Origin of the sequence: Agromyces sp. 3263 (assembly GCF_031456545.1) — a bacterium.
Lineage (GTDB): Bacteria > Actinomycetota > Actinomycetes > Actinomycetales > Microbacteriaceae > Agromyces.
Genome location: NZ_JAVDUV010000001.1, coordinates 1,540,056 through 1,597,726, shown reverse-complemented (window position 1 = coordinate 1,597,726; position 57,671 = coordinate 1,540,056). Strand labels below are relative to the sequence as shown.

The window sequence follows — 57,671 nt, the reverse complement described above, 5'->3', positions numbered from 1 at the left end:
CGGCGACCGCTGGGTGTTCGACGAGCGGATCCCCGAGGAGCTGCAGGCCGGTCCGGAGGTCTACGCCGACAACGACCTCGACCGGGGCCACCTCGTGCGGCGCAACGACCCCGTCTGGGGCGAGCCTGACGTCGCGGCCCGCGCGAACGACGCCACCTTCCACTTCACCAATGCCGCCCCGCAGGCGTCGGACTTCAACCAGGGCCACGAGCTGTGGGTCGGACTCGAGGACCACGTGCTCGAGCACGCGCGGGCGCACCAGCTGAAGCTCAGCGTGTTCACGGGCCCGGTGCTCGCCGCCGACGATCCGCCGTATCGGGGCATCCGGATCCCGTTGCGGTTCTGGAAGGTCGCCGCGTGGAGCACGGGTGAGGCGCTCGCGACGACCGGATTCCTCGTCGACCAGTCGCCGCTCGTCGACGTCGACCTCCTGCCGCGCGAACTGGGCGCGCCGCCGCCGCTCGGACCGTTCCGCACCTTCCAGGTGCGGGTCGCCGCGATTGCCGAGCTCACCGGACTCGCCATGCCCGACCTCATCGAGGCCGAGAGCCTTCCCCGAGGCGTGCCGGCGATGCGCGAGCTCACGAGCGCCGACGACATCCTGTTGTGAACGGCAGACGGATGCCGCGGCGCGCGGCCGCGGCATCCGTGCTGTCATGCTCGCGCCCGAGTCCGTAAGGCCCGGACCGGGCTCGTCAGGGCGTGACGATGTTGAAGTTCGGGTCGCCGGGGTCGAGCACGCCGAGCACCGACTGGAGCACGCTCGCGTCGCCGTCGAGCAGGAGGCCGCCGGCCATCGCCGCCTGCACGTCTCCCGTCGCGAGACCGCCGAGGGCCGACTTCGGCACGGTCACCGTGAGCGAGACCTCGCCCTTGCCGTCGCGGGCGGCGGTGAGCACGCCGTTCCGCAACGTCACCCGGTAGGTCTCGCCGTCGTGGTCGGGGAAGGTCCACCTCGTCGCGAGGTCGAGGTCCCACGCCCTCGGCCCGTCGACCTGCACCGCGATCGCATCGAAGAAGAGCTCCGGCGTGAGCTGGGCGAGGAGGTCGGCGGCCGCGGGATTCGTGGGCGTGCCGAACGCGGCGCCGCGCAGCTCCATCGAACCCGAGAGGTAGGCGGCCCGCCAGGTGCCGTTCTCACTGCCGAAGCCGAGTTGCTCGAGCACCTCCGAGAGCAGCGCCTTCGCGCCCTCATGATCGGGCTGCGCGAACACGACGTGATCGAGCACCTGGGCCGCCCACCGAAGGTCGCCCGACTCGAGCGAACCGCGCGCCTTCTCGACCACCGCGTCCGCCCCGCCCATGAACTCGACGTACCGCGTGCCCGCCTCGACCGGCGTGTGCTGCCAGAGGTGCGACGGGTTGCCGTCGTACCAGCCCATGTAGCGCTGGTAGATCGCCTTCACGTTGTGGCTCACCGAGCCGTAGTAGCCGTGGGTGTTCCAGGCCGCCTCGATGGCCGGCGGCAGCTCGATCAACTCGGCGATCTCGGTGCCGGTGTAGCCCTGGTTGAGGAGCCGCAGCGTCTGGTCGTGCAGGTAGGCGTAGAGGTCGCGCTGGGTGGAGAGGAACTCGGCGATGTGCTCGGTGCCCCAGGTCGGCCAGTGGTGCGACGCGAACGCGACCTCGGCCTCGCCCGCGAACGTCTCGATCGCCTCGGTCAGGTAGCCGGCCCACGCGTGCGGGTCGCGCACCACCGCTCCGCGGAGCGTGAGCAGGTTGTGCAGCGTGTGCGTGGCGTTCTCGGCCATGCAGAGCGCCTTGCGATCGGGGAAGAAGAAGTGCATCTCCGACGGCGCCTCGGTGCCTGGCGCCATCTGGAACACGATGCGCACGCCGTCGATCGTGTGCTCCTCGCCCGTTCGCGTCACGTACACGGTGGGCGCGATGAGCGTGACCGTGCCGTTCGACGTCGACTGCCCGAGGCCGGCGCCGACGCTGCCGCGCTCGCCGCGCGGGAGGGCCGCGCCGTACATGTACGCGGCGCGGCGGCCCATGGCGGTGCCGGCGTAGACGTTCTCGGAGATCGCGTGCTCGAGGAATCCGGCCGGTGCGATCACCGGGACACCCGCGTCGACCTCCGCCTGCGAGACGACGCCCTTGACGCCCCCGAAGTGGTCGATGTGAGAGTGCGTGTAGATCACGGCGACCACGGGCTTCTCGCCGCGGTGCTCGCGATACAGGGCGAGCGCCGCCGCGGCGGTCTCGGTGGAGATCAGCGGGTCGATGACGATGACGCCCGTGTCGCCCTCGACGAACGTGATGTTCGACAGGTCGAAGTTGCGGACCTGGTAGATGCCCTCGACGACCTCGAAGAGGCCGTGCTGCTGCACCAGCTGCGACTGTCGCCAGAGGCTCGGATGCACCGCGGGCGACCCTTCGCCGTCGAGGAACCGGAACGAGTCGATGTCGTACACCACGCTGCCGTCGGCGCCGCGGATGACGGCGGGCTCGATGGTGGCGATGAAGCCACGGCGCGCATCCTCGAAGTCGCGTCGGTCGGCGTACGGGAAGGCCGGGTCGGCGCCGTCCTGCTGGTCGTGGTCGTTCTCGGTCGTGTTCGACATCGCGCATCCCCCCGCTCGCGGGCGGCCATCGCCCGTCCGCCCATTCTCACGTCGCGGCCGTGGTCGCGTCCACATCCCGAACGTGAACTCCGGCCGGATTGTCAGCGGGCCGTGGTCGAGTGGGCGCATGGGCTTCGACGCGCAATTCCTGGGGGTGGCGGCTCCGCTGCCGCGAGTGCCCGAAGCGGATGCCGCGGCATCCGTCGAGCTCGACTCGGTGCACTTCACCGTGGTGCTCGACACCGTGCGCCGGTTCGCGCGGGTCACGGGCGTCAACGTCGATGGTGCCGCGCTCGTCGAGCTCGAGCGCGGCGACCGGTGGCAGTTCGACGACCGGATCCCCATCGACTGGCAGGCCGGCCCGCTCGTGTACGCCGACAACGACCTCGACCGCGGCCACCTCGTTCGCCGGCGCGATCCGGTGTGGGGTCCGCCCGAGGTCGCCGCCCGCGCCAACTCCGACACGTTCCGCTACACGAACGCGGCGCCGCAGGCGTCGGGCTTCAACCAGTCGAAGGAGCTGTGGCTCGGCCTCGAAGACCACGTGCTGGAGCACGCGCGGGCGCACCGCCAGCGGCTCAGCGTGTTCACCGCGCCGGTGCTCGGCGATGGAGATCCGCCGTATCGCGGCATCCGCGTGCCACTGCGGTTCTGGAAGATCGCGGCATGGAACACCGACGGTGACGGGTCGGAGCATGGCGACACGGGAGCCCTCGCCGCCGTGGGCTTCGTCGTCGACCAGACCCCCCTGGTCGACACGGGCTCGGTGCGCGAGCCGTCGGCGGGCGAGGCGCCTCCGCTCGGCCCGTTCCGCACGTTCCAGGTTCCGATCGCCGACATCGCCGCCGCCACGGGGCTCGTCATGCCCGACCTCATCGCGGCCGACCGCATGCCGAAAGCGGTCACCGAGCTGGGGTGGCGGCGCATCGAGGAGCCGGCAGACATCCTGCTCTCGTCCCGCGTGCGGCACTGAGCTGGAGCTGCTCCGACTGCCCTACGCGGGCGCGCCCGTCGTCGCCGAGTCCCCGCCGCCGGCCGCGCGCTTCTCGGCCCTGCGTGCCTTACGGGCCGCCTTCGCCTCGGCGTCGAACTGCGCCATGATCTCCCTCGTCTGGTCGAGCTCGCCGAGCATCGGACGGATCCAGGCCATCGACGGATTGGTGTCGACGAGGACCAGGCGCACGATCAACGTCAGGGGAATCGCGAGGATCGCCCCGATCGGCCCGATGACCACGGCCCAGAACAGCACGGAGAAGAACGTGATGGTCTGGCTGAGGTTCACGGCCTTGCCGACGACTCGCGGCTGGATGACCGACTGGATGACGGCGTTGATGACCCCGTAGACGACGATGACGGCGATCACGGTGGGCCAGCCGCCCACGAGCGCGCCGAAGATGATCGGCGGGACGATCGCGATGAAGTAGCCGATGTTGGGGATGAACGAGCAGACGAACGCGAGCAGTCCCCAGATGAACGCGCCGGGCACCTGGAGGATGAGCAGCGCGATCCAGTTGACGATGCCCTGCGCGATTCCGAGCACCGTCGTGACGACCATGTACCGTCGCACGTTGCTGCCGTAGCTCACCAGCGAGACGGCCACGAGCGGTCGCACGGTGTAGAGCTCGCGCAGCACGGTCGGCACGAATCCGGCGTCCATCGCCATGAGGAGCAGCATGGTGAAGAGGATGACGAGTAGGGTGATCCAGCCCGTGAGGCCACCGACCAGGCCGCCGACGAACCCGACCAGCTGCCCCGGATCGAACCCGGCGGCCACGTCGCTGAGCTCGGTGGAGGTGATGCCGATCGAGGAGAGCCACGCGGCCACGTCCTGCCCGAAGGCCACGATCTGGGGCTTGAACTGCGGAAGCAGTTCGGCGAACTGCCCGAACGCGACGAGCACGAGGTATCCGAAACCGAGGAGCAGCAGCGTCACGGCGGTGATGACCGATCCGGTGGCGATGCCGCGCGGCACGCCGCGCTTCTCGAGCCAGACCCGCAAGGGGTGCACGCAGATCGTGAGCACGAGGGCGAAGAACACGGGGCCGAAGATGCCCGAGATGGCGGCGATGCCGAACGTCGCGAGGGCGGCGCCCCCGATGCCCATGAGGATGAACGCGTTGCGGTGCTTCGACGTCGAGTCCTCGACCGCGGCCTGCGCCGCTGCCACCTCCGCCGCATCGGCCGCCGCGTCGGCGTCATCAGGCGACGGTTCCTTCTTCTTGGTCCACCACATGAGGACTCCGATCAGCAGGTCGCCCCGACCCGCGCTCGTGCCCACCCTAGCGAGCGGATGCCGCGCGCGGCATCATCCAGTTCGCATGAGTCACCCGTCTTCCGGGGCGGCGAGCGTCAGGAAGGCGCGGCCCACGTGCGGTCGTCGGATGAGCTCCGATTCGAGCCGCCGCAGCTCGCGTGCGGCATCCGCCTCGGAGCGATCGTCGACGAGGTCCACCGCGGCCACGAGCAGCACCGTGCCGGGGCCGATGAACTCCATGTGCAGGAAGCCGACCCGATCGATCTCGGGCGACTCCAGGATCTCGTCCCGCACCGCGTCGCGCAGGGCGTCGTCGACCGCCTCGCCGAGGAGGAAGGCCCGGTTGCGGGCGATGAGCACGACCGCGACGACGCCGAGCAGCACGCCGACGAGCAGGGAGCCGATCGCGTCGTAGACCGGCGAACCCGTCAACTGGTGGAGCCCGACGCCGAAGAACGCGATGACGAGGCCGATGAGCGCCGCGGCGTCCTCGGCGAAGACGGCGCGCAGGGTCGGGTTCGAGCTGCGGGCCACGTGCTCGAGCGTGGCCACGCTGCGCCTGTGTGCGTCCGCTCGAGCCTGGCGGTAGGCGCGGATGAACGAGATGCCCTCGAGCACGAACGAGATGCCGAGCACCGCGTAGGCGACGCCGTAGTCGCTCGCCGGCTCGGGATCGACGAGCTCGGAGATGCCGTGCTGGATCGAGACGACGGCGCCCGCCGTGAACAGCCCGAAGGCCGCGAACATCGACCAGATGTAGGCGTCCTTGCCGAAGCCGAGCGGATGCCGCGCATCCGCCGGCCTCTGCGAGCGGCGCTCGGCGATGACCAGCAGCACCTCGTTGCCGGTATCCGCCCAGGAGTGCGCGGCCTCGGCGACCATCGACGCCGATCCGGTGATGACGGCTGCGAACGACTTCGCCGCCGCGATGAGCGCGTTCACGACGAGCGCCACGACCACGGTGACGAGGCTCTCCGCGGGCTCCTCCGCCGGTGGCGCGGCGCCTCGCTCCGCCGGCTGCTCGGGTCGTTCCGCCGTCATCGTCCGAGTCTGGCACCGGATGCCTCGGCGGTGCCACAGTGGAGGGATGGCAGGCGGCGGGGAACTCGAGACCGACGTGCTCGTCGTCGGCGCCGGCCCCAGCGGGCTGATGCTCGCCGTGGTGCTCGCCCGGCTCGGCGTCGACGCGATCATCGTCGACGGCAAGGCGGGTCCGACGCGCGAGTCGCGGGCGCTCGCCGTGCAGGCGCGCACCATGGAGGTGTACGACCAGCTCGGACTCGTCGACCGGGTGCTCGCCGAGCGGTCGCCGGCCACCGCGGTGGTGCCCGGCGCGGGCAGCCGCCCGTTCGGGCGGGTCGAACTGCGTGGGATCGGCGAGGGGGTGAGCCCCTACCTGGAGGTCACGGTCTTCGAGCAGAGCCGCAATGAGCGCATGCTCGTCGACGCGCTGGGCGACCTCGGCCGCGAGGTGCGGTGGGGTCACCGGCTCAGGCGGCTCGACGTCGTGGCCGGCGATGACGCCGGCGACGGCGAACGCGCCGGCGCGGCATCCGTCATCGCGACCCTCGACGGCCCCCAGGGGCCGGTCGTGGTGCGCGCCCGCTACTGCGTCGGGGCCGACGGCGCGCACTCGCCGGTGCGCGAGGCGCTCGACGTGCCGTTCGAGGGCGTGACGAACGAGCACAGCTTCTACGTGACGGATGCCGCCGGCGTGACCGGTCTCGTCGACGGAGCCATCAACATCCGCATCACCGCCGAGCACTTCCTGCTCGGGTTCCCGATGGGTGCGAGTCGCATGCGCCTGCTCGGCGTCGTGCGCGACCGGGACCTCGACGAGGCCGGCGAACTCGCCGAGGACACCGTGAAGCACCTGGTGCGCCGGGAGTTCGGCGTCGCCTACACGGACTCGGCCTGGTTCTCGCAGTACCGGCTGCATCACCGGCTCGCGAAGCGGTTCCGCGTCGGCCCCTGCTTCCTGGTCGGCGACGCCGCGCACATCCACTCGCCGGTCGGCGCGCAGGGCATGAACACCGGGCTGCAGGAGGCGCACAACCTGGCGTGCGCCTTCGCCGACGTGCTGGTGCGCGGCATGCCCGACGCTCGGCTCGACCGGTACGAGGCGGAGCGCCGCCCGGTGGGACGCATCCTCGTCGACATGACCGACCGCATGTTCGGGGTCGTCACGGCCGGTGGCCGGCTCGCGCGGTTCGTGCGCGGCCGGGTGGTGCCCATCATCGGACCCGTCGCCGTGCGACTGCTGCCGCGCCTGATCGGAGGACGGCGGGTGTTCGGCTACCTGTCGCAGACCCGTATCCACTACCGGATGTCGCCGCGCACGTCGGGACGCGACCCCGTCGTCGGGCGGCGGCTGCCATGGCTCGGCGGCGACGTCGACAACTTCGCCGTGCTCCGGTCGTTCACCTGGCAGGTGCACGGGTACGGCGCCTACGAGCCCGAGGTGCGTGCGATCGCGGAGACGCTCGGACTCGAATGGCACGTGTTCCCGCCCGACCCGGAGGGGCGCCTGGACCCGGGTCTCGTGTACCTCGTGCGGCCCGACGGGTTCGTCGCGGCCGCGGCATCCGCTCGCGCCGTGCCCGGCGGGCCGCCCGCCTTCCGTGAACAGCTCGCGGGCTGAGTCGGCGTATCGTCGACGGGTGACCCCCGAACTCGACGACCAGGACGCGCTGCTGCGCCGTCGCCGATTCACCGGAGCGGCCACCCAGCTCGGCACCGAGGTGTCGATCAACTTCGGCTCGTCGCTCGCGGGCCTGCTCATCCCGATCGTCGGGTCCTTCGTGGTCGTGGCGGCACGCCAGATCGTGATGGTCGCGGCGGTGCTGCCCTTCTATCGGCCCAAGCGCGCCGAGCTCACGTGGCGCCGCCTCTGGCCGGCCCTCGCGCTCGGCGTGGTGCTCGCCGTCATGAACCTCGCGTTCTACCAGTCGGTGCACCTGCTCGGGCTCGGCATCGCGGCGACCATCGAGTTCCTCGGCCCTCTCGCCATCGCGCTCCTGTCGTCGCGACGGGTCCTCGACGTGGCGTGCGCGCTCGCCGCGGGCGCCGGCGTGGTGCTGCTCATCGGCCCCGGCTCGTCGGATGCCGCGGCGATCGACCCGTGGGGCGTCGCCCTCGCCCTCACCGCCGCCGCCGCGTGGGCCGGCTACATCGTGCTGACCCGCCGCGTGGCCGTCGGACTGCCCGGCTTGGAGGGACTCACCGTCGCGAGCATCGTGAGCCTGGCGCTGCTGCTGCCGTTCGCGATCGCGACGTTCGACGCCTCGGTGATCGACTGGCGCGTCGCCGCGCTGCTCGTCGGCGTCGGGGTGCTTTCGTCGGCGCTGCCCTACAGCCTCGACACGTTCATCCTGCGCCGCATCACGCCCCGCCTCTACGCGATCATCACGAGCTTCGGGCCCGTCATCGCCGCGGTCTTCGGGTGGCTCGTGCTGTCGGAGACGTTCACCCCGCTCGAGGTGGTCGCCATCGCGATCGTGTGCGGCGCCGCGGGCACGGCGATCGCCACCCAGCGCGACCGGCCCAAGTCCGACCTCGAGCAGACCGCGGAGGGCATGGCGTAGCGGCGTCGGCTCGCGGGATCCGCTCGGCGTGCGCTCGCGGCATCCGCTCACCTGCGCTCGCGGCATCCGCTCGTCACCGCCGATCTGCAGGAATGCACACCCGCTGTGCGGGATACGCGATTGCCGCACGTGGAGCCGCCGGGCCAGAATCGCCTGCGACGTGACACCCCTTCCTCGCGTCGCCACTACAAGGAGGTAGTCGCCAATGGCCGTCGACCGTACGACGCAGGGCCCGTCCCCAACATCCGCCGACCCGCAGGGGTCGCCCGTCCGCACCGGCCTGCGCAAGGTCGTCGCCGCCTCGATGGCCGGCACGATCGTCGAGTGGTACGAGTTCTTCCTCTACGCCACCGCCGCGACGCTGGTGTTCAACGTCATCTTCTTCCCGCCGAGCGACAACCCGCTCGACAACATCATCAAGGCGTTCCTCACCTACGCGGTCGGCTTCATCGCCCGACCGCTCGGCGGCATCGTCTTCGGGCACTTCGGCGACAAGTACGGCCGCAAGCGGCTCCTGCAGCTGGCGATCATCCTCGTCGGCGTGACCACCTTCCTCATGGGCTGCCTGCCGACCTTCGACCAGATCGGCTACGCCGCGCCGATCCTGCTCATCGTGCTTCGCTTCTTCCAGGGCTTCGCGGTCGGCGGCGAGTGGGGCGGCGCGGTGCTCCTCGTGGCCGAGCACTCGCCCGACCGAGAGCGCGGGTTCTGGGCGAGCTGGCCGCAGGCCGCCGTGCCCGCCGGCAACCTGCTCGCCACCGTCGTGCTGCTCACCCTCTCGCGCACGCTCACCGAGGAGCAGTTCCTCGCGTGGGGCTGGCGCGTCGGCTTCTGGCTCTCGGTCGTGATCGTCGCCGTCGGCTACTACATCCGCACGAAGGTCACCGACGCGCCCATCTTCCTCGAGGCGCAGAAGGAGGCCGAGGCGGCCAAGAAGACCAACTACGGCGTGATCGAGGTGCTCAAGCGCTACCCGCGCGGCGTCTTCACCGCCATGGGCCTCCGCTTCGGCGAGAACATTATGTACTACCTCGTGGTGACGTTCTCGATCACCTACATGTCGGCCCACCTCGGCATGATCACGTCGACGATCCTCACGCTCATCCTGTTCGCGCACGTCGTGCACTTCGCCGTGATCCCGGTGATCGGGCGCATGAGCGACCGGCTCGGCCGCAAGCCCGTCTACGCGGTCGGCGCCGTGCTCGCCGCGGTGTGGGGCTTCGTGGCGTTCCCGCTGTTCGACACGAAGAACGACTGGCTGATCGTCGGCGTGCTCATCGTGGGCCTGATCATCCACGCGCTCATGTACGCCAGCCAGCCGGCGATCATGGCGGAGATGTTCCCGACCCGCATGCGCTACTCGGGCGTCTCGCTCGGCTACCAGGTCACGTCGATCATCGCGGGCTCGCTCGCACCGATCATCGCGACGATGCTGCTGTCGACCTACGAGAGCTGGGTGCCGGTGGCGATCTACCTCGCGATCTCGGCCGCCGTCACGCTCGTCGCCGTCATCGCGCTGCGCGAGACGGTCGGCATCTCGCTCCGCTCGATCGACGACGCCGACCGCGAGCGCCTGGCCGAAGAGGCCGCGCGGGTCGGGTAGGACGCGGCATCCGCACCATCGATCCACGCGAGTGGGCGATCTTGGATCGCCCACTCGAGGCACGAGAACGGAACGAATCGTGACCGAAGCCACCACCTCGGCCGCCACCACTGGCAGCACGGCCACCGCGACCCGCACCATCACCGGAGCCGTGCTCGAGGAGCTCGGTCGGGGGCGTCCGTTCGCGGCGTCGCGACCGATCACGGTCGGCGAGCTCGAGCTCGAGCCGCCCGGCCCCGACGAGCTGCTCGTGCGGATCGAGGCGGCCGGCGTCTGCCACTCCGACCTGTCGGTCGTCGACGGCACCCGGCCGCGCCCCGTGCCGATGCTGCTCGGCCACGAGGCCGCCGGCATCGTCGAGGCGGTCGGCGCCGCGGCATCCGCTGCGGGCTTCGCCGTCGGCGACCGGGTGGTCACGGCGTTCCTGCCGCGGTGCGGTGAATGCGACGGATGCCGCACCGGCGGCGTCATGGCGTGCACGCCGGGGACCGCGGCGAACACCGCGGGCACGCTCTTCGACGGCGGCATCCGACTTCGGCGGGACGGGCGGCCCGTGCACCATCACCTCGGCGTGTCCGGCTTCGCCACGTACGCGGTCGTGGACCGACGCTCAGCCGTGGTGATCGGCGCCGACGTGCCGCCCGACATCGCGGCCGTGCTCGGCTGCGCCGTGCTCACCGGCGGCGGCGCGGTCGTGAACGCGGGTGGCGTGCGTCCTGGCGAGGACGTCGTGGTCGTGGGCCTCGGCGGCGTCGGCATGGCCGCGCTCATCACCGCGGTGTCGCTCGGCCACGGACGCGTCATCGGCGTCGATGCGGTGGCGTCGAAGCTCGACCGGGCACGCGAGCTCGGGGCATCCGCGGCGTTCACGCCCGACGAGGCGATGGCGGCGGGAGTCCGGGCGGCGGTGGCGGTCGAGGCGGCGGGGCATCCGCGCGCCTTCGAGACCGCGTTCGCGCTCACCGCACCCGGCGGGCGCACCGTGACGGTCGGCCTGCCGTCGCCGACCGCGCGGGTGGAATTCTCGCCGCTCACCGTCACCGCCGAGGCCCGCACGATCGTGGGCAGCTACCTCGGGTCGGCGGTGCCGTCGCGGGACATCCCGCGGTACGCCGAGCTGTGGCGGCAGGGCCGCCTGCCCGTCGAGGCGCTGATCTCGTCGCACATCGCACTCGACGACGTCAACGAGGCGATGGACACGCTCGCCGCGGGCGCGGCGATCCGGCAGGTCATCCGGTTCTGAGCGGCCGGTCGCGGGCGACCGCGGCATCCGTTGCCGGGCGGATGCCGCGAACGTATCGTGGGAGGCGCGGGAGCCGGTCGGCTCGCCCGCACCGAGCGCACTCCGCGTCGACGAGGTCGGGAGGGGCACATGGCGACGATCGCCTGGATCGGCTTGGGACACATGGGCGGCCCGATGTCGGGCAACCTCGTCGCCGCCGGACACGAGGTGCGCGGGGTCGATCCCGACTCCGCCTGCCGAGATGCAGCTGCTGCCCGCGGCGTGCAGGTCGTCGCGTCGATCGCCGACGCGGTGGCGGGCGCCGACGCGGTGTTCACGTCGTTGCCGCGCGGCGAGCACGTGCGCGAGGTGCTCGGCGGCGAGGGCGGCGTGTGGGCGACGGCGCCGACGAGCGCGCTGCTGCTCGACACGTCGACGGTCGACGTCGAAACCTCCCGCTGGAGTCACGATGAGTCGGCGGCCCGGGGCTTCCGGTTCGTCGACTCGCCGGTCTCGGGCGGCATCGCCGGTGCGACGGCCGGCAGCCTCACCTTCATGCTCGGCGGGGAGACATCGGCGGTCGCCGAGGCCGCCGCGCTCGTCGAGCCCATGGCCGGGCATGTCTTCCCGGTCGGCGGGCCGACCATGGGCATCGCGGCGAAGCTCGCGAACAACCTCATGCTCTTCGTGTCGCTGCTCGGCGTCGCCGAGGGCTCGCAGCTCGCAGCGCACCTCGGACTCGACGCCGAGACGTTCTTCCGGGTCGCGTCGGTGTCGTCGGGCGACTCCTGGCCGCTACGCACCTGGTATCCGGCGCCCGGCGTCGTCGCCACGAGCCCGGCGAACCGCAACTTCGACGCCACCTTCACGACCGTGCTCGCCGAGAAGGACCTGTCGTTCGCGCTCGCAGCGGGGGAGGAGGCGGGGCTGCACCTGCCGGCGGGCCGCATCGCGCTCGACCAGTTCGAGCGGCTCATCGGCGAGGGCTACGGCGGCAAGGACTGCAGCCTCATCGTGAAGTACGCCTCGGCCGACGGCACGGTCGCCGGGTTCGATCCCGACGCCTGAGGATCGACGGATGCCGCGGCAGCGCGCCGGTGTCAGCTCCGCTGCACCGCGGCGATCACGTCCGTGAGACGGTCGCGCAGGGCGGCGAGCTCGTCCATGCTCATACCGAGCCGATCGACGACCTGCGGGGGGATGCCGAGCGCCTGCTCCCGCAGCGCGCGACCGGCATCCGTCAACGCCACGTCGAGGGCGCGCTCGTCACGGGCGTTGCGCTCCCGGGTGAGGTAGCCCTGGGCCTCGAGCCGCTTCAGCAGCGGCGACAGCGTGGCCGGCTCGAGCTGGAGCGCGTCGCCCAGGTCGCGCACGGTGCGTGGGCTGCGGCCCCAGAGGGCGAGCATCACGAGGTACTGCGGGTGTGTCAGGCCGAGCGGCTCGAGGATCGGCCGGTAGACGCCGATGACGCCCCGGGCGGCCACGGCCAGCGCGAAGCACACCTGGTTCTCGAGGGCGAGGAGGTCGTCGGATGCCGCGCCGTCGACGGCTGCGGTCGCGGATGCGGTTGCGGTGGCGGCGGATCGGTCGTCCATGGGTCCAGTATGCGGTGTGAGCGAATAGTTAGTACACTAATGATTATGACACGACCCGTCAGTTCCGATCGACCGGGCAGGCGCGGCTACGCCGGCCTCATCGAACGCCTGAACGCGCGGCTGCTCCCCTGGATCGGCCCGCCGCCGCTGGGGCCCTACGACGAGGAGCCCGCGCCGAACCGCGCCGCCGCCTGTCCGCTCTGCGGGGCACCCATGTCGGAGCACCACATCGACCGCACGTTCGAGCGCACGCAGCTGCGCTGCCCCTAGGCGGGGGTGGCACCCCGCTCGCAGCGCGGGCGGGCGTCCGCTCGCGGCCAGGTCCGTGCGCTCCCGGCCCGGGCCATTGCCACCGCTAGGGCCGCGCCACCGCCAGGCGCCGCAGCACCCACCGCTCGTACTCCGCCCACGGATCGTCGATGCCGGCCGCCAGCTCGGCGACGTGCTCCAGCAGCGCGTCGTGCACCGCGAACCACTCGGTGCCCGGATACCGGTGCGCGGCGAACTGCACGTGCCGCCGCTGCTCGAGCGGGCGCCCTCCGCGCTCGAACGCGAGCACCTCGTCATGCGGCAGCACCGCGAGCCGCATGCGCGGGTTCACGGAGGTGCCGATCTTGATCTGGTCGCGGTAGCGGATGTAGTAGACGACCTCGACGCGCGGCCGGTCGAGCTCGTCGTCGGGCACGTCGCCCACGCGCCACTCGCACTCGGCGCAGACCCACCCCGACGGATAGCGGACGCCGACGTTCGACCCGCAGGCCCGGCACGGCGACGGCAGCACGTCGGTCACCCCGGCGTCGCGGCTGACCCAGTCGTACGCCTCGAGCAGGTGCTCGCGACAGAGCCCGAGCGGCGTCTCGGCGTCGACCGGGCGGCCGCACGGTCGACCCGCGGCGTCGGCGAGCCGGCACCCGGTGCCCGGGTCGTCGTGGCGCCCGCTCGCGGCATCCGCTGCACTCATGCCGGCAGGCTACGCGCCACCCCCGACACCCGACGGGCGTTCGCGCCACCGCGATAGGCTCGTTCTCCGACCGCCGGACCCGCGGCGGGCACGGGCGTTCGAGGGTGAGAGGCCGGCATCACCATGCGCATCTGGCGGAGACGGAAGCGGGAGCGGTTCGCGCCGTTCGACCGCACCGCCCTGCCCGAGGTGGAGCCGCTCACGTTCGAGGAGTCCTTCGCCGAGGGCCTGCTCGTCTCGGAGGCCGCGGGCCGCATGGCGCTGAAGAACCGCATCATCGTGATGGCCCTCCGCGGCGACGAGCCGTTCGACGCCGTGCGGGCCTCGGCCGCGGCGCGCGAGGTGCTTCACGAGCTCGTGCAGGAGCTCGACGAGGTGGCCGAATGGTCGGCGGCAGAACGCGAGTCGGCCGCGCAGCGCGAGGGCCGCTCGGCGCACCAGCACGACTACCACCGGGCGGATGCCTGGAACCTCCGCCTGCGGCAGCGCGTGAACGCCGCGGTGGCCGAGCGCCTGACCGAGCTCCGCAACGACGACGCCTACCTCGCGGAGTTCGCCGAACGGGCGCGGCAGGAGGCCTGGGAGGAGATCGCGGGCGTCATCGAGGCGCGGCTCGCCCAGGAGTGGCCCGAGATCGAGATCGACGAGGCCTACGAGCGAGAGCGTGACGACCGCATGCGCGGCCTCACGCTCGATCTGAAGCGGGACCTCGCCGACGCCCGGCAGCGGCGCGAGACGTTCGACGAGCTCGACGACTCGTTCGGCACCTGGTCGGGCTGAGCGGCGGATCCACCGCCTGCGACTGCGCAGCGGCTGCTCCGGCGAGGCCGGCCGCGCCACACTGGGAGCATGACCAACCACTGGAGCCCGCTCGCCGTCGTCTACCTGCTGCTCTCCATCGCGGGACTGATCGGCACCTGGTGGTTCAACGCCCTCGCCATCGTCGGCCTGCACGACTTCATCGGCGACCTCGTCTCGAGCGGGCCGGCCGTGTCGTCGATCACCGTCGACCTGCTCGTCGCGGCGATCGCGGGCAGCATCTTCATCATCGTCGAGGCGCGCCGCATCGGCATGCGCTTCGGATGGCTCTACGTCGTGGCGTCGGGACTCACGGCGTTCGCGTTCACCTTCCCGCTCTTCCTCGCGATGCGGCAGCGGCGGCTGAACGCGCTGGCGGACGCCACCGCCTGAACGCACTCCGCCGGCCGACGCCGACGGAGGTGGCGGATAGCGTGGAGTGCATGGAGCGGACGCGCGTGGACTGGGCATCGGGCAGCTGGACGAGCGAGCCCGCGGCGTCGCGGGGCGAGGGCGGCGACCTCGTCGTCACGGCCATCGAGGGCAGCGACTGGTGGCGCACCACCCACTACGGCTTCGTGCACGACGACGGCCACGGACTCGTGGCCGAGTGGCCGACGGATGCCGCGGTCGAGGTCACCTTCGACACGTCCACGCTCACCGGGCTCTACGACCAGGCAGGCCTGCTGCTCTGGGCAGGCGCCGAGCGGTGGATCAAGACTGGCCTCGAGGTCTCCGACGGCGTGCTGCATGTCGGCGCCGTCGTGACGAACGGGGTGTCCGACTGGTCGCTCGCACCCGTGCCCGAGTGGGCCGGGCGGCTCGTCACGATCCGGGCCAGCCGTGGTGGCGAGGCGGGCGACGCCGTCACGTTGCGCGCGCGGAGCGATGCGGGTGGCTGGCGAACCCTCCGCGTCGCGCCGTTCACCGCCGGCGCGGCATCCGTCGGCCCCATGATCTGCGCCCCGATGCGCGCCGATCTCGAGGTGCGGTTCACGGAGTGGGCGTTCACCGCGCCCGATGCCGACCTGCACGAGGACCCGCCGATCGGATGAGGCTGCGACCGCTCACCGACGACGACCGCGGGCTGCTGCGCGACGCGACGCTCGCGAACATGAACTGGGACGGACCGCGGTTCGAGCCCGAGCAGGTCGACGGCATGCCCGACCTGGCCCACTACTACACCTCGTTCGACGGCGCTCGGGACTTCGGCACGGCGGCGGTCGTTGATGACGATGACGAAGACGACCGTGAGACGGTGCTCGCCGTGGCCTGGGTCGTCTTCCTGACCGCCGATGACCCGGGCTACGGATTCGTCGCCGACGACGTGCCCGAGCTGAGCATCACCACGTTCCCGCCCCACCGCGGGCGCGGCTTGGGCGCCGCCGTGCTCGACGCCGTGGTCCGCGAGGCGCGGCGCCGGGCCCTGCGCGGGATCTCATTGAGCGTCGAGGACGGCAACCGCGCCCGCCATCTCTATGAACGGGCGGGTTTCCGCACGGTCGGACGCAACGGCGGCTCCGACACGATGCTGCTCACGCTCGCCTGACGCGCCTCCCTCAGCGAGCCGGCGTGATGTTGTGGTTGCGCCGGAACACGTTGCCCGGATCGATCTCCGCTTTGATGCGACGCAGGCGTTCGAGCGTGTGCGGCGGATACATCGACGCGGTCACGGCGTCGCCGTATTCGGCGGAGAAGTTCCCGTAGGTTCCGCTCGTGTAGGCGAGCGCGGCATCGCTGCCGGCCTTGGCGGCGGCCACCTGCTCGGGCGTGGCGTCGGGCTGGAGCACGCCGTTCACGATGAGGAGCGCCTCGGCGTCGCGATGGGCGATCGCGGTGGCATCGGGGGCCACCCGACCGAACGCGCCTCCGAGGGCGCGCAGCAGCACCATGGTGGGCACCTCGCGGTCGTACGCACGGGCGATCGCGTCGAGCGCCTCGTCGGAGAGGTCGGGCACGAACCCGTTACCGCCGACGAACACGAACGGCGGCCTTCCGGGCGGTGCGTCTTCGAGCAGGTCGCCGTAGGCCACCGGTCCGAGTGACACCTCGGTGACCGACGGCAGCGACAGCAGTGGTTCGAGGAGCTCGCGGAGCCGCGACTCGTCGCCCTGCAGCGCGATGCCGAGCTGCGGGCCGGCCGGCATGCCGGGGGCGAACTCGGGCATGACGGTGAGCGTGGAGTTGAGCTCGTCGGGCCCGGCGCGCATCACGTCGCGCCACGCACGAAGCACCGCGGGCACGTCGGACGTGTCGAAGTGCACATGCCCGCCGACGAGGCCGTCGCCCGGGGTCGGCTGGAACACGAAGCGGGTGACGACGCCGAAGTTGCCCCCGCCGCCGCGCAACGCCCAGAACAGGTCGGGGTGCGACGTCTCGTCGACGGTGAGCACGTCGCCGGTCGGGGTGACGAGCTCGACCTCGCGCAGGGCGTCGGCGGCGAGGCCCTGCTGGCGCACGAACCATCCGATGCCGCCGCCGAGGGCGAGCCCGCCGACGCCGACGTCGCGAGTGTCGCCCGAGCTCACCGCGAGCCCGTGCGGCGACAGGACGGCGGCGACGTCGGCCCAGCGGGCTCCGGCGCCGACGCTCACCGTGCCGTCGGGTCGCAGCTCGACGGCCGTGAGCTCGGCGAGGTCGATGACGAGGCCGTCGTCGACGGGCAGGAGGCCGTGACCGCCGCTGCGCACGGCGATGGGCAGGCCGGATGCCGCGGCGAGGCCGACGGCCGCGGCGACCTCGTCGGCCGTGCGCGGGCGCACGACGACTTGTGGTTCGCCGACGCCCGCGAAGACCGCCGCACCGGCGTCGTATTCGGTGGTGCCGGGGCCATGCGCCCGGCCGGGAACGCGCTCACTCAATTCGGAGAGGATCGACATTCCGTCACTCTGGCAGAGGCCGCCGACAAGCGGAATCGATGCTCGCTCAGCGCGGAATCCCTGCGTTCGCATGCACCGCCGGCTCCGACCGCCACTGCGGCGTCCCTACTCGCCCGACGGGTGCGCCTTCGCCCGGTCGATCACCCACGCGTAGGCGAACGCCCGCTCCCGCCACGCGGAGTAGCGCCCCGAGACGCCGCCGTGCCCGGCCGCCATCTCCGTCTTCAGCAGCGGGTCGGCGCCGGCATCGCGCAGCCGTGCCACCCACTTCGCCGGCTCGACGTAGAGCACGCGCGTGTCGTTGAGCGACGTCACGGCGAGGATCGGCGGGTAGTGGTTGACGTGCACGTTCTCGTACGGCGAGTACGACTTCATGTAGTGGTACACCTCGGCATCGTCGAGCGGGTTGCCCCACTCGTCCCACTCGATGACCGTGAGCGGCAGCGACGGGTCGAGGATCGAGGTCAGCGGGTCGACGAACGGCACCTCGGCGAGGATGCCCGAGAAGTACCGCGGCCCCATGTTCGCCACGGCGCCCATGAGCAGCCCGCCGGCGCTGCCGCCCTGGGCGACGAGCCGGTCGGGTGCGGTGATGTCCTCGTCGATGAGGTGCCTCGCCGCGGCGACGAAGTCGGTGAACGTGTTGCGCTTCTCGAGCTTCTTGCCGTGCTCGTACCAGAGCCGGCCCATCTCACCGCCGCCGCGCACGTGCGCGACCGCGAAGATCATGCCGCGGTCGAGCAGCGACAGCCGGGGGATGCCGAACCCCGGGTCGACGGAGTGCTCGTACGACCCGTAGCCGTAGAGCAACGTGGGCGCCGGCGTGCCGAGGTCGACGAGGTCGTGCCGGTACACGAGCGAGATCGGGATGCGCGTCCCATCGTCGCCGACGGCCCACTCGCGTCGCTGCGCGTAGCGCGTCGCGTCGTAGTCGCCGAGCACCGGCTGGCGCTTGCGCAGCCGACGCTCGCCAGTCGCGACCACGACGTCGTACACGGTCGACGGAGTGACGAAGCTGGAGTACCCGATGCGCAAGGTCGGCTGCTCCCACGCGGGATTCGATCCGACGCCCACGGAGAACAGCGCCTCGTCGAACGGCAGTTCGTGCAGGGTGTCGTCGGGCGTGGCATCCGCGGGAAGTCCGGCCGGCGGCACCTTCGCGACCGCCACGCGCGGCAGCCCCTCGCGCCGGTACTCGACGGCGACGAAGTCGCGGAAGGCGTCGACGCCCTCGAGCCGCACGGCGGGATCGTGGGGCAGCAGCATCCGTCGCGGCCCCTGCGGGTCGGATGCCGCGACGCTCACGAGCTCGAAGTTCACGGCGTCGTCGTTGTGCACGATGAGCAGCCGGTCGACGCCGCCGGCGACGACGTGCTCGACGTCGTACTCCACGCCGTCCTTGCGCGGCCAGACGACCTTGAAGTCGCCGGCGGGCTCGGCCGTGTCGAGCAGCCACGTCTCGCCGGTGACGTTCGAGCCCGCCTCGATCATGAGGTACTTGCGGCTGCGGGTGAGGCCCACCCCGAGCCAGAACCGCTCGTCGGGCTCGTGGAAGACCGAGACGTCGTCGGATGCCGCGGTGCCGACCTCGTGCCGCCAGATGGTGTCGGGGCGCCACGACTCGTCGACGGTGGCGTAGAAGAGGTAGCGGCCCGACGGGTCGAACACGGCGCCGGCCGCGGTTCCCTCGATGACGTCGTCGTAGACCCGGTCGGTGCCGTCGATCGCCTTGAGGCGGATCGTGTAGCGCTCATCGCCCTCCACGTCGATGGCGTAGAGCATGGTGGCGCCGTCGGCGGTCACGTCGAAGCTGCCGAGCGAGTAGAAGTCGTGACCGGCGGCCTCGAGGTTGTCGTCGAGCAGCACCTGCTCGCCCGGGATCGACTCGTCCGCGGCATCCGGCAGCTCATCGCCCGTGAGCTCGGGCAGCACCGGCGGCTCCCAGTCGTCGGGGCTCGAGATGGGCGCGCGGCAGTGGATGCCGTACTGCTGCCCCTCGACGGTGCGCGTGTAGTACCACCACTCGCCCTCGCGGCTCGGCACGCTGAGGTCGGTCTCCTTCGTGCGTTCCTTGATCTCCTCGAAGATGAGCTCCTGCAGGATCGCGAGGTGCTCGGTCTTCGCCTTCGTGTAGGCGTTCTCCTCGTGGAGGTGGGCGAGCACCGCCGGATCGTCCTTGGCCCGCAGCCACTCGTACTCGTCGATCACCACGTCGCCGTGGTGCTCGCGCTGGATCGGACGCTTCTCGGTCTTCGGCGGGGTCAGCACGACGTCCACGCTACGCCCATGGGCCGTCGAGGTTCGAGGGCGTCTCGAGGGCGGGCGCTGCCGGGGTGACGCCGTGCGTCGGAGATGAGCATCCGTTTCGCCGCGAATGGTTGCTTAGGTTAGCCTTAGCTCAATCCACTCGTTCCTAGCCGGGAGACGCACGTGCTCGCCAACTACCTGATCGGCCTCCGTGAAGGCCTCGAAGCAGGTCTCATCGTGGGCATCCTGGTCGCCTACCTCGGCAAGCTGGGCCGGCGCGACCTGCTCGGCAAGCTCTGGGTCGGCATCGGCATCGCCGTGGCGATCTCGCTCGGCGTCGGCGCGCTACTCACGTGGGGCCCGTACGCCATGACGTTCCAGGCGCAGGAGATCCTCGGCGGCACGCTCTCGCTCCTCGCCGTGGCCATGGTCACGTGGATGATCTTCTGGATGGGCACGCACGGCCGCACCCTCTCCTCCGAGTTGCGCGGGCGGGTCGACACCGCGCTCACCGGGTCCTGGATCGCCATCGTCGTGCTCGGCGCCGTGAGCGTCGGCCGCGAGGGAGTCGAGACCGCGCTGTTCGTCTGGGCCAGCGTCGCGGGCGGCAACGACCCCGTGCTCGGCACGATCGGCGCCGTGCTCGGCATCCTCACCGCCGTCGTCGTCTCGTGGGGCATCTCGAGGGGCCTCGTGCGCATCAACCTCGGGAAGTTCTTCACCTGGACGGGCGTGTTCCTCATCCTCGTCGCCGCCGGAGTGCTGTCCTACGCGATCGGCGACCTGCAGGAGGCCTCGGTCATTCCGGGCGGCGGCGTGACCGCCTACAGCCTCACCGCCGTGATCCCCCCGGGCGGCTGGCTGCACGCCGTGCTCAGCGGCATCTTCAACTTCACGCCCGAGCCCACGTGGGCGCAGGTCGTCGGCTGGGTCGCGTACGTCGCCGTCACGATGTCGCTCTACCTGCGGCTGCTGCGCCGTCGCAGTGCGCCGAAGCCCACACCGGCTGCCGCGCCCGCGACGCCTGTCTCGCCGGTCGCCGCGCACTGACCCTCTGCCCCTCACCCCCTCGACCCCGCCGATTGGATCCCCGATGAACCGACGTGCCCTCGCGGCATCCGCTGCCGTGACCGCACTGGCGCTGGCCCTCACGGGCTGCGTCGCGAAGTCCGACCTCGCCCAGTCGATCCCGGTGTCGATCACCGATGACGGATGCGCCGTGGCCGCCGCCACCGCGCCCGCCGGTGCCGTGACGTTCAGCCTCGAGAACACGGGCAGCGACGTGAACGAGTTCGAGATCCTCGCCGACGACCAGCTGCGCATCGTCGGCGAGAAGGAGAACGTCACCCCGGGCCAGGCGATCGAGTTCGTCGCCCAGCTCGCGCCCGGCACCTACTACACGGCCTGCAAGTTCCAGCAGGTCGGGGCGCCGGTCGGGCTCGCCGAGTTCACCGTCACCGGCGACGCGTCCGCGGTATCGGCCGATGACCAGGCGCTCGCCGACCAGGCCGTCACCGAGTACCTCGCCTACGTGCGCTCGCAGGCCGCCGAGCTGCTGCCCGCCGTGCAGGCGTTCGCCGCCGCGTATGCCGCGGGCCACGACGAGACGGCGCGCTCGCTCTTCGCCGCGACCCGCGTGCCCTACGAGCGCATCGAGCCCACGGCCGAGGCGTTCGGCGACCTCGACCCGAAGATCGACTTCCGCGAGGTCGACGCCGTGGCCGACGGCCTCGACTGGACCGGCTTCCACCGCATCGAGAAGGACCTCTGGCCGCCGGCCGCCGGCGACCTCAACTCCGACGGCCAGGATGCGCTCGCGAACTGGGCTCCGTCCACGCCGGAGCAGCGCCAGGAGTTCGCCGACGCGCTCGTCGCCGACGTCACCCAGCTGCACGACCTCGTGACCGCCGAGGACTTCGACGTCTCGCTCGACGCCATCTCGAACGGCGCCATCGCGCTGCTCGACGAGGTCGCCGCGGGCAAGATCACCGGCGAGGAGGACTGGTGGTCGGGCACCGACCTCTCCGACTTCGCCGCGAACGTGCAGGGCGCCGGCGTCGCGTTCGGCGCGGTGCGCGCGCTCGCCGAGTCGAAGGGCGACGACGGTGAGGCGCTCGCCGCCGACATCGACGAGCAGTTCGCCGCGCTCGAGGCGGCGCTCGCCGCGTACGGGTCGCTCGACGCCGGGTTCGTGGACTACGCCGAGCTCACCGACGCCGACAAGAAGACCCTGTCCGACCAGGTCAACGCCCTCGCCGAGCCGCTCTCGCAGCTCACCCACACGGTGCTCGGCGTGACGGAGCCCGACGCCTGATGACCGAGCAGCCCGCCTCCGGCGTCAGCCGCCGCCACCTCCTCGGCCTTTTCGGGGCGGGGGCGGCCGGCGTCGCCGTCGGTGCTGCGGGCGCCGCGGGCGTCGCGGTGGCGGCGACGGGCGCGGGCGCCGCCGGGAGCGGTGCCGCACCGGCATCCGTCTACCCCTACTACGGCGCGCACCAGGCGGGCATCGTCACGCCAGCACAGGACCGCCTGCACTTCGCCGCCTTCGACGTGAGCTCCACGCTCGACCGCGCGGGGCTCGTCGAGCTGCTCACCGAGTGGACGGATGCCGCGGCGCGCCTCACCCAGGGCCTCGAGGTCGAGGAGGGCGGCGCCGTCGGCGGCTCCGACTACGCGCCGCCGACCGACACCGGGGAGGCGCTCGGCCTCGCGGCGAGCGGCCTCACGATCACGTTCGGGTTCGGCCCCGGGCTCTTCACCGACGCCGACGGGGTCGACCGGTTCGGGCTCGCCGCTCGCCGGCCCGCGGGCCTCGAGCCGCTGCCGCGCTTCCAGGGCGACGCGCTGCAGCCCGAGCGCAGCGGCGGCGACCTCTGCATCCAGGCCTGCGCCGACGATCCGCAGGTCGCCGTGCACGCCATCCGCAACCTCAGCCGCATCGCGTTCGGCTGGGCGAGCCTGCGCTGGTCGCAGCTCGGCTTCGGCCGCACCTCGTCGACGTCGACCACGCAGGCGACGCCTCGCAACCTCTTCGGATTCAAGGACGGCACCGCGAACGTCAAGGCCGAGGACGGCGCCGTGCTCGACGAGCAGGTGTGGGTGCAGCCCGGCGACGAGCCGGCGTGGCTCGCGGGCGGCTCGTACCTCGTCGCCCGCCGCATCCGCATGATCATCGAGAACTGGGATCGCGTGCAGCTCGGCGAGCAGGAGAAGCTCGTCGGCCGGTCGAAGGGCGAAGGTGCGCCGATGTCGGGCGGCACCGAGTTCACCGAGCCCGACTTCGAGGCCGAGGGGCCGACCGGCGCGCCGCTCATCGACACGAACGCGCACGTGCGCCTGGCCCACCACTCGGCCAACGGCGGGGCACGGATGCTGCGCCGCGGCTACAACTTCGTCGACGGCAACGACGAGCTCGGCCGCCTGGATGCCGGCCTCTTCTTCCTGTCGTTCCAGCGCTCGCCCGAGCAGTTCATCACGGTGCAGCAGCGGCTCGCCGGCGACGGTCTGAACGAGTACCTCAAGCACGTCGGCTCGGCGATCTTCGCGGTGCCCGGCGGCGTCGGGAGGGGCGAGTTCGTGGGGCAGGCGCTGTTCGCGTAGGCGGCGCAGCAGGCCGCGTCAGCCGCTCCGCGCGCGCCGCGCGTCGCGGGCGGCCGTCGTCGCTCACTCCGAGCGCGGCGCGAGCTGCGCGACCTCCCAGCGGTCGCCGCCGAGCGGACGCAGCACCCCGCGCACCCGCTCGCCGTCGTGCACGGCCTGCCAGGCGATCGGGGCGAGGCGGTCGCCGGCGAGGTTGATGCTGCCGCTGAAGGTCGGCGACTCGTAGCCGAGGTCGATGAGCGCGTCGGCCCGGCGGCCCGAGTCCCACATCCCCGACAGCGACCACGTCATCATGGCCGCCGCGAGCACGCCGACGAGGAACGCCACGTAGCCGCTCTCGCGCATGGTCTTGGAATGGAACCGCGTGCCCACGAGGGACGCGAGCACACCGACGAACGCGATGATGGCGGGGAACGCCAGCGGCCACGGGCTCCACGGCTCGATGGCGACGATCTCGTTCATGCGATCAGCCAGCCTTCATCTGCGGCCGATGCTACTCCGGCCCGGCGACGGCGTCAGCCGGTCTTCGTCCAGTCGAGGTTGATGACGTCGCCGATGTAGACCGTCTCGCCGAAGTCGTGGATCTGCGGGTTCATGCGCAGCAACTGCTGCTGGGGCAGCTCGAAGCGCTGGGCGATGTCGAAGAAGCTGTCGCCCGACACGACGACGTAGCTGGCGGGCACGCCGTTGCCGTCGAGTGCCGGCGTGCCGCTGGCCCCGGGGATGGCACCCGTGTCATACGCCGGTCCCCACTCCACGACCGGCGCGGGCGCGTTGGGTACCGGCTCCGGGACGGGCACGGGCGCGGGCTCGGCCGGCGGCGGTGCCGCCTCGGGGGTCGGCGTCGGCGTCGCGGTGACGGTGGCGGTGGCGGTGATCGTCACCGGGGCGGGAGCGGGCTCGGCGACGCATCCGCTCAGCACTATCGTCGCGCCCACTGCGAAGGCAGCGGATGCCGCCACCATGCCGAATCCTCGCCCCACCGGGCCTCCCGACCGACGTGCCGAACGGCGCTCCTCCGTCGGGCGCGCCGTTCGAGCCAGCCTAGCGATCAGGCGGGGAAGCGCAATCCCTTCGTTCGCCCGGCCTCGTCTCTTCCTGCGGTCAGATCGCGGAGGCGACGGCCGCGCGGATCCGCTCCAGCCCCTCGGCGAGGAGTGTGTCGGTCGGGCCGGCGTAGCCGAACACGAGCCCGGCGCGCTCGTCGCCGGGCACGGCGGAGTACTCGGCGAGGCTCGCGACGGCGACGCCCTCGGCGGCGAGCCGGTCGACGACGGACGCCGCCGTCGCGGCATCCGGCAGCCCGAGCACGGCGTGCAACCCGCCGTCGAGGCCTGAGAGGGGCGCGCCCGGCAGCCCGTCGAGGGCGGCGAGCACGAGCCGGCGCCGGTGCGCGTACTCGCGGCGGGTCACCGCGATGTGCCGCCGCACCGCGCCGCTCGCGAGCAGGGCGGCCGCGGCCTCCTGCGCGGTGCCCGGAACCGGCGACGGCTCGTCGGCACGGATCGCCGCGACGGCCTCACGCAGGGCCGGATCCGCGGGCAGTACGAGGTACCCCAGCCGCAGCCAGGGCGTGAGCACCTTCGAGAAGCTGCCGACCAGCACCACGCGCTCGTCATCGAGCGACGCGAGCGCCGGCAACGGCGGCCCGAGGTGACGGAACTCGCTGTCGTAGTCGTCCTCGATCACCACGGCTCCTGCCGCGCGCGCCCAGTCGAGCAGCTCGAGCCGAGCCGCGACCGGCAGCCGCCCGCCGAGCGGGTACTGGTGGCTGGGCGTCACCATGACGGCGTGCGGCGGTCGCGGCATCCGGCGCAGCGCGTCGACGTCGATCCCGTCGCCGTCGACCGGCACGGGGGTCGTGCGGGCGCCCCGCCGTTCCAGGGTGCGGCGCGCCGAGGGGTAGCCGGGATGCTCGACCGCCACCTCGGGCGCGGTTCCGATGAGCTCGGCGAGAGCGGATGCCACGAGCGCGAGCGCCTCGGCGGTGCCGGCCGTGACGACCACGTCGTCGGGAGCGCGGGCGACGCCGCGAGCCAGGCGGAGGTGGTCGGCGATCTCGGCGCGCAGGCGCGCGACCCCGAACGGCGGCGGCGACTCGGACGGGATGTCGAGCCCGGCCGCGTGCCGCCACGCCGCGCGCCACGCCCGGGTGTCGATGCGCGCGGTCGACGGGCGACCCGGCAGGAGGTCGATGCGGGGCGGTGCGCCTGCGCTCTGGGCCGCGCTGCCGTCCGCCGTGACGCGCGCCGTCATCCCATCGAGCGGTCGCGACGTGCGGGTTGCGGCGGCTGGAACCCGCAGTTCGCGACCGTTCGGTGTCACCGACTCGTCGTGGCGGCCGCCGTCGAGCCCGTCGGTGGGCGGGCTCCCCGCAAGGAGGAGCGCGGCGACCCGCGTGGGCGCGCCCTGGCGCATGTCGAGGTAGCCCTCGCCGGCGAGCTGCTCGTAGGCCGCCACGACCGCGCTGCGAGACACGGCGAGCTCCGACGCGAGCGCGCGCGTCGACGGCACCGCATCGCCGGGTCGGAGCACACCCTCGAGGATGCGCCGACGGACTCCCTCGACGAGCTGCATGCCGAGTGGGCGACCGGTGTTCCGGTCGATCTCAGGGATGGGTCCATCCACGGCGCCATCGCCTCCAAACTGGTCTGTTCGATGCAGCGAGAACTGGACTGCATCGCCGACCAGTCTAGCGGCGAGACTCGCAACGTGACCATGACGAACACCTCCTCGCCCCGCCGCATCCGCCGCATGCCCGAACGCCAGACGACCGAGCGCGACGCCCTCTTCGAGCTCCTCGACCAGGAGCTCGTCGGCCACCTCGCCGCGGTCGCCGACGGCACGCCGGTGGTCGTGCCCATGGGCTTCGCCCGCGACGGCAACCACCTGCTCCTGCACGGCTCCACCGGCGGTGGATTCGCGCTGCGCGCTGCCGCCGAGGGCGCCACCGTGGCCTTCGCCGTGACCTCCCTCGACGGCCTCGTCTACGCCCGCTCACTCTTCGACAGCTCGATGAACTACCGCAGCGCCGTCGTCTACGGCGTGCTCGAGCCCGTCGACGACGAGCGAGCGGATGCCGCGCTGCTGGCGCTCTCCGAGCGCCTCATGCCCGGCCGCCCCGCCGAGGTGCGCGCCACCACCCGGAAGGAGCGGGCCGCGACCCGCGTGCTGCGGCTCGCGCTCGACGACGTGGTCATGAAGGTGCGCGCTGCCGGGGCATCCGAGTCTCCCGACGATGGCGAGGACCACACGGGCTGGGCCGGCGTCGTGCCGATTCGACGCGCCTGGGGGACTCCCGAACCGTCGGCGCTGACGCCCGTCGGCACTCCGGTGCCCGGCTCGGTGGCTGCCCTGACGGCCGATCGCCACCCGCTTCGCTGAATGAGAGGAGGTGCGAGATGCTCGCGACCCTGATCGTGCTCGGACTGTTCGCCGCTGCGGCGGCGACGGCCTCGATCGTGCAGTTCCGCCGTGACGGCTACCGCCGCATGCCCACCCGCCGCGCCGCCTGAGGCGGTCGAGCGCCGGTCCTGAGGTGGCCGGCCACCTGCGCCCCGCCGAAATAGGGCGATCGCCCGATGGGGCCCCACCGCCTTAGCGAGCACGCTGAAGGCATCCGATCGAACACGTCGGATCGACACCAGGAGGAATCATGCAGCTCTCGGCTGACTACATCGCATTGGGCGCACACCAGGCCGACGTGCGGCGTGCCGAGCAGGAGATCCAGCTGCGGATGGCCGCGGCGGAGCGCGGCTCGGACGGCGCGGGGGCGTCGTCCGAGCCGGTCGCCCGTCGCCGAGCACACCGCGCACTGCACGCGCCCCGACTCGCGCTGCGGTGAGCGTGGCGGCAGTCGTCGGTGCGGGCGTTCCGGCGCCGCTCGACGGCGCGCCCCGGCCCGGTGCCGGTGTCGGTGGAACGTGGCACGATGAGATGGTGACCACGTCAGCGCCGGCCATGATCGGCCGGGACGCCGACCTCGCGAGGCTCAACGAGCGCCTCGACGAGGTGCGCGCCGGCGCGCCGTTCACGGTCATCATCGGCGGTGAGGCGGGCATCGGCAAGACTCGTCTCCTGCGCGAGTTCGAGGCCGGGCTGCCATCCGACGTGCGCCTGCTCGTCGGCCAGTGCGTCGACCTCGGCAGCGTCGCTTCGCCCTATTCGCCCGTCAAGGGCGCGCTGCGCACGCTCGTCGCCGAGGAAGGCGCCGACCGCGTGCTCGACGCCGTCGGCCCGGGCCGCGCCGCTCTGGTCGCGCTCCTGCCCGAGCTCGCGACATCCGACCCACTGACCGCGGCGCCGACGGCCCCTCCTGCCGCCGGCGCCGCCACCAGCCAGCTGCACGAGGCCATCGCCGTGCTCCTCGAGACGTTCTCTCGCGAGCGCCCGATCGTCTTCGTCATCGAAGACCTGCACTGGATCGACGCGGCCAGCCTCACGCTGCTCCGCTTCCTCATGCGGGCGCTCGGTTCGAGCCGCGTGCTCACGGTGCTGAGCTACCGCACCGAAGACGTCACCCGGGGGCATCCGGTGCGCGCGTTCCTCTCCGAGGCCGAGCGCGACCGGTGGGTCGAGCGCCGCGAGCTCGGCCGGCTCACGCGCGCGCAGGTGCGCAAGCTCGCCCGGTCGCTCATCGTCGACGAGGCGGTCAGCGAGCAGGCTCTGACCACGGTCTTCCGCCGCAGCGACGGCGTGCCGTTCTTCGTCGAGGAGCTCGTCGGCATCGATGGATGCCGCGACGAGGGCGAGGTGCCCGACACCCTCCGTGAACTGTTGCTCGCGCGCTACGAGCGGTTGTCCGAACCGGCGCAGGAGCTGCTGCGACTCGTCTCGATCGGCGGAGTGTGCGTCTCGCACTCGCTGCTCGCCGCCGTGTATCGCGGCAGCGCCGACCAGCTCGACGCCACCGCCCGCGAGAGCGTGCTGGGCGGGGTCCTCACCATCGACGGACAGGACTACGCGTTCCGTCACGCCCTCGTGCGCGAGGCGATCCTGGCCGACCTGCTCCCGGGCGAGCGCGCCAGGTTCCACGCCCGCTACGCCGAGGCGCACGAGGCCGCCGCCGCGGCGGGCACGCGGCGACTCGCCGCCGAGATCTCCTACCACTGGCTCGGGGCCAACGACGCCGCCCGTGCGTTCCCGGCGACCATCCAGGCCATGCGCGAGGCGCGCGCGGCGGCCGCGTACGCCACGGCGGCGCAGCTCGGGGAGCGGGCCATCGGCCTCTGGGACGTCGTGCCCGACCCCGAGGTCGCCGCGGGCATGGGCAAGCTCGAGCTCATGGGCCGCACGGCCTCGCACCTGCGCAACGCCGGTGAGGGCGAACGCGGCCTCGCGCTCGTCAAGGCGGCCCTCGCCGAGTGCCCGCCCGGCGACCGCCAGTATCCGCGGCTGCTGCGCGACAAGGCGCTCTACCTGGCCAACGTCGGCCGACCCGGTTCCATCCCCGTGCTCGAAGAGGCGCTCGCGGCCCTCGGCGACTCCGGTCCGAGCGACCTCCGCGCCACCGTGCTCACGGCGCTGTCGGGCCGGCTCATGATCGACGGCCGGCTCGACGACGCCGTCGAGATGGCCGAACGCGCCCTCGACGTCGCCACGCAGATCGACTCGAACCGCTATCGCTCGATCGCCACGAACATCGTGGGCATCAGTCGCGCGGCGCGCGGCGAGGTCGACGAGGGCATCGCGCTGCTCGAGAGTTCCCGGGAGCTCGCCGCGGGCGACGGTGGTGCGCTCCTCCGATACTGGGTCAACGCCTCCGACCTGCACTACCTCATCGGCAATCACGCCGAGGCGGTGCGGCTCGCGGAGGAGGGCCTCGCCCGTGCCCGCGAAGACGGCATCGAGCGCAGCACGGGCGTGCTGCTCGCCGGCAATGCGGTGGACCCGCTCTTCGCGCTCGGCGAATGGGACCGCGCCGAGGAGCTCATCGATCGCGCGCTGGCCCTCGACCCGCCGACGCCGTTCACGGCCTACCTCTTGCGTGCCCGCATCTGGGCGTGGCTCTGGCGCGGCGATACCGCGGGTGCCACCGCGCTGTACCGAAGTGCCCGCTCCTCGATGATCCCGGTCATGGAGGTCGAGATGCAGACGCGACTCGGTGTAGGCCGGCTCGCGGCCGAACTGGCGCTCGCCAACGACGACCTCACCACGGCGTGGCGCGAATCGCGGGCGCTCCTCCACGAGGAGCACCTGCCCCTGCCCGGCTACGCGCTGCCGTTCCTCTGGGTCGCCGCGCGCACGGTCGCCGCCATTCGAACGCGGCCCCACGCGGTGAGCGAGACGATCGCCGCCGAGGCGATCGCCGCCGTGCCAGAGTTCCGGGCGCTGCTCGGCCGCCTCGTGTACTGGCCGAACAGCCCCGTCTGGACGGCCCTGTTCGAGGCCGAGCTCGCCGAGGCATTCGACGGTGCCGGCGCCGGGGTGCCCGGCACCGACACCGGCGCCTGGCGGGTCGCCGTGAGCGAGACCGCCGGGCCGTTGGCCCCCGGATTCCTCGCGCCCTACGCCCTGCTCCGGCAGGCCGAGGCGGAGCTCGCCGCCGCCGACCGGGCCGCCGCGCGCGCCTCACTGCAGGCGGCGTTCGACGTGGCCGAGTCCGGAGGCGTGATCGCGGTGCGCGACCGGGTGCTCCGCGTGGCGTCGGCCGCAGGCCTCGCGCTCGACGGCGTCGGCGGCGGAGCCGCGCTCGTGGTCGCCGCCGGGGGAGTGGCGGGCTCAGGGGCATCCGACGCCGAAGCCACCGCCGACCTCACGGCGCGCGAACGCCAGGTGCTCGAGCTCATCGCCGAGGGCCTCAGCAACCGCCAGATCGGCGAGCGGCTCTTCATCAGCGGAAAGACAGCCAGCGTCCACGTCTCGGCGATCCTGCGCAAGCTCGGGGCGGCGACCCGCACCGAGGCCGCCTACCGCGCCGGCGCGCTGCGCTGACCCGCGGCGGCGCGCGGCGCGGCCGCTGCCCCGCCCCGCGCGACGCGGCCGCCGCCCCGGCGGCGCCGCGCTGCGCCATGCGACGGATGGGCGCGGCCGGGGAAGGGACACCGCCGTGTGTCCCCGCCACTGGGGGACGTGCCCCGCCTTCCGGTGTGGCACGCTGGCGCTCATGGATGCGTGGGATGACTGGCCCCGAATCGGCGACGCCGCCATCGACCCCGCGACCCTCGACGAGGTTGGCGTCGATCTCGGAGCGTTGCTCGCCGAACTCGAGGCGGAGACGGCGGACGCGGTACCCGCCGCTCCTGAGCGAGGTTGGCGGCAGCTCCGAACCGCCGAACCCGCGGGCGTCGTTCTGGCGGCCCCCGCCGACGATGCACGGCAGACCTGGTGGGTTGCGGAGGTCTCATCGGCGCCCCACGGCGATGGCAAGGGCCGGGCGAAGGTGCTTCCCGAGCCGGTGCCGCTCCGAGCCAGCCGCGCCGAGCGACGGCGAGGCCTCAGGCTCCGCTGGCCGAGCGCGGCGTACGAGGGCGACATCGAGCGGGTCGTGATCGACGTGGTGAACGACGGCGACCAGCCGTGGCGGCCCGAAGGCGTCGCCACTCAGGCGTGGCCCCGTCCCGAGACGTTCCACGCCGCCGGTATGCTCCGCCTGCCCGGGGACCCGCCGGCCGGTGACGCCTCGCTCATCATCGTCGGCGGGTTGGCTGCAGCGCTGCCGCTCGATCCGGGCGAATACGCCCGCATTCGGGTCACCATCGATGAGGGAACGTGGAGCGACCTCGAGCCCGGACCACACGAACTGCACGTGGCGCTGCTGGGCCTCGGGGTTCGCGCGGATGCACCGCTCACGGTGATGGTCACCGAGGCGGAGATCGAGCGGCGCCGCTCCCGACTCGGTGACCGGCATCGCGTATCCCGTGTCCGGAGCCCAGAGGACGTGATGGCGGAGCGGCTCGAGATGCTTCGCGCGCTGATGGCCGCGCGCGAACGACTCCATGCCGTCGTCGATGTCGTCCTCGCCGCCGCATCCGATGACGCCGCGCGCGTCGCGGTGCAGCAGTTGCTCGGCTGCACGTCGACGGCGGCCGACGCCGTGATCCAGCAGTCCCTGCGACGGTTCAGTGCCGCAGGCGCCGAGCTGATCAGCCTCGAGCTCTCCGAGCTCGAGCAGCCCGACGAGTCCGAGCCTCACGCGGCATCCGACTGACGAACCCGTCCGCTACTTCGCCGGCTGGAACCCCCGCGCCACGTCGATGAGCAGGCGGGCGCCGTACCCGGTGGCGCCCTTCGAGCGCCAGGCGTCGTCGGCATCCGACTGCATGGTGCCCGCGATGTCGAGGTGCGCCCACGGCGTCTCGCCGACGAACTCGGCCAGGAACAGGGCCGCCGTGGTCGCGCCGGCGTAGGGGCCGCCGAGGTTCGAGAGGTCGGCGACGTCGGAGTCGAGCTGCTTGCGGTACTTGCGCTCGAGCGGCAGTTCCCACACCGGTTCGTCGGTCGCGGCCGCCGCGGCCTTCACGAGCCCGATGGTGGTGGGGTCGTTGCCGATGACGGCGGCGAGCGACGGGCCGAGGGCCATGAGCGCCGCCCCGGTGAGCGTGGCGATGTCGATGATCGCGTCGACGCCGTCCTCGTTCGCGAGCGCGAGCGCGTCCATCATCACGAGCCGGCCCTCGGCGTCGGTGTTCTTCACCTCGACGGTCGTGCCGCCGCGCGCGGTGAGCACGTCGCCGAGCTTGTAGGCCGAGCCCGACGGCATGTTGTCGGTGCACATCAGCCACCCGGTCACCGTCGCCGTCGCGTCGAGCGCGCGCAGCGCGGTGAACGCCGCGAGCACGGATGCCGCACCGCCCATGTCCATCTTCATGAGCAGGTGCATCGGGTCGGACGGCTTCAGGCTGATGCCGCCGGAGTCGTACATGATGCCCTTGCCGACGAGGCCCACGTGCCCGCTCGAGTCCCCGGGAGGCGTGTAGCGCAGCTTGACCATGCGCGGCTCCTCCGCGCTGCCCGAGTTCACGCCGAGGAGGCCGCCGCAGCCGAGGTCGATGAGCTGCTGGCGGTCGAACACCTCGACCTCGAAGCCGAACCGCGCACCGAGTGCGACCGCGACGTCGGCGATGTCGGTGGCGGTGAGGTGTCCGGGTGGCGTGTTCGCGAGGTCGCGGGAGATGTTCGCGGCGCGGGCGGTGACGACGCCGTGCTCGGCGCCGGCGGATGCCGCGGCGCGGTCGGCCCCGTCGAGGAGCAGCTCGACGCGCTCGAGCGGCCTGTCCTTGGGCTTCCGCTGCAGCTCGCGGTATCGGTAGCGGGCGAGGATCGCGCCCTCCGCGAGCGCCTGAGCGGCGTCCGCGGCATCCGCCGAGCCGATCGACGGCACGCGCAGCGCGATGCGGCCGAACCGGGAGGTGGCGCGCGCGAAGGCCGCCGCCGCGTTGCGGAGGCCGGCGAGATCGAGCTCGCCCGTCGGCCCGGCGCCGACGAGCACGATGAGCGGGCGGCTCGCATGCGGCAGCGCGAGCGTGGTGCCGGGCTTCGCGTCGAACCCGGCGAAGGACTGCGCCTCGCGGTCGAGGTCGATGCCCTCGGGCAGCGTGCCGTCGCTCGTCACGAGCACGCCGATGGCGTCGACGTGCTGCTCGCCGAGCTCGGCGACCACGGCCACCTCTGGCACAGAATCGAGCGACGGGGTGGCCGAGAAGTCGGCGGGGATGAGCTTGACCGGATTGCGCGTCACGCGTGCGTCTCCTTCTGGTCGAGTGCGGGATCGAGTGCTGGGTCGTGGGTGCGTTCGAACTCGTCGTCGGCCACGTCGTCGATGTCGTCGCCATCGTCGGGTTCGAGCTTCTCGGGCAGGTCGCCCCGGCGGCGCCCGGGCATGCGCGTCGCGGGCACGATCGCGAGCAGCGAGATCGCGGCGAGGCCGAGCAGCGAGATCTTCAGCGCCTCGAGCCGCGCCCGGGCGTTCACGGCGATCGCGGCGTCGAGCTCGGGTCCGCTGGCACGGCTGCCGAGCACGTCGGCGAGCTGCTCGTTCGTGAGGAAGTTCGCCTCGTTGATGTTCACCTGCGCGATGAGCTCGTCGGAGATCTCGGGGTGCTCCTGCGCCCCCGAGAGCAGCAGTGCCGAGAGCATGCCCACCGCGAACGCGCTGGCGACGGCGATGCCGACGCTGCCCGAGAGGTTGTGCACGAGCCCGCGCCAGGCGCCGACGTCGCCCGCGAGCTGCTTGGGCGCCGCCGAGAGCAGCGTGTTGAACACGAGGGCGACGATCGCGCCCTGCCCGAGGCCGAGCAGGATGAGCCCGGCGACCACGAAGCCCTGGCTCCATTCACCCCGCACCGTGAAGGCGAGCAGGGTGAGCGCGGATGCCACGACGATGAACCCGGCGGTCGCGAGCACGCGCGGCGTGTACCGGTCGTAGAGGTAGGCGACGAACGTCGAGGCCAGGAAGATCGACAGGGTGTAGGGGATGATCGAGAACGACGTCTCGATGCTCGACCGGCCCTGCACCACCTGGATGTAGAGCGGGATGAGGAAGTTCGCGGCCGTGCCGACGAAGAGCATCGTCGCCATGCACGCCGTGACGGCGCGCTCCGAGCCGGTGGCGAGCACCCGGAGGTCGAAGATGCGCGGCTTGTCCTCGCGTCCGCGACGGCGGAGCCAGGCGAAGAACGCCTGCCCGACGATGAGCCCCGCGATGATCAGCAGCGGCGCCGGCGAGAGTCCGAGCACGTCGAAGGGCGCCTGCGGCGTCGCCAGCCAGAGGCCCCACGTGGCGAGCCCGCTGAACCCGAAGCTGAGCAGGATGATGCCGATGGCGGCGAGGATCGCGCCGGTCCAGTCGATGGTGAGTCCGGGCTGGGCGGGCACCTTCTTCAGGCGGAAGCTGAGCAACAGGTTGATCGCGGCGAGGGCGACCATGAGCGCGAACGACCAGCGCCAGCCGATCGTGGTGGCGAACCAGCCGGCGAGGAGGAGGGCGAGCACTCCAGCCGCGGGAATGGCCGCGGCGAGGAATCCGATCGCGCGCGCCTGCTGTGCGCCGTGGTAGTTCGTCGCGATGAAGACGACGAGGGCCGGGGCGATGAGCGCGATCACGGCACCCGAGGACGCCTGTGCGATGAAGAGCATCGCGGGGCTCACGCTCAGCGCCACGCCGAGCATCGCGAGCCCGTGGATCGCGACGGCGATCTGGAACACCCCGCGGCTGCCGAAGCGCGAGCCGATCTTCGCGCCGAGCAGGATGAACGCCGCCATCGCGAACGTGCCGGCGGTGATCGCCGTGCCCACCGAGGTGGCGGGAGTGTCGAGGTCGGTCGTGATGCCGGCCATCGACACGGTCAGCGCGTTCACGGCGAACGACGCCTGGATCTGGGTGAGCACCACCACGATGAGCGGCAGCCACGATGCGGATGCCGCCGCTCGGCCGCTCCCGTCGGCGGTCGTCGCGGCACCGCCTGTGGTCGTCGATTCCCTTGCCCCGCTCATGCGTGCCCCCAGTCGGCAGAGAGGATGCGCTGCCGCATCCCGTCGATCTCACTGTAGGACCGTCGGACGGCCGAAGGACAGCGCCACCCGCAGCCCACTAGCCTGAGCCCATGGATCCCGTGGCGACCACGCTGGTCATCCTCGCGCTCGCCATCGTGGCGTTCATGTCGAACCGGGTGCCGCTGGGCATCGTCGCGATCGGCGTGGCCGTGGCGCTCTGGCTCACCGGGATCCTCGACCTCGGGCAGGCGCTCGCCGGCTTCGGCGACCCCACGGTGGTGTTCATCGCGACGCTCTTCATCGTGAGCGAGTCGCTCGATTCGACGGGGGTCACGGCGTGGGCCGGCCGCCAGGTGATCGGGCGGGCGGGAACGAAGCGCACCCGGCTGCTGCTGGTCGTATGCCTGCTCGTCGCGGGCGTCACGGCGCTGATCAGCGTGAACGGCGCCGTCGCGGCGCTCATCCCCGTGGTCGTCGTGGTCGCCACGCGCGCGGGCCTCGCGCCGTCGCAGATGCTCATGCCGCTCGCGTTCTCGGCGCACGCCGGCTCGCTGCTGGCGCTCACGGGCACGCCGGTGAACATCATCGTGAGCGAGGCGGCAGCGGATGCCGGGGCTCGCCCGTTCGGGTTCTTCGAGTTCGGGCTGGTCGGCGTCCCGCTCGTCGTCGGCACGCTGCTGATCGTGGCGCTGTTCGGCCGGCGGCTGCTGCCCGAGCGCTCGGCGACGACGCTCCCGCAGGACGTGAGCGCCCACGCCCGGACCCTGCGCGAGCAGTACGCGCTGCCAGAGGGCACCGAGCTCATCGGCGTGCGCCGCGGCGTGACCGAGGTGGTCGTCGCCCCCCGCTCGGAGCTCATCGGCCTGCACCTGTTCCCGGGCATGGCGACGCCGAGCGGCGACCTCGTCGTGCTCGCCGTGCAGCGCGGTGGCGAGGACCTGACCGGCACCGACACGACGCTGCGGGCGGGCGACACGCTGCTGCTCAGCGGCGGGTGGGAGGAGCTGCAGCGCAACACGGCCGGGCCCGACGTGCTCGTCGTCGACGATCCGGCGCGGGTGCGGCGCTCCGTGCCGCTCGGGGTGGGCGCGAAGCGCGCGATCGTGATCCTCACCGCGATGGTGGTGCTGCTCGCCACGGGCATCGTTCCGGCGGCGATCGCCGGACTCGCCGCGGCATCCGCCCTGGTGCTCACCCGCGTGGTGACGCCGACGCAGGCGTACCGCAGCGTCTCGTGGACCACGGTCGTGCTGGTCGCGGGGATGATCCCGCTGTCGACGGCGTTCATCACGACGGGCACCGCCGAGGTGATCGCCGGCGGCCTGCTCGGGGTCATCGGGAACGCGTCGCCGTACCTCGCGCTCGCGGCCGTGTGCGTGCTCACCATGGTGCTCGGCCAGCTCATCTCGAACACGGCCACCGTGCTGATCATGGTGCCGATCGCGGCGGTGCTCGCGGCCGACCTCGACGTCTCGGTGCTGCCGTTCATGATGGCGCTCACCGTGTCGGGCGCGGCGTCCTTCCTGACGCCCGTCGCCACCCCGGCCAACACGATGGTGCTCGAGCCGGGCGGCTACCGGTTCGGCGACTACTGGAAGCTCGGGCTCCCGTTGCTGCTGCTCTTCCTGCTCGTCGCCGTGTTCTACGTGCCGCTCGTCTGGCCGTTCTGAAGGGCGGGGTCATGGTCGACGTCTCACTCCTCGTCGCGGGCGCCGTGCTGCTCGCCGGCATCGTCATCCTGGTGGCGCTTCGCGGGCGGCGGCGTGACATCGACGCGACCGCGGAGTCGGCGGTGACGACGGGTTCGATCCCGGTGATGCCCGACGGCGAGCCCGACTCCGCCGCCACGCTCGCGGCGACCGAGGCGGTGGGCGACGCGATGATCGACGCGGGCTTCTCGGGCACCACCGTGCGACGTGCCCTCGAGGACATCGCCAGGGTCAATGGGCTCCCGTCGAGCCAGGTGCTCGTGTTCCCGACGGCCCTGCTCGTCTCCGCGCGAGGCGAGGGTCATCACCGCACCGGGGCAATTACGAGCGGTGAGCGCCGCCTGCTGCTCGCGCAGGTCGACGAGCTGCAGCGCACGGTCGACGCGGCACGGAAGGGCGTGCTCGGTCCCGATTCCACGGTGCGTCGCATTCAGGACATCCGGGCGATGGCGCCGCCGTACGGCCGCGTGCTGCGGGTGCTCGGCTACGTGGTGCTCTGCGCCGCCCTCGCCGTGCTGCTCGGATCGTCGTGGACCGGCGTGGCGCTCTCGGCGGCACTCGGCGTCATCGTCGGTACGGTCCTGCTCGTCGCCGAGCGCCTCCCCAGCGGATACGGTGCGCTGCTCACCGTCGGGATGGCGTTCGTCGTCGCGCTCGCCGTGTTCCTCCTGCTGCGGGCGGGGCTGGGCTCCGGGATCCTGGCCGCGCTCATCGCGCCGCTGGTGGTGCTCCTGCCCGGCGTGCTCCTGACCACCGCGGCGCTCGAACTCTCGATGGGGCAGATGATCTCTGGTGCAGGGCGTCTCGCGGCGGGCGGTTGGCAGTTGGTGCTCTTGGCCGCCGGCATCGTCACGGCGGGGGCGATCGCCGGAGTGCCCGACTTCGACTTCACCGAGAACCCCGAGGCGCTCGGTCCTGCAGCGCCATGGATCGCGGTGGTCCTCTTCGGGGTCGGCATCGCCGTGCACCAGTGCGTACCGCGTCGATCGATCCTGTGGATGCTCCTCGTGCTCGCCATGGCGTACGCCGCCCAGGTGCTCGGTGCCGCTCTCGTGGGCGGGGTGCTCTCGGCGTTCGTCGGCGCGCTCGTCGTGGTGCCGGTCACGGCCCTGGTCGCGCAACAGCCGCGAGGACCCGCGGCGCTCGTGAGCTTCATGCCGGCGTTCTGGCTCCTCGTGCCGGGAGCGCTCGGACTCGTCGGCGTGACCGACCTGCTCACCGGCGACACGAATGGGCTGAACTCGATCGTGGCGACGCTGTCGACGATGGTGGCCATCGCGCTGGGCGTGCTCGCCGGGTCGGTCGTGTCCAACCGCATGGAGCGGCCGGTGCTCTGAGCGACCCGCCGATCAGGCGTCGGCGACGCCGGATGCCGCGAGGCCGCCGACGTCCGGGGCATCCAACCCGCGGGTGACCGTGAGCGCGCTGACGAATCGGATGAACACCGAGATCCAGCCGAAGATGATCGAGAACGCCGCGAGCTCGAACGCGGTGAGGTTGTAGTAGCCGAGCGGCTCGAACAGCACGGCGGAGGCGAGCAGCAGTGCGATGGCGCCCCAGCAGAACACGAAGAACCGCCGCGGCATGCCGCGCAGGATCCACGGCGCCCCGATGAGGAGCACGAGGAACGAGATCGACATGCCGACCGCGCAGAAGTTGTGGATCGGCGTGCTCACGTTGACGGGCACGAGGCCGACGCCCGCGAGCAGCATGCCCATGACGATGAACACGACTGAGACGAATCGGGGCGCCGAGGCTCGCTCGAGCAGGCCCTGCCGCACGAGAGTCGTGAGGTCACGGTCGACGTAGAGGGCGAACGTCGTGACGAACGCGCCGCCGATGATGAGGGCGAGATTGAACAGCGAGCTCGAGAAGTCGTCGGCCGTGCCGAGCTGGCTGAAGTGGTACTCCCACCACTGCGGGTCCTGCGCCGTCGCCATGCTCGCGAGGGTCGCGCTCGCCATGAACACGATGAGCAGCATCGCGAGCTTCGGGGTCGTGATCGACGAGACGGAGAGGTAGATCCAGTAGCCGCCGAGTCCGGATGCCACGGCCACGGCGCCGATCGACGTCCACACGTCGACGACGAGGCCCTCGAAGCTGCGCTGCAGCATCACGAACACCACCATCGTGAGGATGAACCCGATGATGGCGTGCACGGCCGCGACCGTCGCGACGTCGACGGAGAACTTCCACGGCTTCAGCCGGTGCCGCCACTCCTGCCCGGGCAGGTTGCGCGAGCGCCAGTACCCCGCGGCACCGGCGCCGATGCCGACCAGCAGCACCGCGACGGCGGCGACGAGCCCCACGGAGAATCCGCCCCAGAGCGGCCACACGCCGCCGGCGAACAGGAAGGCGGCGACGACGCCGGTGACGCCCGCGGCGAAGGCGCCGGCGAGCAGGGCTTCGGATTCCACGGCGAGGCGGCGCGGGGCGGGCGCCTCGGCGGGCGTCTCCACAACGGCGTGTGCGGTCATGGCTGGATCGTACGCCCGGCGCGTCCCCGACCGGGCAGTGGGGGATCACCTCGCTCGGCGCGTCGCGCGTAGGCTCGTTGACCATGGCGCCGGCAGCGGGGGAGGAGCGGGCGGATGCCGCGGCACTGCGCCCGAGCATCCGCGCTGTGGCCGCGCTGGCCGGCGTCTCGCCGACGACGGTCTCGCACGCGCTCAGCGGCACCCGGTCGGTCAGCGCTGCGACGCGCGAGCGGGTCGTGCAGGCGGCCGCCCAGCTCGGCTACACGCCGAACCGGCTCGCGAGCGGGCTGCGGATGCGGCGCACGGGCGTCGTCGGGCTCGCGAGCGATCGGATCGCGACGACGCCGTTCGCCGGCCGGATCGTGCAGGGCGCCCAAGAGGCGGCCCGCGAGCGCGACGTCGTGCTGATGGTCGTCGACTCCGAGGGCGATCCCGGCCTGGAGGAGGCGCAGTTACGGGCGCTCCTCGACCACCGCGTCGACGGCATCGTGCTGGCGCGGATGTCGCACCAGGAGGTCGCGCGCCCGGCGGCGCTCGGGGCGACGCCCGCCGTGCTCGTCGACGGGGTGCCCGCCGGCGGGTGGCGCCTGCCCGCGATCGCGCCCGACGAGGAGGGCATCGCGGCGACGGCGGTAGCCCATCTCGTCGCCGCCGGGCATCGCCGCATCGGCTTCGTCACGACGACGGAGGACGCCCCCGCGAGCCGTGGCCGGGAGGCGGGCTTCCGGGCGGCACTCGATGCCGCCGGACTCGCCGGACGCCACGGCTCGAGCACTGCCGTCGAGCGGGCCGCCTCGGATGCCGCGGGCGGCCGCCTCGCCGGACGCCGGCTGCTCGACCGCCCGCCGGCCGAGCGCCCCACCGCCGTGTTCTGCTTCAACGACCAGATGGCCATGGGCGTGTTCCAGGCGGCATCCGCCCTCGGCCTCGCCGTGCCGCGCGACTGCTCGATCGTCGGTGTCGACGACCTCGAGATCGTCGCGGCGGCGCTCGAGCCCGGGCTCACGACGATCGCGCTGCCCCACCGGGAGATGGGCCGCTGGGGCATGGCGACGCTGCTCGACCGGATCGACGGCGGCACGGTGGCGGGCGCGGCGGGGGCGGGCGGCACGCCGACGGATGCCGCGGCGCCCGTGCTGCTCGCGTGCGAGCTCGTCGAGCGCGGCTCGGTCGCACCGCCCCCGCCCGCCGCGGGCTGAGCGGGTCGGCTCAGCCGCGACGAGCGACCGGCGCGACGGCGAGCGGGGTGAGCCGCAGCGAGCGCACCTCGGTCGTGCCGTCGACGGACTCGACCGACAGCCCGTTCGCACCGGGCGCGCCGAAGACGAGGCTCGACATCGTCGACTCCCCGCCGTTGACGAAGACCTCGACCGACGAGGCGTCGACGACGAGGTCGAGGGTCACCACGCCGTCGCGCAGCGGCGCCGGCGTGGTGCGCACGGCGCGATACGCGTCGGGCATGGCCGCGGCGGCGGCATCCGCGTCGCGCGCGACGAAGGCCGTTCCCGTCGCGAAGTCGACGCCGACGGCCGCGAACGAGCCGTCGCCCTCCTTCACCCGGAACCGCACCTCCGATGCGGGGTCGTCGGGGTCGGGCGCGACCTCCACCGTGAGGCGGTAGGCGTCGGAGGCGGGCTGCGGCAGCTCGGCCGAGGCGTCGGGATCGAGGTCGGCCGCCGAACGTGGCGCCGCGGCATCCGGGACCCGCAGGTCGCTGCGCACCTCGGGTTCGCCCGCGAGCCCATCGAGCGCCGCGACGGGGCTCGAGACGAGCGTCGGCCGCCCGTCGACGGTGCGCAGCTCGAGCTCGCGCACGATCGAGTCGGCGCCGCCGTGCCAGTCGTCGGTGGGCAGGGCACCCGCGTACGCCCAGTTGTTGAGCCAGCCGATCGCATAGCGGGAGGCCAGCCGCTCGGCCTCGGGCCTGCGCGGGTCGTCCCACGTGACGGCGGCGTAGAAGTCGGCCCCGCGGTCGAGCCACGCGGGCTCGGCGGCGTCCGCGGCGAACCGCTCGCCGTCCCACGCGCCCGTCCAGTAGGCGGTACCCGTGGTCATACCGTGCTCGGCGCCGTTCACGCCGGCGGCGAGCACCCAGGTGGTCTTCGCCGGGTCGCCGTCGAGCGACATCCGGAACAGGTCGGGGCACTCGAGGATGCCGAGGTCGTCACGCTCGAAGCCCGAGCGGTAGGTCCACGCCTTAAGGTCGGGCGAGGTATAGAAGCCGATCTTGCGGCCCTCGGCGAGCACCATCAGCCACTCGTCGTTCGTGTCGTCCCAGACGACCTTCGGGTCGCGCCAGTGCGCCTCGCCGGGGTTGTCCATGACGGGGTTGCCGTCGAAGGGCGCGAAGTGGAAGCCCCCGTCGGTCGAGACGAAGAGCGACTGGCGCTGCACGCCGTCGGCCTGCTGGGTCAGGATCGCGATGACCGCACCGCGGCCGAAGCCCGCGGTGTCCTCGGTGTCGACCACGGCGCTGCCGGTCTCGATGTCCCCGAGCCCGTTCGCGTACTTCTCGATCGCGACGCCCTCCTCACGCCAGTGCACGAGGTCGGTCGAGGTCGCGTGGTACCACTCGGTGCCGTTCCCCTCGGGGTAGTCGGCGTTGTAGAGGTAGTAGTAGTGCCAGCGTCCGTCGAGCCAGAAGGGCCGCTGCGGGTCGTTCATCCACCGCTCCTCGGGCGTGAGGTGCACGGCCGGACGGTACGTCGACCAGTCGTCGGGTCGCGTGAAGTCGCGGTCGCCGTGGGGGCGGTCGGATGCCTCGGGCGTCGCGTTCGTGGACGCCGTCGGCGAACCGGCGGGGCCAGGCACGAGCACCACGGCCAGCACCGCCGCGATGACCGCGGCGATCGCCGCGGCCGTTGCGGCCGCCCAAGTACGGGGTCGGCGGCGCCACGGTCGCCGACGTGCCGGCCCGCTGGGCGCCGTGGGTGTCGTCGCGCCCGGCGGTGAGCCGGGTCGTGGTGTTCGATTCATGATCCTCCGTCGTGGGTTCGCGCATCGCACGATCCGTCCGTCGCGCCGGCGAAGGCGGTCCGGTCGGATCGGCGGTGCGCCTTCGCAGCGGTGTTCGGTGGGAGGAGCGCAAGCGCCACTCGAGGAATCAGGGCCTACGGTACGGGCTCGCAAATCGATTTGCAATTTCGGGCGGGCAGATCCGTCCCGTGGAAGCGCGACCATCCGTGTCAGCCCGCTGATCGGGGAATTTCCATGCGAATGCAGCCTTCGGCGAGGGTGCGGTTCAGACTTGACAACGTTGTCAGTCCACCCATAGCTTGCTGTTCGGGGGAAGCACGAACGCCACGTTCTCGACGACGGCCAGGCACCAGCCGGCGGTCTTCACGAAAGCGAAGAACGTGAACACGACACACGCTGCACCGCGCACCCATGACCGGCGCGGTCACGCCATCCGACCAGGCGCGCTCAGGCGAGCCACCCGGTCGCACCTCGACTCCCGACCGCTCGGCTGACGCCCGACGGCTCGGACCGGTCGGATGCGCGACCGCGGCACGCCGCACGCGGCATCCGACCGCCCATGGCCGCCGCCCGGCGGCATCACCACCCACCACCCTGAAACAGGAAGGCGACAGACATGTCGACACCCACCCGGCGCACGAGGCGCCCCATCATCGGAGGGATGATCACGGCCGGTGCCGTGCTCGCCACCCTCTTCACCGGCACGGCGGGAGCCGTCGCGGCCCCCGACGACCTGCAGCCCGGCCCCGAGCCGACGGCGCACACGCAGGAGGCGTTCGCGCCCGAGTCCGACTTCACCTCGAAGTGGACCCGCGCCGACGCCCGCCAGCTGAAGCGCCTGTCCGACCCCGAGGCGCCCTCGCGTGAGAACTCCATGCCGGCCGCACTCACCATGCCGACCGTGCCGCAGGACTTCCCCGACATGTCGAACGGCGAGGTCTGGGTGTGGGACACCTGGCCCCTGACCGACAAGGACGGCAACCAGTACAGCGTCAACGGCCAGGAGATCATCTTCTCGCTCGTGGCAGACCGCAGCCTCGGCTTCGACGACCGCCATGTCTTCGCGAAGATCGGCTACTTCTTCCGGCCGGCAGGCGTCCCCGCCGACGAGCGCCCCGAGAACGGCGGCTGGACGTACGGCGGCCTCGTCTTCAAGGAGGGCGTGACCGGCAAGATCTTCGACGACCAGTCGTACAGCCACCAGACCCAGTGGTCGGGCTCGGCCCGCATCGACAAGGGCGGCAAGATCAACCTGTTCTTCACGGATGTCGCGTTCTACCGTGACGCCGCGGGCAACAACATCAAGCCCTACGACCCGCACATCGCGCTCAGCGTGGGCACGGTGCACGCCAACAAGCAGGGCGTGCGATTCACCGGGTTCGACACGGTCACCGACCTGCTCGAGGCCGACGGCGTGAACTACCAGAACGGCGAGCAGAACGAGTTCTTCAACTTCCGCGACCCGTTCACCTTCGAGGACCCCGCCCACCCCGGTGAGACCTACATGGTGTTCGAGGGCAACTCGGCCATGCCGCGCGAGTCGGCGCAGTGCTCGGCCGAGGACCTCGGTTACCGCGAGGGCGACCCCTACGCCGAGGACGTCGACCAGGTCAACGCCTCGGGCGCGACCTACCAGATCGGCAACATCGGCCTCGCGAAGGCGAAGAACGACGACCTCACCGAGTGGGAGTTCCTGCCGCCGATCCTCTCGGCCAACTGCGTCACCGACCAGACCGAGCGCCCCCAGTTCGTGTTCAAGGACGGCAAGTCCTACCTGTTCACGATCAGCCACCGCGGCACGTTCGCGAACGGCATCGACGGCCCCGAGGGCGTCTACGGCTTCGTCGGCGACGGCATCCGCAGCGACTTCCAGCCGCTCAACGGCGGCTCGGGCCTCGCGCTCGGCAACCCGACGAACCTGAACTTCGCCGGCGGCCAGCCGTTCGCACCCGACTACAACCAGCACCCCGGCCACTTCCAGGCGTACTCGCACTACGTGATGCCCGGCGGCCTGGTGCAGTCGTTCATCGACACGATCGGCACGCACGACGACTTCGTGCGCGGCGGCACCCTCGCTCCGACCGTGAAGATGGACATCCACGGCGACACGACGAGCGTCGACTACTCCTACGGCAACGGCGGGCTCGGCGGCTGGGCCGACATCCCGGCGAACCTGAACGTCAACTCCGGCGGCAAGGTGAAGTAGCTCGAGCGCCGCTCCGCACGCGAGCGGCGGTCACGACGACGGATGCCCCGGGGAGCCGATCTCCCGGGCATCCGTTCGTCCGTGGCCGCCGACGGCGGTCAAGGCGACCGCGGTCTCGGTCGCGTACTCCCGCGCGAGCCGCAGTGCGGCACGCCGCGACATCGATCGGCCACGCGGGCGGCCCGCCTCGAACTCGGATGCGTGCCCCGACCGGAGCACCCGCTCCACGAGGGGACCGGACGTCGGATACGTGCGCTGGTCGATCCGCCCGGTTCGCGTCCAGAGCACGTCGACCGCACCGAAGAGCATGCCCGCCTGTGCGGGATCGCCGCGCAGGATGGCGCACGCCGCGATTCCCTCGAGCGCGTTCTCGACGCCGTCCTCGTTTCCGAGCCGCAGGGCGAGGTCCAGTTGTCGGTCGAACAGGTCGGGGCGGGCCTCGCCCAGCGTGACCCAGGCCCATCCCGCGTTCGTGAGCTCGGTCATCTCCACGAATCGGTCGCCGTCGCGCACCGCGTCCGTGAGCACCTCGTCGTAGCGGGCGAGCGCCTCAGTCGCGTGCCCACGTCGCAACGCGATGCTCCCGAGCTGCCCGCGGATCAGCGCGTTGAACGTCGGGTCGTCCTCGGGGGTGACGAGGTCGATCGCCCGCCGCTGCAGTGCCTCGGCCCGGCCGAGGTCGGGGTCGGTCGACGTGGTGCAGGCGATGCCGAGCACCGTCAGCGCCGCGCCTTCCCCCAGCGGATCGCCGGCCGCGCGGAAGAGCGCCGAGGCCTCCTCGAGCGGCTCCCGGTCCACCTCGGTCCCGGGGACCGCCAGTGCCACCCAGGACGAGAACGTGATCGCGATCGCCCGCGTGCGTTCGGCCAGGGGCCTGCCCGACTCGAGCAGGTCGTCCGTCCAGGCCTTCGCGGTGGGCAGGAGGTTGCGGATCCACCAGTAGAGGCGCAGCCGCCATACGGCGTCGGCGACCGTGTCGACGTCCCCGACGGTGATGAGGTGCCGGAAGGCGGCGCGGACGTTGTCGCGTTCGGCCTCCAGCCGTTCGACCGCGGCCTGCTGGGTGGTGCCGTGCAGCAGCGGTTCGATCTCGGCGGCGAGTCGCACGTAGTAGGTCGCGTGCGCACGGCGCGCGGCCGCGGCATCCGTGTCCTGCGCGAAGAGCGCCACCGCGAGTTCGCGGACCGGCACGAGCATGGAGAAGAACGACTCGTCACCCACGGCGCGCTGGCGCAGCAGGCTGCCGTCGACCAATTCGAGGAGGGCGCCGGGCAGGTCCACGGCCCAGAGCTCGTCCGCCGCGACCGCGTCGACCGCGTCGAACCCGAAGTCGCCGGCGAAGACCCCGAGGCGCACGAAGAGCGCCCGGGCGAAGGGACCCAGGAGATCGAGGCTCCACTCGACCGTCGTGCGGATCGTGCGCTGATGCTCGGGGAGGTCGCGGTCCGACGAGCCCAGCGTGGGAAGCACGCGGTCGAGCTTCGCGAGGAGCGCCGCGGGCGTGAGGAGTCGGACGCAGGCTGCCGCGAGTTCGATCGCGAGCGGCACGCCGTCGAGCGCCCGGCAGATGCGCGCGACGACCTCGGCGTTGCCGCTCGTGAGCTCGAACCGCGGATCGGCGGAGCGCGCACGGTCGACGAACAGCCTGACCGCCGGAGCGTCGGAGACCTCGTCGGGCGAGACCGCGCGCTGGTCGGTGGGAAGGGCCAGCGGCTCGACATCGAAGACCTGCTCCCCGTGGACACGGAGCCTCGCGCGGCTCGTCACCATGACGGTGGCGTCGGGCAGGGCCGCGAGCAGGGCAGCGATGTCGGGTGCCGCGGCGATCACCTGCTCGAGGTTGTCGAGCAGGAGAAGGTCGTGTCGCCCCCGACGTGCGATGGAGAGGCGCTCGATCGTCGGCGCGTCGCCCTCGCGCACGCCGATGGCGCGTGCCACGGCTGGGAGCACGCCGGCGGGGTCCCGCACGTGCTCGAGGGCGACGAACGTCACTCGGTCGAACCGTTCGCGGGCGAGCCGGGCGGCTTCGACCGCGAGCCGGGTCTTGCCGATGCCGCCCGGGCCCACGAGCGTGATGAGGCGGCGCGGGTCCGCCCCACCGAGCCACTCGAGCAGCGTGGGGAGGTCGGTGTCGCGGCCGAGCACCGCGCCGGACGGCATCGGGAGGCGCCCGGCCGCGTCCCCGAGTCCGGCCCCCGCGTCCGCATCGGTCGCTGCGTCCGGGCCGCCCGGGCCGGCGCCGGCGCGTGATGCGTCGAACCGTTCGGCGAGCAGGGTCGCGAGGTCGGACTCGATGAGCTCGGCGAGCTCCTCCGCGGTCGAGAACGGCGTGTACGAGGCGGTGTCGTCGTCGCGGATGCGGCCGAGGAGACCGCCGAGACGCCCCTCCCGCTCGGCCGGCTGCTTCACATAGATGAGCTTCGGCATGTCGCGCGGCGCCAGCCGGTACTCGTCCTCGAGGCCCGAGATCTCTTCGCCCGGTGCGACCCACCCGTACTGCTGCCAATAGATGCCGACGAACACGTCGCTCTGCGCGAGGTAGGCGCGATAGAGCTCGCGCGGCGGGTGCGGCCGCGCCCCGAGCTCGAACATCACGGGCGCGAGTCGCAACCGCTCGATCGCCGCCCGAGCCGCCCGGCGCTCAGGTGCCAGCTCCTTCAGCGTCGAGCTCACGAAGACTCGCAGCCGCTGATCGGGCGTGCGGATTCCCGCCGAGCCGGTCGGGCTGTTCACGGAGGCGTCTCCGCGCTCACGACGGCACCCCGGATGGGCGAGGGCCGGCCGCTGCCGCCGCGTGGGAACCGAGCGCCGACTCGAGCACGGCGCGCCGTGACATCCGTCGCCCTCGCGCGCGACCCGCGAGGAACGCCGCCGCATCGTCGGAGGCGAGCACCGCGTCCACGAACGGCTGGAACGTCACGTACGAGCGCTGGTCCGAGAGTCCGGTGCGGGCGCGGAGCGCGTCGGCCGCGCCCAGCAGCATGCCGGCGCGCTCGAGGTCGCCGGTGGTGGCCACCGATGCGCTCACACCCTCGAGCGCGAACGCGATCCCGTTGTCGTTCCGCAGCCGCACGGCGAGATCGAGGTTGCGCAGGAACGCCTCGCTCGCGTCCTGGCCGAGGGCGAGCTGCGCCCACCCCACCTGGGTGAGCGCGATGCTCTCCACGAACATGTCCTGTGCCCGCACCGCCTCGTCGAGCGACTGCTCGAACAGCGTCATCGCTCCGGCCAGGTCGCCGCGCTGCAGCCGGATGCGGCCGAGCGCGCCCCGGTACAGCGCGTCGAAGCTCGCATCTCGGCCGCCCTCCAGGTCGAGCGCCGCACGCTGGCGGGCCTCCGCGAGCTCGAGGTCGGGCGGCTCCACCGACATGTAGGCGAGCGAGAGCACCGTCAGGGTCAGGCCCTCCCCGAACTCGTCGCCGATCTCCCGGAAGAGTCGAACGCTCTCCTCGAGCTTCGCCGTGCTGATCTCCGCATCCGTCTGCCACAGCGAGACCCACGACGGGAATGCGAGCAGGATGGCCCGAGTGCGCGTCGAGAGTGGTTGTCCCGCCGCGAGGAGGTCCTCCGTCCACGTCTTCGCCTCGGGGAGGTAGCTGCGGATCCACCAGTACAGCAGCAGCCGCCACACGGCGTCCGCGACCGCGTCGACCGCGTCGACCGCGATCAGGTGCCGGAAGGCGGCGCGCAGGTTGTCGCGCTCCGCCTCGAGGCGATCGAGGGCCGCCACCTGGGTCGCTCCGCGCAGCAGCGGCTCCATCTGGGCTGCGAGGCGCGCGTAGTGGTCCGCGTGCGCGCGCCGCACTGCGGCGGCATCCTGATCCCGATCGAAGCGGGCTCCCGCGATCTCCCGCACCGGCACCAGCATCGAGAAGAGCGGCACGTCGGCGTCGCCGTGCTGGCGCAGCAGGCTCCCGTCGACGAGCTCGAGCAGGGTGCCGAGCAGGTCGGTCGCCCACGGGGCGCCGGCGGTCACCGCCTCGACCGCGTCGAGGCTGAAGTCACCGGCGAAGACGCCGAGGCGCACGAACATCGCCCGGGCCTCGTCGCCGAGCAGGTCGATGCTCCACTCGACGGTCGCCTCGATGGTGCGCTGACGTTCCGGCACGTCGCGGGCGGCGGTGACGAGCAGCGGCAGCACGCGATCCAGCCGCGCGCGCATGGCGGCCGGGGTGAGCGCCCGGATGCGGGCCGACGCGAGCTCGATCGCCAAGGGCACGCCCTCGAGCGCGCGGCAGATGTGGACGACATCCGCCGCGTTCTCGGGCGTCACCTCGAACCGGGGGTCGGCCGCCCGTGCACGGTCCCGGAAGAGGCGAACCGCCGGGGCGGCGAGGATCTCGTCGACGGTCCCGTCATCGGCCGGATCGGCGAGGTCGGGCGGCAGGGCGAGCGGCTCCACGTCGAAGACCTGCTCGCCGCGCACCCTGAGCCGCGCACGACTCGTCACGAGGAACGTCGCGCCGGGCACGTCGGTGAGCAGCGTCACGAGGTCGCGCGCGGCATCGAGCACCTGCTCGAAGTTGTCGAGCACGATCAGGTCCCGCCGTCCGGCCCGCGCGATGCCGAGTTGCTCGCTCAGCGGGGCGTCGCCCGAGTCGCGCACGCCGAGTTCGCGGGCGATGGCCGGGAGCACCTCGGCTGGGTCGCGCACGTGCTCGAGGGTCACGAAGGTCACCCGGTCGAACGGCGGCCCCGCCTGGTGCGCGACCTCGATCGCGAGGCGGCTCTTGCCGATGCCGCCGGGACCGACGAGCGTGATCAGCCGCTGCGCGTCGTCGGCGAGCCAGGTGAGCAGGGCCGTGACCTCGAACTCGCGTCCCACCGCCTCGGTGTACGGGGCGGGGATGCGCCCTGTCGGTGACCCGGTCGGCGGCGCTGCCGCGGCGGCCCTGGCGTCGGATGCCTCGTCGGCAGACGCCTCGTCGCCCGCGGCCCCGGCGTCTGAGGTGACCGCACCCCGTGACGCGTCGAACCGCTCGGCGAGCAGGGTGGCGAGGTCGGACTCGATCAACTCCGCCAGCTCGTCGGCCGTCGAGAAGGGCGTGTACGAGGCGGTGCCGTCATCCCGAATCCGGTCGAGGAGTTCGGCCAGGCGTTCCTCGCGCTCGGCGGCCCGCTTCACGTAGATGAGCTTCGGCATGTCGCCGGGAGTGAGCCGGTACTCGTCCTCGAGGCCCGAGATCTCCTCGCCGGGCGAGATCCAGCCGTACTGCTGCCAGTACACACCGACGAACACGTCGCTCTGGCCGAGGTACGCACGGTAGAGGTCGCGGGGCGGATGCGGTCTCGCGCCCAGTTCGAACATCACCGGTGCCAGCCGCAGCCGCTCGATCGCCGCCCGGGCCGCTCTCCGCTCCGGCTCGAGCTCCTTCAGGGTCGAGCTCACGAAGACGCGCAGCCGCTGGTCGGGGGTGCGGATCGCCGGCCCGGGACCCATCAGGTCACCGGCTCCACCGACGGCGCTCGGTCGGCCGCGGGCGTGGCCGCTGCCGGCGCGGTCGCCCCGCTGGCCCCTGCCGCCCCGGTGGCCTCTGCTGGTCCGGTCGGCCCGGCAGGCTCGGCCGGCTCGGCCGGCTCCACGGGTGCCAGCGCGAGGTCGAGGGCCGCGCGCCGCGACATCCCCCGGCCCCGTGCCCGCGCCGCCTCGAACGCGGCGGCCCCGTCGGAGGCCAGGATGCGCTCGACGAACGGCCGGTAGGTGGTGTTGGAGCGCTGGCCCACCAGTCCCGTACGCACCCGCACCGTGTCGGCGGCGCCGAGGAGCACGCCCACCCGGTCGACGTCGCCCGCCACCGCGGCGCACGCGGCCAGCCCCTCGAGCGCGTACGCGATGCCGTCGTCGTTGCTGAGCTGGAGCGACAGCTCGAGGTTGCGTGAGAACAGGTCGGGGCGCGCCTCGCCGCGCGCCAGCCGCGCCCACCCCGAGTTCGCCAGGGTGATGCTCTCGACGAACACGTCGCCCGAGCGCCTGGCATCCTCCAGCACCTCCTCGTAGATGCCGATCGCCCCGTCGACATCCCCGCGAAGCAGCGTGAGGGCGCCGAACGCGTCCTTGAAGAGGGCGGCGAACGTCGGATGCTCCTCGGCCGACACGAGTTCGAGCGCCCGTCGTTGCAGCTTGTCGGCCCGCTCGAGGTCGGGCGGCGTGGACGCGGCGCAGGCGATGCTCAGCGCGGTGAGGGCGCCGCTCTCGCCGAGCCGATCGCCGACCGCGTGGAACAGCGCGAGGCTCCATTCGATCGGACCGGAGTCGACCTCGGGGCCGGGCTGCGAGAGTGCCACCCACGACGTGAAGCCCATCGCGATCGCCCGGGTGTGGTCGCGCAGCGGCAGGTCGGCGTGCAGGATGTCCTCCATCCAGGCCTTCGCCTCGGTGAGCTGGCTGCGGATCCACCAGTAGAGGAACAGCCTCCACACGGCCCGCGCGACCGGATCCACCATCCTGACCGAGATGAGATGCCGGAACGCGGCCCTGATGTTGTCGCGTTCCGCATCGAGCCGCTGCAGCGCGGCCGACTGCGTCGATCCCTCCAGCAGCGGCTCCACCTCTGCGGCGAGGCGCAGGTAGTGCTCGCCGTGCACGCGGCGCACCGCCGCGGCATCCGGCTCGGCGTCGAATCGAGCGCTCGCGATCTCGCGCACCGGCACCAGCATCGAGAACAGCGGCACGCCCGCGTCGTCGTGCTGGCGCAGGAGGCTGCCGTCGACGAGCTCGAGGAGCGTGCCGAGCAGGTCGGTCGCCCAGGGCGCGCGCGCCGTGACGGCCTCCACCGCGTCGAGGCTGAAGTCGCCCGCGAACACGCCCAGGCGCACGAAGAGGGCCCGCGCCTCGGGGCTCAGCAGGTCGATGCTCCACTCCACCGTCGCCTGGATGGTGCGCTGCCGTTCGGGGATGTCGCGGGCTGCCGTGACGAGCAGCGGCAGCATCTTGTCGAGCCGCCCCAGCATCGCCGCCGGCGTCAGGGCCCGGATCCGCGCGGCGGCGAGCTCGATCGCGAGGGGAACGCCCTCGAGCGCGCGGCAGATGCGGGCGACGCCGTCGGCGTTCTCGTCGGTGAGCTCGAACCGGGGGTCGGCGGCGCGGGCGCGCGTCACGAACAGCCGCACCGCGTCGGCCGTGGAGATGGCCTCGAGTGAGGCGCGTGCCGGGTCGGGCGGGAGCCCGAGTGGCTCCACGTCGAACACGCGCTCACCGCGCACCCGGAGTCGAGCGCGGCTCGTGACGAGGAACGTCGCGTCGGGCAGGTCGTTGAGCAGGGCCATCACGTCGCCGGCCGCCGAGATCACCTGCTCGAAGCTGTCGAGCACGATGAGGTCGCGCCGGCCGGCGCGGGCTGCGCCGAGCTGGCGGCTGAGTGGCTGGTCGCCGGCGTCGCGCACGCCGAGCTCGCGGGCGATCGCGGGCAGCACGTCGGCCGGGTCGAGCACGTGCTCGAGGGCGACGAACGTCACCCGGTCGAACGGCTCGCCCGCGCTGCGCGCCACCTCGATCGCCAGCCGGCTCTTGCCGATGCCGCCCGGACCGACCAGCGTGATGATGCGCTCCGCGCCGTGGCCGAGCCAGTCGAGCAGCGTCGCCACCTCGCGGTCGCGGCCGACGGCCTCGGTGTACGGCACGGGGATGTGGTCGGTTCCCGAGGTGCTCGCGTCGTGCTCGCCGGCCGAGGCAGCGGATGCCGCGGGGTCGCCGGATGCGGCCGCCGGGCCGGATGCCGCAGCCGCGCCGGGCTTCCCCGCCGCGCCGACTCCGCCGGACCCCACGGACGCCGCCCGCGACGCGTCGAACCGCTCGGCGAGCAGTGTCGCGAGGTCGGCCGTGATGAGGTCGGCCAGTTGCTCGCTGGTCGAGAACGGGGTGTACGAGGCGGTGTCGTCGTCGCGGATGCGGCCGAGGAGCTCGTCGAGCCGCTCATCGCGCTGCGCCGGCTGCTTCAGGTAGATCAGCTTAGGCATGTCGCGCGGCGCGAGCAGGTACTCGTCCTCGAGGCCAGAGACCTCCTCGCCGGGCGCGATCCAGCCGTAGTGCTCCCAGTAGATGCCGACGAACACGTCGCTCTGGTCGAGGTAGGCGCGGTAGAGCTGCTGCGGCGGGTGCGGCCGCGCGCCGAGCTCGAACATCACCGGTGCGAGTCGCAGCCGCTCGATCGCCGCCCGAGCGGCACGGCGCTCTGGTTCGAGCTCCTTCAGGGTGGAGCTGACGAAGACCCGGAGCCGCTGGTCTGGCGTTCGGATCGGAAGTCCGGCGGCGCGGTCCATTACGGCGACGCCTCCAGCGTCGCCGGGGTGCATCGCCTTCGGCGCCCCATCCTGCCATTCTGAGGCCAGCGGCCGTCGGCGTCCATCACCCGAGATCGGGGGACACGGGCACGATGCGCTGCGCCGCGGCGGTGAGGCATGCGGTGGCCGCGCGCACGCCGCGCCTCGGCGAGCGGGGTGCGGCGGTCAGCAGCGCCGCACCCCGCCCCCATGGCTCAGCCGGCGACGCGCACGACGAGGGAGCCCCCGTCGGTCGTGCCGGCCGAGTTCTCGAGCTCGACCCGGTAGTGGTGCTCGCCGGGCGCGGCATGCGTGATCGGGAACTGCACCATCCGCCCGTCGTCGGCCGTGCGGTACACGCGGCCGATCACCGAGTCGCCCTCGACGAGCCGCACCACCGTGGTCGGCTGGCCCTTGCCGAGCTTCGCCTTCACGAGGTAGTCGCCGTCCTTGTCGGCCGACTTCGGCCCCGACGTCGACGAGAGCTGGGCGGTGGGCGGCGCGGCCGTCGCATCGTCCACGCCGGCCTCCTTGTACATCGCGCCGTGCAGCGGCGTCACCGTGAGCGACTCGAGCGTCGCGCCGTCACCGTCGGCCCACAGGCCGATCGCGTCGGCGCCGGCGTTCGGGAACACCTGGTCGGTGATCGTCGTGCGCCCGTCGGCGGTGAAGGCCTCGACCGAGGACCGGTCGACGTACGCGGTGATCGCCACGGTTCCGTCCTCGCGGAGCGCCACCGGCGCATCGTCGAGCGACGGGAATGCCGGGTGGAACGCGGTGCTCCCCGAGTTGCGCCGGTCGACGAACAGGCGGCCGGATGCCGCGTCGTACCCGATGCGCGTCGACGCCTCGTCGTCGCCGAGCACGCTCAGCCCGACCGCGTCGGCGTCACCGGGCCGGAGCACCGCGTCGATGCGCACGACGTCGCCCGCCACGGGCAGCGTCTCCGAGCCGTCGGCGATCGGCCGCGAGGCATCCGTGTACGCCCGATCGGTCTGCTCGAGCTGCGCGAACTCGGGCACGACCTGCTGCGCGAGGCGCGGGCCCTCGGGCGTCGACACGAGCCGCACGTCGCGGGGCAGCGTGTTGGCGCTTCGCCACGTCCCGGTCGGGATATCGTTCGCGTAGTCCCAGTTGTTCATCCAGCCGAGCATCACCCGCCGGCCGTCGGGCGCGTTCGAGAACGACACCGTCGCGTAGTAGTCCCGGCCCCAATCGAGCCAGTCGTAGCCCTCGAGGCGAGGCGCGGCCGCAGCATCCGAGAACATCACCTGGTCGGCGAGCACGTGCCCCCAGCCGAACCGGTTGTTGTCGACGATGCGGACGGATGCCTCGCGGCCGGCGTACTCGGCGACGTCCCAGCTCACCCAGTCGAGGGTCTCGCTGTTGCGCCCGGTCGCCGTGCGCACGACCTCGCCGTCGACGACGAGGCTGACCGACGTCTCCTCCGACCGCGGCAGCGCCGGCTCGGCGCCGAGGACGAGGTGGTCGACGGTGAGGTGGCCCCAGCCGCCCGTCGCGTCGTCGTGCACCTGGAACCGCGCATCACGGCCGGCGAACTCCGAGACGTCCCACGACTGCCAGTTGAGCGCGCCGCCCTCGGGGCCGGTGGCCGTGCGCACGACCTCGCCGTCGACGAGGAGGCGCACCTCGAGCGTGCCGTTGAACCGCTTGCCGCCGCCGAGGAGGAACGAGAGGTGGTCCTCGCCGGACTGGATGGTGAACGCCGGCGACGTGAGGTCGCCGAGGTTGTCATCGCCCTTCGGGCCGCCCTCCCACGTGTTGATGCGCTTCTGGCCGAGGTAGTAGTCGCCGCCGGCCGTCGACGGGTTGCGGTTCGGATCGACCGCGAGGTCGCCGGTCGCCGTCCACCCGGTGTCGGCGAGCGTCGTGCCGTCGGGGAACTCGAAGCCGTCGAACAGCAGGCGCCCGGCGGGCGGCTCGTTGCCGAGCTGGGTGCCGTCGACGTGCGGGTGGTTGCCGCCGCCGACGAGGAGGTTCACGAACGGCTGGTCGACGGTGAACGTCGGCGACTCGAGCGTGCCGACCGGCCAGTCGAAGTCGTTGAAGCCGTTGACGAGGCCCGCGCCGATGAATCCGCTCACCGCGTTCTGGCCGGGCAGCGTCCCGGCTGCGGGGGCGTCGCCGAACGGGCCGTTCTTCCAGTTGCCGGGCTCGTTCGCGACGGTCCAGCCGTCGTACGTGCCGTCGTCGAAGCCGGCGAAGACCTCACCCGCCGGCACCGCGTCATCCGCTACCGTGCTCTCGGACGTGAAGGTGGTGCCGTCGAAGTCGCCCACGAAGTACTGCCCGCCCGAGCCGCCCGCGACGCTGCCCGGGTTGAGGTTCACGACGAGCACCCACTTGGTGTTCGCCGGGTCGCCGTCGACCGCGAGCGGGAACAGGTCGGGGCACTCCCAGATGCCGCCCGTGGCGTTGGCCGGGCCGAAGTCGCTGAGGTGCGTCCACGTCTTGAGGTCGTCGCTGCGCGAGAGCACGACCTGGTACTGCAGCGCCTCGACGGCGGCCATGACCCAGTAGGACTCGCCCGTCTGCGGGTTCGTGTAGCGGAAGACCTTCGGGTCGCGGAAGTTCGACGAGCCCCGGTCGTACACCGGGTTGCCCTCGTACTTCGTCCACGTCTGCCCGTGGTCGAGGCTGTACGCGAGCGACTGCGCCTGGCGGCCGGCGAGCGTCGGATGCGCCGGGGTGTACGCGCTCGTGTAGATCGCCACCATCGGCGGGTTCTCGGCCGTGCCGAGGCCGCTCGTGTTCTGCTCGTCGAGCACGACCGAGCCCGAGAAGATGTCCTCGATCGCGACGCCGTTCGCGTCGAACGTCTGCGGGATCGCGAGCGGCTGCTCCTCCCAGTGCACGAGGTCGGTGCTCGTCGCGTGGCCCCAGCTCATGTTGCCCCAGCGGGTGCCGTACGGGTTGTGCTGGAAGAACAGGTGCCACGTGCCGTCCTCGTAGACGAGGCCGTTGGGGTCGTTCATCCAGTTGCGCTCCGGGGAGAAGTGCAGGTACGGGCGGTACTGCTCGCTCGCGGGGTCGGGGGCCGGTGGCTCCGCCGCGTCGGCCGGTGCTGTTCCCAAGAGGCCGGCGACCAGCGCGGCGACGGCCGTCACCGTCGCGCTTGTCGCCCATCGTGATTTCGTCGTCATCGTCTGTTTCGCCCTTCATCGCGCGTGTCACGGTTGACTCGTGACATCGTTGTCAGTCGACGGCGGCGATGCTACGCAGTGTCCGCCGGACAATGCAAGGGGCGGATGCCGCACGCCGGCGCGGCGGCGCGCGGCGGCTCGCCGCGCCGCCCCGCACCGCCGCGCCGCCACGACGCGCCGAGCGGTCACAGACGGCGCTCACCTGGCCACGGATACGGCCACCCGCGACCTCTCGATGTCGGGCGGCGGCGTGTGCCGCGGCGAACGCGCAGTCCGTCAGCTCGGGAAGACCGGGTCGTGCGCCGGGGTCCGCAGCAGGGCGCCCTCGTGCCGCACGGTGGCCGCGGCGATCGTCATGGCCTCGTGCAGGGCGTCGGTCCAGGCATCCGTCGTCTGCGGCACGCCGTTGGCCGCGATGTGGTGCACGACCGCCGAGAGTGTGGCGTCGCCGGCGCCCATCGTGTCGACGACGGGGCCGGGCAGCGTGACGATGTCGGCGTGCACCGACGAGCCGTCGGCGTGCAGGTCGGCGCCGGCGCGACCGGCCGTGGCGAGGATGGCGCCACCGCCATGTCCGGTGGTCCCACCCGCATCGCCGCCGAGCCGTTGCACGAATTCGGCGAGCGAGTCGCCGAGCAGCAGCTCCGCGTCCTCGTCACCCACCTTCACGAGAAGCGACCGCGCGGCGAGGTGCTCGAAGTTCGCGAGGAACGCCGCCCGGTCGGCGAGCATGCCCGCGCGGGGGTTGCCGTCGACCACGAGCCGCTGCTCGGGCCGTGCCACCGCGTCGAGCAGCGCGGCGTACTGCGCACCGTCGTCGAACGGGTAGCAACTCACCACGACGAGGTCGGCGTCGTCGAGCGCGGCGCGCACCGCGGTATCGAAGCGGATGCCGCGCCGCTTCGCGGCCTCGTTGAACTCGTAGCGGGGCTCCCCGTCGGTGCGATCCGAGACCGCCCGAGAGGTGCCGTACGCCGAGGGACTCTCGACGAGCCGCACGCCGTAGTCGCGCAGGTAGGCGCGGATGCGTTCGGCGGGTTCGTCGTCGCCGAGCATCGCGACAAGGGTGACGTCCTCGCCGAGCACCCTGAGGCCGACGGCCACGTTGAGGGCGGCGCCGCCGACGAACTCGCGGGAGCCGTGCTCATCGCGCAGCTCGTCGATGAGGGCGTCGCCGACGACGGTGACCCGCCGCGCAGGAGTGCTCGCGGAGGGCGTGGCGGCCGTGGGGTTCGCGTCGGTCATCCGGTCAGCCTTCCTCGCCCGGACGGATCTCGCCTGAGCCGCGTTCGATCAGTCGGGTGGGCACGATCGTACGTGCTGCGGGCGAGTGGTCGCCGTCGAGCCGCGCGAACACGCGCTCGGCGGCGATGCGCCCGATGCCCTGGGGGTCCTGGGCGACCACGGTGACCCCCGGGTCGAGGAGGTCGCCGAGCGGCACGTCGTCGAACCCGACCAGCGCGGTGTCGTGGTGCCGGCCGAGCTCGCGCAGGCCGCGGATGACCCCGATGGTGACGAGGTTCTGGCTGCTGAAGATGGCGGTGGGTGGATTCGGCGCCTCGAACAGGGCGATCGTCGCGGCGCGGGCGGATTCCTCGTCGTGCAGGTTCTCGATGACGGGCAGGTCGCGCGTGGCGACGCCGGCCCGGCCGAGTTCCTCGAGGAAGCCGCGGCGTCGTTCGCGGGCGGTCTGGATGCCGGCCTTGTCGCCGAGGTAGGCGAGCCGGCGGTGTCCGTGCTCGAGCAGGTGACGGGTGGCGAGTGCGGCGCCGTCGGCGTTGTCGCTGACGACGGCGTCGGAGGTGATCCCGGCCGGCTCGCGGTCGACGAAGACCACTGGCGTGCCGCGCCGGAGCTCGGGAGCGAGGTAGGCCTGGCTGTCGGAGACGGTGGTGAGGATGAGCCCGTCGACGCGTCGTCGCAGGAACGCGGCGACCGCCTCCTGCTCGCGGTCGGGGTCGTCGTCGAGGCTCGACGCGAAGACGGCGACGCCGTGCTCGAGGGCGGCGTCCTCGACGGCACGGTGCACGGCCCCGGCGAACGGGTTGTCGACGCTGCCGACGAGCAGGCCGAGGGTGCGAGTGCGTCCGTCGGCGCGGCGGAGGTTGCCGGCGTGCAGGTCGGGCTGGTAGTCGAG

The 57,671-nt window shown here is 72.4% G+C and carries 43 protein-coding genes (2 of these 43 cut by a window edge); 23 read left to right on the top strand and 20 right to left on the bottom strand.

Annotation, left to right across the window (positions count from 1 at the left end):
* Window positions 1-610 carry the 3' portion of a DNA/RNA non-specific endonuclease gene (locus J2X63_RS07235; RefSeq protein WP_309975579.1) on the top strand. It extends 233 nt beyond the left edge of the window, so 610 of the gene's 843 nt are visible here — the last part of the coding sequence; its start codon lies beyond the left edge, outside the window; its stop codon occupies window positions 608-610.
* 85 nt (window positions 611-695) lie between these two features.
* Here J2X63_RS07235 and J2X63_RS07230 read toward each other — a convergent pair whose 3' ends face one another.
* Window positions 696-2,567: an alkyl sulfatase dimerization domain-containing protein gene (locus J2X63_RS07230; protein ID WP_309975578.1), complete on the bottom strand. Its 1,872-nt coding sequence runs from the start codon at window positions 2,565-2,567 to the stop codon at window positions 696-698.
* A 127-nt stretch (window positions 2,568-2,694) separates the two neighbouring features.
* Here J2X63_RS07230 and J2X63_RS07225 point away from each other — a divergent pair, with 127 nt between their 5' ends.
* Window positions 2,695-3,540, top strand: coding sequence for a DNA/RNA non-specific endonuclease (locus J2X63_RS07225; RefSeq protein WP_309975576.1), 846 nt, complete (start codon window positions 2,695-2,697; stop codon window positions 3,538-3,540).
* 21 nt (window positions 3,541-3,561) lie between these two features.
* Here J2X63_RS07225 and J2X63_RS07220 read toward each other — a convergent pair whose 3' ends face one another.
* Both J2X63_RS07220 and J2X63_RS07215 read right to left on the bottom strand, forming a co-directional pair.
* Window positions 3,562-4,845, bottom strand: a complete 1,284-nt coding sequence (locus J2X63_RS07220; protein ID WP_309975574.1) for an AI-2E family transporter — start codon at window positions 4,843-4,845, stop codon at window positions 3,562-3,564.
* A gap of 45 nt (window positions 4,846-4,890) precedes the next feature.
* A complete protein-coding gene (locus tag J2X63_RS07215) occupies window positions 4,891-5,862 on the bottom strand; it encodes a cation diffusion facilitator family transporter (RefSeq protein ID WP_309975572.1) in 972 nt (323 codons plus the stop codon).
* Window positions 5,863-5,908: 46 nt separating this feature from the next.
* Here J2X63_RS07215 and J2X63_RS07210 point away from each other — a divergent pair, with 46 nt between their 5' ends.
* The 5 genes from J2X63_RS07210 to J2X63_RS07190 all read left to right on the top strand — a co-directional run bounded on the left by J2X63_RS07210 (window position 5,909) and on the right by J2X63_RS07190 (window position 12,298).
* Complete coding sequence (locus tag J2X63_RS07210; protein ID WP_309975569.1) at window positions 5,909-7,462, top strand: FAD-dependent monooxygenase; 1,554 nt, start codon at window positions 5,909-5,911, stop codon at window positions 7,460-7,462.
* 19 nt (window positions 7,463-7,481) lie between these two features.
* A complete protein-coding gene (locus tag J2X63_RS07205) occupies window positions 7,482-8,405 on the top strand; it encodes an EamA family transporter (protein ID WP_309975567.1) in 924 nt (307 codons plus the stop codon).
* A gap of 205 nt (window positions 8,406-8,610) precedes the next feature.
* Window positions 8,611-10,008, top strand: coding sequence for an MFS transporter (locus J2X63_RS07200; protein WP_309975565.1), 1,398 nt, complete (start codon window positions 8,611-8,613; stop codon window positions 10,006-10,008).
* Between the two features lie 79 nt (window positions 10,009-10,087).
* Window positions 10,088-11,251, top strand: a complete 1,164-nt coding sequence (locus J2X63_RS07195) for an alcohol dehydrogenase catalytic domain-containing protein (protein WP_309975563.1) — start codon at window positions 10,088-10,090, stop codon at window positions 11,249-11,251.
* Between the two features lie 129 nt (window positions 11,252-11,380).
* Entirely contained in the window at window positions 11,381-12,298 is a 918-nt protein-coding gene (locus tag J2X63_RS07190; protein WP_309975561.1) for an NAD(P)-binding domain-containing protein, read from the top strand.
* A gap of 32 nt (window positions 12,299-12,330) precedes the next feature.
* On the opposite strand, the gene J2X63_RS07185 is transcribed toward J2X63_RS07190, so the two are convergent.
* A complete protein-coding gene (locus J2X63_RS07185; RefSeq protein WP_309975560.1) occupies window positions 12,331-12,825 on the bottom strand; it encodes a MarR family transcriptional regulator in 495 nt (164 codons plus the stop codon).
* Between the two features lie 45 nt (window positions 12,826-12,870).
* Between J2X63_RS07185 and J2X63_RS07180 the strand changes: the two genes are divergently transcribed.
* Window positions 12,871-13,095, top strand: a complete 225-nt coding sequence (locus J2X63_RS07180) for a hypothetical protein (RefSeq protein WP_309975558.1) — start codon at window positions 12,871-12,873, stop codon at window positions 13,093-13,095.
* Window positions 13,096-13,180: 85 nt separating this feature from the next.
* Here the strand turns inward: J2X63_RS07180 and J2X63_RS07175 are convergent, their stop codons facing one another.
* Window positions 13,181-13,786, bottom strand: coding sequence for a GIY-YIG nuclease family protein (locus tag J2X63_RS07175; RefSeq protein WP_309975556.1), 606 nt, complete (start codon window positions 13,784-13,786; stop codon window positions 13,181-13,183).
* 123 nt (window positions 13,787-13,909) lie between these two features.
* Between J2X63_RS07175 and J2X63_RS07170 the strand changes: the two genes are divergently transcribed.
* The 4 genes from J2X63_RS07170 (at window position 13,910) to J2X63_RS07155 (ending at window position 16,133) form a co-directional block, all read left to right on the top strand.
* A complete protein-coding gene (locus J2X63_RS07170; protein ID WP_309975554.1) occupies window positions 13,910-14,566 on the top strand; it encodes a hypothetical protein in 657 nt (218 codons plus the stop codon).
* Window positions 14,567-14,635: 69 nt separating this feature from the next.
* Window positions 14,636-14,977 carry a DUF2834 domain-containing protein gene (locus J2X63_RS07165; protein ID WP_309975552.1) on the top strand — a complete coding sequence of 114 codons (342 nt, stop codon included), beginning with the start codon at window positions 14,636-14,638 and terminating at the stop codon, window positions 14,975-14,977.
* Window positions 14,978-15,027: 50 nt separating this feature from the next.
* Complete coding sequence (locus J2X63_RS07160) at window positions 15,028-15,639, top strand: DUF1349 domain-containing protein (RefSeq protein WP_309975550.1); 612 nt, start codon at window positions 15,028-15,030, stop codon at window positions 15,637-15,639.
* Window positions 15,636-16,133 (top strand): GNAT family N-acetyltransferase, encoded by a 498-nt coding sequence (locus J2X63_RS07155; RefSeq protein ID WP_309975548.1) that lies wholly within the window; start codon window positions 15,636-15,638, stop codon window positions 16,131-16,133. Before J2X63_RS07160 ends, J2X63_RS07155 begins: the two co-directional genes overlap by 4 nt.
* A gap of 10 nt (window positions 16,134-16,143) precedes the next feature.
* On the opposite strand, the gene J2X63_RS07150 is transcribed toward J2X63_RS07155, so the two are convergent.
* On the bottom strand, window positions 16,144-17,463 hold the full coding sequence (locus J2X63_RS07150; protein ID WP_309975546.1) for an FAD-binding oxidoreductase: 1,320 nt from the start codon (window positions 17,461-17,463) through the stop codon (window positions 16,144-16,146).
* 105 nt (window positions 17,464-17,568) lie between these two features.
* Complete coding sequence (locus tag J2X63_RS07145; RefSeq protein ID WP_309975544.1) at window positions 17,569-19,731, bottom strand: S9 family peptidase; 2,163 nt, start codon at window positions 19,729-19,731, stop codon at window positions 17,569-17,571.
* Window positions 19,732-19,893: 162 nt separating this feature from the next.
* Here J2X63_RS07145 and efeU point away from each other — a divergent pair, with 162 nt between their 5' ends.
* The 3 genes from efeU to efeB are packed head-to-tail and all read left to right on the top strand — an operon-like array spanning window position 19,894 to window position 23,310.
* Window positions 19,894-20,760 carry an iron uptake transporter permease EfeU gene (gene efeU, locus J2X63_RS07140; RefSeq protein ID WP_309975542.1) on the top strand — a complete coding sequence of 289 codons (867 nt, stop codon included), beginning with the start codon at window positions 19,894-19,896 and terminating at the stop codon, window positions 20,758-20,760.
* A 43-nt stretch (window positions 20,761-20,803) separates the two neighbouring features.
* Window positions 20,804-22,024, top strand: coding sequence for an iron uptake system protein EfeO (efeO, locus tag J2X63_RS07135; protein ID WP_309975540.1), 1,221 nt, complete (start codon window positions 20,804-20,806; stop codon window positions 22,022-22,024).
* Window positions 22,024-23,310: an iron uptake transporter deferrochelatase/peroxidase subunit gene (gene efeB / locus J2X63_RS07130; protein WP_309975538.1), complete on the top strand. Its 1,287-nt coding sequence runs from the start codon at window positions 22,024-22,026 to the stop codon at window positions 23,308-23,310. Before efeO ends, efeB begins: the two co-directional genes overlap by 1 nt.
* Before the next feature lie 63 nt (window positions 23,311-23,373).
* Here efeB and J2X63_RS07125 read toward each other — a convergent pair whose 3' ends face one another.
* The 3 genes from J2X63_RS07125 to J2X63_RS07115 all read right to left on the bottom strand — a co-directional run bounded on the left by J2X63_RS07125 (window position 23,374) and on the right by J2X63_RS07115 (window position 25,938).
* Window positions 23,374-23,772 (bottom strand): hypothetical protein, encoded by a 399-nt coding sequence (locus tag J2X63_RS07125; RefSeq protein ID WP_309975536.1) that lies wholly within the window; start codon window positions 23,770-23,772, stop codon window positions 23,374-23,376.
* Between the two features lie 53 nt (window positions 23,773-23,825).
* A complete protein-coding gene (locus J2X63_RS07120; RefSeq protein WP_309975533.1) occupies window positions 23,826-24,275 on the bottom strand; it encodes a LysM domain-containing protein in 450 nt (149 codons plus the stop codon).
* A gap of 139 nt (window positions 24,276-24,414) precedes the next feature.
* Window positions 24,415-25,938 (bottom strand): PLP-dependent aminotransferase family protein, encoded by a 1,524-nt coding sequence (locus tag J2X63_RS07115; protein ID WP_309975531.1) that lies wholly within the window; start codon window positions 25,936-25,938, stop codon window positions 24,415-24,417.
* 90 nt (window positions 25,939-26,028) lie between these two features.
* Here J2X63_RS07115 and J2X63_RS07110 point away from each other — a divergent pair, with 90 nt between their 5' ends.
* The 4 genes from J2X63_RS07110 to J2X63_RS07095 all read left to right on the top strand — a co-directional run bounded on the left by J2X63_RS07110 (window position 26,029) and on the right by J2X63_RS07095 (window position 31,459).
* Complete coding sequence (locus J2X63_RS07110) at window positions 26,029-26,694, top strand: pyridoxamine 5'-phosphate oxidase family protein (protein WP_309977849.1); 666 nt, start codon at window positions 26,029-26,031, stop codon at window positions 26,692-26,694.
* Between the two features lie 271 nt (window positions 26,695-26,965).
* Window positions 26,966-27,154 carry a hypothetical protein gene (locus tag J2X63_RS07105; RefSeq protein ID WP_309975529.1) on the top strand — a complete coding sequence of 63 codons (189 nt, stop codon included), beginning with the start codon at window positions 26,966-26,968 and terminating at the stop codon, window positions 27,152-27,154.
* A 95-nt stretch (window positions 27,155-27,249) separates the two neighbouring features.
* On the top strand, window positions 27,250-30,243 hold the full coding sequence (locus tag J2X63_RS07100; protein WP_309975527.1) for an AAA family ATPase: 2,994 nt from the start codon (window positions 27,250-27,252) through the stop codon (window positions 30,241-30,243).
* Window positions 30,244-30,415: 172 nt separating this feature from the next.
* On the top strand, window positions 30,416-31,459 hold the full coding sequence (locus tag J2X63_RS07095) for a hypothetical protein (RefSeq protein WP_309975525.1): 1,044 nt from the start codon (window positions 30,416-30,418) through the stop codon (window positions 31,457-31,459).
* Between the two features lie 12 nt (window positions 31,460-31,471).
* On the opposite strand, the gene J2X63_RS07090 is transcribed toward J2X63_RS07095, so the two are convergent.
* The gene (locus J2X63_RS07090; protein ID WP_309975523.1) at window positions 31,472-32,989 is read right to left on the bottom strand and encodes a leucyl aminopeptidase; all 1,518 of its coding nucleotides are present in this window, start codon (window positions 32,987-32,989) and stop codon (window positions 31,472-31,474) included.
* Entirely contained in the window at window positions 32,986-34,743 is a 1,758-nt protein-coding gene (locus J2X63_RS07085) for an MFS transporter (RefSeq protein ID WP_309975521.1), read from the bottom strand. The genes J2X63_RS07090 and J2X63_RS07085 overlap by 4 nt, the downstream gene beginning before the upstream one ends.
* Before the next feature lie 110 nt (window positions 34,744-34,853).
* Here J2X63_RS07085 and J2X63_RS07080 point away from each other — a divergent pair, with 110 nt between their 5' ends.
* Window positions 34,854-36,413 (top strand): SLC13 family permease, encoded by a 1,560-nt coding sequence (locus J2X63_RS07080; RefSeq protein ID WP_309975519.1) that lies wholly within the window; start codon window positions 34,854-34,856, stop codon window positions 36,411-36,413.
* Window positions 36,414-36,424: 11 nt separating this feature from the next.
* The gene (locus J2X63_RS07075; protein ID WP_309975517.1) at window positions 36,425-37,789 is read left to right on the top strand and encodes a threonine/serine exporter family protein; all 1,365 of its coding nucleotides are present in this window, start codon (window positions 36,425-36,427) and stop codon (window positions 37,787-37,789) included.
* A 12-nt stretch (window positions 37,790-37,801) separates the two neighbouring features.
* Here the strand turns inward: J2X63_RS07075 and J2X63_RS07070 are convergent, their stop codons facing one another.
* Window positions 37,802-38,929, bottom strand: coding sequence for a DUF998 domain-containing protein (locus J2X63_RS07070; protein ID WP_309975515.1), 1,128 nt, complete (start codon window positions 38,927-38,929; stop codon window positions 37,802-37,804).
* A gap of 83 nt (window positions 38,930-39,012) precedes the next feature.
* On the opposite strand from J2X63_RS07070, the gene J2X63_RS07065 reads away from it, so the two are divergent.
* Complete coding sequence (locus J2X63_RS07065) at window positions 39,013-40,128, top strand: LacI family DNA-binding transcriptional regulator (protein WP_309975513.1); 1,116 nt, start codon at window positions 39,013-39,015, stop codon at window positions 40,126-40,128.
* Window positions 40,129-40,138: 10 nt separating this feature from the next.
* On the opposite strand, the gene J2X63_RS07060 is transcribed toward J2X63_RS07065, so the two are convergent.
* The gene (locus J2X63_RS07060; protein ID WP_309975512.1) at window positions 40,139-41,905 is read right to left on the bottom strand and encodes a glycoside hydrolase family 32 protein; all 1,767 of its coding nucleotides are present in this window, start codon (window positions 41,903-41,905) and stop codon (window positions 40,139-40,141) included.
* 661 nt (window positions 41,906-42,566) lie between these two features.
* Here J2X63_RS07060 and J2X63_RS07055 point away from each other — a divergent pair.
* Entirely contained in the window at window positions 42,567-44,111 is a 1,545-nt protein-coding gene (locus tag J2X63_RS07055; RefSeq protein ID WP_309975510.1) for a glycoside hydrolase family 68 protein, read from the top strand.
* 30 nt (window positions 44,112-44,141) lie between these two features.
* On the opposite strand, the gene J2X63_RS07050 is transcribed toward J2X63_RS07055, so the two are convergent.
* The 6 genes from J2X63_RS07050 to J2X63_RS07025 all read right to left on the bottom strand — a co-directional run.
* On the bottom strand, window positions 44,142-46,844 hold the full coding sequence (locus tag J2X63_RS07050; RefSeq protein WP_309975508.1) for a DUF4062 domain-containing protein: 2,703 nt from the start codon (window positions 46,842-46,844) through the stop codon (window positions 44,142-44,144).
* 16 nt (window positions 46,845-46,860) lie between these two features.
* Window positions 46,861-49,551 (bottom strand): DUF4062 domain-containing protein, encoded by a 2,691-nt coding sequence (locus tag J2X63_RS07045; RefSeq protein ID WP_309975505.1) that lies wholly within the window; start codon window positions 49,549-49,551, stop codon window positions 46,861-46,863.
* Complete coding sequence (locus tag J2X63_RS07040; protein WP_309975503.1) at window positions 49,551-52,370, bottom strand: DUF4062 domain-containing protein; 2,820 nt, start codon at window positions 52,368-52,370, stop codon at window positions 49,551-49,553. Before J2X63_RS07040 ends, J2X63_RS07045 begins: the two co-directional genes overlap by 1 nt.
* A 215-nt stretch (window positions 52,371-52,585) precedes the next feature.
* Entirely contained in the window at window positions 52,586-55,534 is a 2,949-nt protein-coding gene (locus J2X63_RS07035; RefSeq protein WP_309975501.1) for a GH32 C-terminal domain-containing protein, read from the bottom strand.
* 276 nt (window positions 55,535-55,810) lie between these two features.
* A complete protein-coding gene (locus tag J2X63_RS07030) occupies window positions 55,811-56,779 on the bottom strand; it encodes a PfkB family carbohydrate kinase (RefSeq protein WP_309975499.1) in 969 nt (322 codons plus the stop codon).
* 4 nt (window positions 56,780-56,783) lie between these two features.
* On the bottom strand, window positions 56,784-57,671 hold the 3' portion of the coding sequence (locus J2X63_RS07025; protein ID WP_309977848.1) for a LacI family DNA-binding transcriptional regulator. 117 nt of this gene lie beyond the right edge of the window; the window shows 888 of its 1,005 coding nt (coding positions 118-1,005); its start codon lies beyond the right edge, outside the window — the gene reads right to left on this strand; its stop codon occupies window positions 56,784-56,786.

Bases quoted from the DNA above. Each gene is read 5' to 3' on its own strand.
- efeB (WP_309975538.1), top strand. From the start codon at position 22,024: ATGACCGAGCAGCCCGCCTCCGGCGTCAGCCGCCGCCACCTCCTCGGC.
- J2X63_RS07080 (WP_309975519.1), top strand. From the start codon at position 34,854: ATGGATCCCGTGGCGACCACGCTGGTCATCCTCGCGCTCGCCATCGTG.
- J2X63_RS07210 (WP_309975569.1), top strand. From the start codon at position 5,909: ATGGCAGGCGGCGGGGAACTCGAGACCGACGTGCTCGTCGTCGGCGCC.
- J2X63_RS07120 (WP_309975533.1), bottom strand. From the start codon at position 24,275: ATGGTGGCGGCATCCGCTGCCTTCGCAGTGGGCGCGACGATAGTGCTG.
- J2X63_RS07060 (WP_309975512.1), bottom strand. From the start codon at position 41,905: ATGAATCGAACACCACGACCCGGCTCACCGCCGGGCGCGACGACACCC.
- J2X63_RS07075 (WP_309975517.1), top strand. From the start codon at position 36,425: ATGGTCGACGTCTCACTCCTCGTCGCGGGCGCCGTGCTGCTCGCCGGC.
- J2X63_RS07125 (WP_309975536.1), bottom strand. From the start codon at position 23,772: ATGAACGAGATCGTCGCCATCGAGCCGTGGAGCCCGTGGCCGCTGGCG.
- J2X63_RS07185 (WP_309975560.1), bottom strand. From the start codon at position 12,825: ATGGACGACCGATCCGCCGCCACCGCAACCGCATCCGCGACCGCAGCC.
- efeO (WP_309975540.1), top strand. From the start codon at position 20,804: ATGAACCGACGTGCCCTCGCGGCATCCGCTGCCGTGACCGCACTGGCG.
- J2X63_RS07170 (WP_309975554.1), top strand. From the start codon at position 13,910: ATGCGCATCTGGCGGAGACGGAAGCGGGAGCGGTTCGCGCCGTTCGAC.
- J2X63_RS07215 (WP_309975572.1), bottom strand. From the start codon at position 5,862: ATGACGGCGGAACGACCCGAGCAGCCGGCGGAGCGAGGCGCCGCGCCA.
- J2X63_RS07190 (WP_309975561.1), top strand. From the start codon at position 11,381: ATGGCGACGATCGCCTGGATCGGCTTGGGACACATGGGCGGCCCGATG.
- J2X63_RS07070 (WP_309975515.1), bottom strand. From the start codon at position 38,929: ATGACCGCACACGCCGTTGTGGAGACGCCCGCCGAGGCGCCCGCCCCG.
- J2X63_RS07055 (WP_309975510.1), top strand. From the start codon at position 42,567: ATGATCACGGCCGGTGCCGTGCTCGCCACCCTCTTCACCGGCACGGCG.
- J2X63_RS07225 (WP_309975576.1), top strand. From the start codon at position 2,695: ATGGGCTTCGACGCGCAATTCCTGGGGGTGGCGGCTCCGCTGCCGCGA.
- J2X63_RS07180 (WP_309975558.1), top strand. From the start codon at position 12,871: ATGACACGACCCGTCAGTTCCGATCGACCGGGCAGGCGCGGCTACGCC.
- J2X63_RS07045 (WP_309975505.1), bottom strand. From the start codon at position 49,551: ATGGGTCCCGGGCCGGCGATCCGCACCCCCGACCAGCGGCTGCGCGTC.
- J2X63_RS07095 (WP_309975525.1), top strand. From the start codon at position 30,416: ATGGATGCGTGGGATGACTGGCCCCGAATCGGCGACGCCGCCATCGAC.
- J2X63_RS07030 (WP_309975499.1), bottom strand. From the start codon at position 56,779: ATGACCGACGCGAACCCCACGGCCGCCACGCCCTCCGCGAGCACTCCT.
- J2X63_RS07175 (WP_309975556.1), bottom strand. From the start codon at position 13,786: ATGAGTGCAGCGGATGCCGCGAGCGGGCGCCACGACGACCCGGGCACC.
- J2X63_RS07165 (WP_309975552.1), top strand. From the start codon at position 14,636: ATGACCAACCACTGGAGCCCGCTCGCCGTCGTCTACCTGCTGCTCTCC.
- J2X63_RS07105 (WP_309975529.1), top strand. From the start codon at position 26,966: ATGCAGCTCTCGGCTGACTACATCGCATTGGGCGCACACCAGGCCGAC.
- J2X63_RS07160 (WP_309975550.1), top strand. From the start codon at position 15,028: ATGGAGCGGACGCGCGTGGACTGGGCATCGGGCAGCTGGACGAGCGAG.
- J2X63_RS07155 (WP_309975548.1), top strand. From the start codon at position 15,636: ATGAGGCTGCGACCGCTCACCGACGACGACCGCGGGCTGCTGCGCGAC.
- J2X63_RS07110 (WP_309977849.1), top strand. From the start codon at position 26,029: ATGACGAACACCTCCTCGCCCCGCCGCATCCGCCGCATGCCCGAACGC.
- J2X63_RS07085 (WP_309975521.1), bottom strand. From the start codon at position 34,743: ATGAGCGGGGCAAGGGAATCGACGACCACAGGCGGTGCCGCGACGACC.
- J2X63_RS07230 (WP_309975578.1), bottom strand. From the start codon at position 2,567: ATGTCGAACACGACCGAGAACGACCACGACCAGCAGGACGGCGCCGAC.
- J2X63_RS07040 (WP_309975503.1), bottom strand. From the start codon at position 52,370: ATGGACCGCGCCGCCGGACTTCCGATCCGAACGCCAGACCAGCGGCTC.
- J2X63_RS07150 (WP_309975546.1), bottom strand. From the start codon at position 17,463: ATGTCGATCCTCTCCGAATTGAGTGAGCGCGTTCCCGGCCGGGCGCAT.
- J2X63_RS07065 (WP_309975513.1), top strand. From the start codon at position 39,013: ATGGCGCCGGCAGCGGGGGAGGAGCGGGCGGATGCCGCGGCACTGCGC.
- J2X63_RS07035 (WP_309975501.1), bottom strand. From the start codon at position 55,534: ATGACGACGAAATCACGATGGGCGACAAGCGCGACGGTGACGGCCGTC.
- J2X63_RS07200 (WP_309975565.1), top strand. From the start codon at position 8,611: ATGGCCGTCGACCGTACGACGCAGGGCCCGTCCCCAACATCCGCCGAC.